Genomic DNA, 56,189 nt, shown 5'->3' on the forward strand with positions numbered 1-56,189 from the left:
GCTTGCAGGCCAGCGCCATCGCGATCATGACGCGCTGGCGCATGCCGCCGGAGAAGCGGTGCGGATATTCGTGGAAGCGCGACTTCGCCGCCGGAATCCTGACCTTCTCGAGCAGGCGGACGGTCTCGGCCTCGGCCGCGGAGCGCGACAGGCCGCGATGCAGGATCAGCGCCTCGGCGATCTGGAAGCCGATGGTGAGCACCGGGTTCAAGCTCGTCATCGGCTCCTGGAAGATCATCGCCATCTCGTTGCCGCGGATATGGCGCATGTCCGCGTCCGGCAAGGTCAGCAGCTCTTTGCCGGCGAGCTTGACGCTGCCCTCGATCCGGCTGTTGCCGCTCGGCGTCAGCCGCATGATCGAGAGCGCGGTGACGCTCTTGCCGGAGCCGGATTCACCGACGACAGCAACCGTTTCCTTGGGGCCGATATCGAAGGAGACGTCGCGCACGACCGAGCGCCACTGGCCCTCGACGCGGAACGACGTGGTCAGGTTCGAGACAGACAGGATCGGAGAGGTCATCTTTGGCTTCCCGTTGGTCTTTAGATCACGCGGCGAGGGTCGAGCGCGTCGCGCAGGCCGTCGCCGATGAAGTTGATGGATAGCACGGTAAGGAAGATCGCGGCGCCCGGGAACAGGGCCCAGTGCGGCGCGACGTCGAGAAAGTCCTTGGCGTCGAACAGGATGCGGCCCCAGGTCGGGATGTCGGGCGGAAAGCCGAGGCCGAGGAAGGACAGGGTCGATTCGGCGATGATCGCCGAGGAGACCTCGATCGTGCTGGCGACGATCACCGGTCCCATCGCGTTTGGCAGGATATGTTTGACCACCTGGCGCCTTTTCGTCGCGCCCGAGGCGCGCGCCGCCTCGACGAACTCCTTCTCGCGCAGCGAGAAGAACTGGGCCCGCACCAGCCGCGCCACCGGCATCCAGCGCAGCCCGCCGATGACGACGACGATCAGGATGAAGACGCCGCCCTCGACGCCGAACACCGCCTTGAGCTGCTCGCGGAAGAGATAGATCACCAGCAGCAGCAGCGGCAGCTGCGGCAGCGACAGGAACAGGTCGGTGACCCACATCAGGAAGGTGTCGACATAGCCGCGCGACATGCCGGCAAGGGCGCCGATGAGGATGCCGACGAGCGTGGCGACCACCATGGCGGCGAGACCGACGGCGAGCGAGATGCGGCCGCCATAGATCATCCGCGCCAGGATATCCTGACCGAGGTCGTCGGTGCCGAAGGGATGGGCCAGGGAGGGGCCCTGCAGCGTCGCCGAGAAGTCGATGTCGTTGATCGCCACGGGCCAGACCCAGGGACCGACGACAACCGCCAGGATCAGCAGGCCGAGAATGACCGAACTCGCCATGGCGAGCCGGTGGCGGCGGAAGCGGCGCCAGGTTTCGTGCCCAGGCGACACCGGTTTGGAGGTGGGGACCACGCTCACGACCGGATCAGCGGAAGGAGATGCGAGGGTCGAGCCAGCCATAAAGCAAATCCGCGATGAGGTTGAAGAAAACGACCAGGCAGGCGAAGACGAAGGTCACGGCCATGATCACTGGCGTGTCATTGGCAAGGATGGCGTCGATCAGCAGCGAGCCGATCCCGGGCACGCGGAAGATTTGTTCGGTCACGAGCGCGCCGCCGAACACCGCCGGCATCTGCAGCGCGACGAGCGTGACCACCGGGATCAGCGCGTTTCGCGTGATGTGGCGCAACGTGACGCGGCGTTCGCTCAGGCCCTTGGCGCGCGCCGTGGTGACGTAATCGAGCCGGATGACGTCGAGGACGGCCGAGCGGACATAGCGCGTGTAGGAGGCCGCCTGGAACAGGCCGAGCACCATGATCGGCATCAGCGCCTGCCGCATCATCTCCCAGTACCAGCGCCAGCCCGTCGCCGCGATGTCGGAGCGGTAGACGAAGGGCAGCCAGTCCAGCTTGATCGAGAACAGCAGGATGAAGAGCAGGCCGGTGAAGAAGGTCGGCAGCGAGAAGCCGATGAAGGCGAGCGTGTTGGCGATCTGGTCGAAGATCGAATAGGGCCGCGTCGCGGCATAGATGCCGACCGGCAGGGCGATGCACAGCGCCAGGATCTGCGAGGAGCCGACGACGAAGAGCGTCGTCGGCAGGCGCTGCAGGATCAGGTCGTCGACATCGATGCGGCTGGCGAAGGAGAAGCCCCAGTCGCCCTGCGCCATGGCGCCGAGCCAGCGCAGATAGCGCACCATGATCGGGTCGTTGAGCCCGAAGCTGGCGCGCAGGGCCTCGCGCACCTCAGGCGGCACGTTCGGGTTGGTCGCCATTTCCGTGAACGGGTCCCCAGGCGCGAGCGCAAGGATCGTGAACAGGATCACGCTGATGCCCAGCAGACTTGGGATGGCGATGAGCAGCCGCCGTATCAGGTATGTCGCCATGGATTGATCTCTACGCGCGGCACGGCCGCAAACCGGGCACTGGTTATAACCAGCCCTCCCTCACGGCCATTTTGGGCCGAAGGGGCGAGCTGGCGCTTGTGCGCAGCCCGTCACGAAGCGTGGCCTCGTGACGGGTGCTTTGGATAGGCGCTCAACCGCGATACCAGCTCGCGAGGTTCCAGGTGTCGACGTCCCAGCCGCTGTGGTCATGCGAGAGATTGCTCGCTGCCGCGGCGACCACCGCGCGTGACAGCAGCGGCAGGATGACGTTGGCCTCGCAGAAGATCTCGTTGACCTTGATCAGCAGCGCTGCGCGCTTGTCGGGGTCGAGCTCCTTCTGCGCTGCCTTGTAGGCTTCATCGGCCGCGGGATCGGCATAGCGCGAGACGTTACGGCCGAGCCACTTGTTCTCCTTGTTGGCGACCTCCCAGGACACGAACTGGTTCAGGAAGCGCTCCGGATCGGGCTGCGGCTGCGTCGTGGTATACATCTCCATGTCGCAATAGAGCTTGGTGTAGGTGTCGGGATTGGCGACGTCCGACGAGAAGAACACCGAGGCGGTGACCGACTTGAGCTCGAGGTCGATGCCGGCGCGCTGGCAGGCCTGCTTGATGATGGCCTGGGTCTTCTGGCGTGGCGCGTTGATCGAGGTCTGGAAGACGTATTTGAGCTTCTTGCCGTCCTTCTCGCGGATGCCGTCGCCGCCCTTCTTCCAGCCGGCGTCGTCGAGGATCTTGTTCGCCTTGTCGATGCTGAACTCGTATTTCAGCTTCTTCGATTTGAACTTCTCGGGCTGGTTGACGAAGCTCGCCGTCGCGGTGCCGCCGCGGCCATAGATGAACTTCTGGATCGAATCCCGGTCGATCAGCAGGTTGATCGCCTCGCGCACCTTGGGGTCCGACAGCGTCGGGTGCTTGGTCTTGACGCTCGAGCGCTCGCCGTCGACCTCGGTCCACGGATCGGTGGTGTTGAGGATGATGAACTCGATATTGCCCGACGGCACGGCGCTGATCTTGCCGCGCCCGCCGGTCTCCATGCGCTTGAGGACCTCGTCCTCGACCTGCATGTTCCAGGCATAGTCGAATTCGCCGGTCTGCAGCACCGCGCGCGCCGCCGAGACGGCATCACCACCGCCCTTGACGTCGAGCGTGTCGAAATGCGGCTGGTTCTTGACGTGGTAGTCCTCGTTGCGCGCGCCGGTGAGCATGTCGCCCGGCTTGAACTCGACGAACTTGTAGGCGCCGGTGCCGACCGGCTTGAGGTTCGCCGGCGCCTCGCGCGACTTGGCGCCCGTGTACTCGCCGAAATGATGCTTCGGGATGATCATCCCGGCGACGCCGACGAAGGGATCGGCCCAGAACGGCGTCGGCGCCTGGAAAATCACCTTGACGGTGAGGTCGTCGACCTTCTCGACCTTGACGTCCTTGTAGGAGCCGGTGGTGTAGGCGGCGGTCGCCGGATCGGCGGCGTATTGCCAGGTGAAGACGACGTCATCGGCGGTCAACGGCTTGCCGTCATGCCATTTGACGCCCGGCTTCAGCTTCCAGGTCACGGTCGTGCCGTCGGCCGAGAGACCGCCATTCTCCTTGGTGGGGATCTCGGCGGCGAGCTGCGGGATGAGGTTGCCCTCCTTGTCCCAGCCCGCGAGCGGCTCGTAGAAGATGCGCGAGGCGATCTGGTCCTTGGTGCCCGAGGCGAAATGCGGATTGAGCAGCGTCGGGGCCTGCCAGAGCAGGATCTTGAGCGGCCCGCCGCCGCCCGCCTTGGTCGGCTTGTACTGCAACGTGGCATTGGCCATCGCCACGTCGTTCCAGGAGAGAATCTGCGTCGCGATCGGTGCGGTCAGTCCCACCGCCACCATCCTCTGCACGAAGGAGCGCCGCGACAGGCCGCCATCCTTCACTTTCGCGAGCAGGCCGCGCAGTTCATGCTCGTTCATAAAGACCTCCACATAGGCAAAACGAAAAATGGGGGTCTGCGCCCCCGTCTCCCTCTCGGTGGCGCCAGCAAGGCATGTGCCAACCGAGACGTCAACCATGCAGCGCAGCGCCTTGCAGCTCCGCTTGTGGAAGGGTGGACTGAAAGCGCCATGCTTGCTCAAATGCCGAAAACCCAAAACCAGCGAGACCAAAATGGACAACCGAAACGATCTCTGGCGCCATGTCGACGCGAGCAAGGAGCGCTTCATCGCACTGAGCGAGCGCGTCTGGGGCATGCCCGAGGTCTGCTATACCGAGACCCGTTCGGTCGCCGAGCATGTCGAGGAATTGCGCCACCAGGGCTTCCGCATCACCGAGAATGTCGCAGATATCCCGACCGCGGTGATCGGCGAGGCGGGCGAAGGCGGCCCGGTCATCGCCTTCCTGGGCGAATATGACGCACTTCCCGGCCTGAGCCAGGAAGCCGGCGTTGCGCAACACACGCCGATCGAGGATGGCGGCCATGGCCATGGCTGCGGCCATAACCTGCTCGGCTCGGCCGCGCTGCTCGCCGCCACCGCGATGAAGAACTGGCTGGCCGAGAACAAGCTGCCTGGCCGCGTCCGCTATTATGGCTGCCCGGCTGAGGAAGGCGGCGCCGCCAAGGCCTTCATGGTCCGCTCCGGCGCCTTCGAGGACGCCGATGTCGCGATCTCCTGGCACCCGTCGAGCTTCTGGGAAGTCGCCCCGCCCTTGTCGCTGGCCAATACCCGCGCCGATTTCATCTTCACCGGCCGCGCCGCCCATGCCGCCGCCTCGCCGCATCTTGGCCGCAGCGCGCTCGACGCGGTCGAGCTGATGAATGTCGGCGTCAACTATATGCGCGAGCACATGCCGAGCGACGCGCGCGTGCATTACGCGCTGCTCGACACCGGCGGCATCGCGCCCAATGTCGTGCAGGCCCATGCCCGCGTACGCTACTCGATCCGGGCGCGCGACCTGCCCGGCATGCTCGAGCTCGTCCAGCGCGTGCGCAAGATCGCCGAGGGCGCGGCCCTGATGACCGAGACCACGATGGAGATGCGGATCATCAGCGCGGTCTCGAACGTGCTCGGCAATACGCCGCTCGAGAAGGCCATGCACGGCATCCTCCAGGAGCTCGGCGCGCCGCATTTCGACGAGCAGGACCAGGCCTTTGCCAAGGATATCCGCAAGACCCTGTCGCCGCAGGAGATCGCCTCCTCCTGGCGCTCGATCGGCCTGCCCGATACCGAGAAGCCGCTCGCCGATTTCGTCGTGCCGCTCGATGCGCCGCGCAATCCGATGATCGGCTCGACCGATGTCGGCGATGTCAGCTGGGTCGTGCCCACGGTCCAGGCGCATGCCCCCACCGTCGCCATCGGCACGCCGTTCCATACCTGGCAGGTCGTGGCGCAGGGCAAGAGCCCGGCCGCGCACAAGGCCATGGTCCAGGTCGCCAAGGCGATGGCAGCAACCGGCGCCGCCGTCCTCTCCGACCCTGCGCTGATGAAAGCCGCGAAGCAGGAGCTCAAGGCGCGGGCCGGCAAGGAGGGCTACATCTCGCCTCTGCCGGCCGAGGTGAAGCCGCCGCTGAACATGTCGCGGGGCTGACGGACCTGCCCGACCCGCCGCTAGCCTTCGGCGGGTCGGGACTGTTTAGTGAGCGGATGGCCGGGTGTCTCGCCCCGCTTGTCGGCCGCCACGGAACCGAAGCCTCGTGAACCACCGCCAGATCGAGACCTTCGCCGCGGTGATGAAATCGGGGACCGTGTCGCGGGCCGCCGAACTGCTCGGCATCACGCAGCCGGCGGTCAGCCGGACGATTGCCGAGCTGGAACGCAGCGTCGGCTTCCTGCTCTTCGACCGGGTCCGCAACCGGATCATCCCGACGCCGGAAGCCAGGCTGCTCTACCGCGAGGTCGAGGCCTCGTTTCGCGGCATGGACACCTTGCGGGCGACCGCGGCACGGATTCGCGATCACGGCTCGGGCCAGATCCGCGTCGGCTCGCTCTCGGCGCTCGGCTCGACGCTCGTCCCCAAGGCGGTGCGGCGCTTCAAGGAGAAGCATCCCGAGATCGGCGTGACGCTGATGGTGCTACCCTCGCGCGACGTCCGCGACGGCGTCGCCTCCGGCGAGTTCGATATCGGGCTGGCGGCCGACGAGATCGACGTCAGCGGCGTGCTGCACCAGCCCTTCGTCACGCCGCGCATGCTTTGCATCCTGCCGCCGGACCACCCCCTGACCCATAAGGACATCATCCGGCCGCAGGACCTGCACGGCCTGCCCTTCGTCGCCTATGTGCCGGAGGACCGGACCCGCCACCGGCTCGACCTGATATTCGCCGAGGCCAGCGTCGCGCCGCGCATCATGGTCGAGACGATCTATGCGGCGACCGTCTGCGCGCTCGTCGCCGAGGGCGTCGGCGTCGGGCTCGCCAGCCCCTATGCGATCGCCGGCGCCGATCCGTCCCGGCTCGTGGTGAGGCCGTTCGAGCCCGCCGTTCACGGCAAGAGCCTGCTCATCCTGCCGCTCGACCGGCCGAAATCGCAGCTCGTCCGCGACTTCATCGACTGCCTGCTCGCCTCGCGCTGACGGGCGTGAGCCATAAGCTCCAGGCATCGTCCTATGACCGGAGCTCGATTGTCTGGTTTCCGGAATGGCTTACCCCTGTCGTCGAAGGGGATTTTTATGCACGACCTGACCCGCTGCGTTCACCACCCGGCCGTTTCGAGCGAGGGCTATGCCAGCCTCGCGGTGCCGACGCACCGCGCCTCGACCATCGTCTATCCCGATGCCGCGACCTTCTCGCAGCGCAAATATCGCGGCTTCGACGGCTATACCTACGGCCTGCACGGCACGCCGACAACGCGCACGCTCGAAGCCCAGCTCAGCGAGCTGCATGGCGGCGTGCGCACCGTCCTCGTCCCATCCGGCCAGGCCGCCGTTACCGTGGTGATGCTGTCCTTCCTGCTGCCGGGCGACCGCGTCCTGATCCCCGACCATGTCTATCCGCCCGTCCGCAGCTTCTGCGAAGATTATCTCAAGCCGCGCGGCATCGATTACGGCGTCTACGACCCGCTGACCGGCGCCGGCATCGCGGACCTGATCGACGACAGGACGAAGCTGGTCTGGGTCGAGTCGCCCGGCTCCGGCACCATGGAGGTCCAGGACGTGCCGGCGATCGCGAAAGCGGCCAGGGCCAGGGGCGCGCTGGTCGGCTGCGACAACACCTGGGCGACGCCGCTCCTGTTCAAGCCGCTCGCGCATGGCGCCGATTTCGCCTGCGAGGCGCTGACCAAATATGTCGGCGGCCATTCCGACCTGCTGCTCGGCTCGATCACGGTCGCCGACATCGCCCTGCGGCAGAAGATGAAGGAGACCCTGCGCGGGCTCGGCGTCGGCGTCTCGCCGGACGAATGCGCCCTGGCGCTCCGCGGCATCGAGACCATGGGCATCCGCCTCGCCCATATGGGCCGCGTCTCGGAGGATTTCGCGCGCCGCCTGACCCGCTCGCCCGCGATCGAGCGGGTGCTGCATCCCGCCCTGCCCTCCTGCCCCGGCCATGAGTTCTGGGCCCGCGACATGAAGCGCTCGTCCGGCGTGTTCAGCGTCGTGCTCAGGCCCGGCTCCGAGGCCGATCTCGACGCCGCGCTGACGGCTTTGCGCGTCTTCGCCATCGGCGCCTCCTGGGGCGGCACGCGCAGCCTGATCGCGCCCATGGCGGTCAAGGAGGACCGCACCGTCGTGCCCTGGACGCATCCGGGCACGGTCCTGCGCATCAGCATCGGCCTCGAGGACCCCGACGACCTCTGGAACGACCTCGACGCGCTGCTCTTCGCGCTCGAGGACAAGGCGGCTGCCAAGGTCGCCTGAGACCCACCACGAGAGAAACGCGAGGACGCGGCGGCAACGCATCGCCGCGTCACGGGAGAGCTTTGCCTAAACCAACAAAAAGGGGACCACCATGAAACGCACCATGCTTTGGCTGGCCACGACATTGGCACTCGGTGCCGGCCTGCTGTCGCCGGCAGCCGCCGACACGATCGAGACGATCCGCAATCGCGGCAAGATCATTTGCGGCACCAGCCCCGGCGTCGCCGGCTTCTCGCTGCAGGATGCGGCCGGGCGCTGGCAGGGCTTCGATACCGATATCTGCCGGGCGCTCGCCGCCGTCGTCTTCAACGATCCCGAGAAGACGGCCTTCGTCCCGCTCACCTCGAAGGACCGCCTGATCGCGCTCCAGGCCGGCGAGATCGACGTTCTGCCCCGCACCACGACCTGGACCTTGTCGCGCAATGCCAGCCAGGGCGTGACCTTCACCGCCGTGAACTATTATGACGGCCAGGGCTTCATGGTGACGAAGAAGCTCGGCGTCACCGCCGCCGCCCAGCTCGGCGGCGCCTCGATCTGCGTCGCGCAGGGCACGACGAGCGAGCTCAACCTCGCCGACTATTTCCGCAAGCTCGGCCAGAAATACGAGCCCGCCGCCTTCGCCACCAGCGAGGAGGCGCTGCGCGCCTATGAGGCCGGCCGCTGCGACGCCTATACGACCGATGTCTCCGCGCTCTCCGCCAACATGCTGAAATTCGCCGCGCCGGACGACCATCTCGTCCTGCCCGAGATCATCTCCAAGGAGCCGCTCGGCCCCTGGGTGCGCACCGGCGACGAGCGCTGGTTCAACCTCGTGCGCTGGACTCTGTTCGCGCTGATCAACGCCGAGGAGCTCGGCGTGACCAAGGCAAATGTCCAGGAGATGACGAAATCGACCAATCCCGAGGTCAAGCGCTTCCTCGGGCTCGACGGCAAATTCGGCGAGGCGCTCGGCGTCAGCAATGACTGGGTCGTGCGGATCATCGCCGCGGTCGGCAATTACGGTGAATCCTTCGAGCGCCATCTCGGCAAGGCGTCGCGCATGCGCCTCGCCCGTGGCCCCAACGAGCTCTGGACCAAGGGCGGCCTGCAATACAGCCCGCCTTTCCGCTGATCGCCGGGCGGCCCGCGCTCCGGGAAGCGCGGGCCGTCGCCTCGCTTTTTGCCGAGGGATGCTTTGCCCCATCGCGAAATTTCGCCTATCGCATGCGCGTTCCCCGGAGACGCGGCATGAGCTTTGACGAGACCCTGAAGGCCTTCCCTTTCATCGCAATCCTGCGCGGCGTGAAGCCCGACGAGGTGCTCGCGCTGGCCGAGCCGCTGGTCGAGGCCGGCTTTCACATCATCGAGGTGCCGCTGAACTCGCCCGAGCCCTGGCGCAGCATCGAGCTTCTGGCGCGCGCTTTGCCCGACATCCTCATCGGCGCCGGCACCGTCCTGACCCCGCAGGCCGTCGCCTCGGTCCACGACGCTGGCGGCCGCCTGATCCTGATGCCCCATAGCGACGGCGCCGTGATCCGCGCCGCCAAGGAGGCGCGGCTGCTCTGCGTGCCGGGCGTCGCGACGCCGACGGAAGCCTTCGCCGCGCTCGGCAACGGCGCCGATGCGCTCAAGATGTTCCCGGCCGAGCAGATGCCGCCGGCCGTGGTCGGCGCCTGGCGCGCCGTCCTGCCGTCGGGCACCTTGCTTCTTCCCGTCGGCGGCATCACGCCCGACAAGGTCGAGCCCTATCGTGCGGCGGGCGCTGCCGCCTTCGGGCTCGGCTCGGCCCTCTACAAGCCGGGCATGACGCCGGAGCAGATCCGCGTGACGGCGCAGGCCTTCGCCGCGTCCTGGCGCCGCTAATCCGCAGGCCAGAAGCGGCAGGAGATGCCGTGGCCCGGCGCCACCTCGTGCCATTCCGCGGTGCCGGTCTGCGCATGGTTCTCGCCATGTCGGCAGATGCCGTCTCCGCCCTCGACGAAGTGCGGCTCCGGCGCGATGAGGCGCAGCCTCTCGCGCTGCAGCTTCGGATCGGGAACCGGGACCGCGTCGAGCAGCATGCGCGTATAGGGATGGGCCGGCGTGTCATAGACCTGCGCCGCGCTGCCCATCTCGACGATCCGCCCCTGGAACATCACCGCCACCTTGTGCGCGACCTCGCGAACGATGGCGAGGTCATGCGCGATGAACAGATAGGACAGGCCGAGCCTGTCCTGGAGCGAGCGCAGCAGGTCGACGATTTGCGCCTGCGTCCGCACGTCCAGCGCCGAGACCGGCTCGTCGCAAACGACGAAATCCGGATTGACCGCCAGGGCCCGCGCAATGACGACCCGCTGACGCTGGCCGCCGGAGAATTCATGCGGATAGCGCTGCGTCATTGCCGGATCGAGATTGACCAGCTCCAGCAGCTCCGCGACCCGCTCGCGCATCCGCGCCGGCGGCACCGAGCGATGCACCTGCAGGGGCTCGGTCAGGATCTGGCCGATGGTCATGCGCGGATGCAGGCTGGAATAAGGGTTCTGCAGCACGAACTGCATGTGCCGGCGCATGGCGCGCAGCCTGGACGAGGACATCGTGGTGAGGTCCTCGCCGAGCAGCCTGACCGAGCCGCGCTGCGCCTTCTGGAGCTGCAGGATGGCGCGGCCGGTTGTGGTCTTGCCCGAGCCGGACTGCCCGACGAGCCCGAGCGTCTCGCCGGGCGCGATATCGAAGGAGACGCGGTCCACCGCCTTCAGCGGCTCGCCGCCGCGGCGCGCCGGAAACTGCACCGAGAGGTCGCGCACCTGGAGCAGCGGCGCTTGCACAGCTTCGCTGGCCGGAACGGGCTCGGCGGAATTCATCGGCCGAGCCCTGCCCTGTCGAGGCGCGGCACGGCGTCGAGGAGCGCGCGCGTATAGTCGTGGCGCGGCGACGCGAAGACATCGTCGATCGCGCCCGCCTCGACGATCTCGCCGCGATACATCACGTTCACTCGGTCGACCATGCCGGCGACGACGCCGAAATCATGGGTGATCAGCATCAGCGCCATGCCGCGCTCGTCCTTCAGCCGCAGCAGGAGCCGCAGGATCTGCGCCTGCACCGTGACGTCGAGCGCGGTCGTCGGCTCGTCGGCGATCAGCAGGTCGGGGTCGCAGGAAATAGCGATCGCGATCAGCACGCGCTGGCGCATGCCGCCCGAGAACTGGTGCGGGTAATCGTCGGCCCGCCGGGCGGGATCGGGAATGCCGACGAGGCCGAGCAGCTCGACGCTGCGCGCCCGCGCCGCCCGTCGCGAAAGCCCGAGATGGCGACAGAGGATGTCGTCGATCTGCGCGCCGATCGTCATCACGGGATTGAGCGAGGTCATCGGATCCTGGAACACCATCGCGATCCGCCGGCCGCGCAGGTCGCGCATCGTCTTTTCGCTGAGGGACAGGATGTCCTGTCCTTGGAAGTCGATCCTGCCACCGAGCGAAATCGAGGCGCCCTCCGGCGCGAGCCGCATCAGCGCCTTGGCGGTGACGCTCTTGCCGCAGCCGGATTCGCCGACGAAGCCGACCGCCTCGTTGGCGCCGATGTCGAAGGAGATGCCCCTCACCGCCTGGATCGTCTCGCGCCGCGTCTCGACGCGCGCGGTGAGATCACGCACGCTGAGGATGGGTTTGGCGGCGCTCACCGCAGGTTCCCCACGTCGAGCACCTCGCGCAGCCCGTTCGCCAGCACGATGAAGGTCAGCGTCGCGAAGACGATCGCGGCGGCCGGCCCGATCACGGTCAGCGGGGCGAGCTCCATGAACTGCCGGGCCTCGGACAGCATGCCGCCCCAGTTCGGATCGGGCGGCGGCGGCCCGAGGCCGAGGAAGGACAGTGCCGTCACCGTGAAGATCGTCTGCGACAGCGTCAGGCTGGTCGCGACCACGATCGGCGAGATCACGATCGGCAAGACATGGCGCAGCACGAGCCTGATCTCGCTGACGCCGACGCTGCGCGCCGCCTCGACATGGTCCCATTGCTTGACGCTCAGCACCGGCGCGCGCACCACCCGCGCCATGGCCGGCGTATAGACGATCGCGATGGTCAGGATCAGGTTGGGAACGGTCGGCCCCAGGGCCGCGACCACGGCGATCGCCAGCAGCAGCACGGGAAAGGCGAAGACCACGTCGAGGATGCGCATGATGACCTCGTCGACGATGCCGCCGAGATAGCCGGAGAGCAGGCCGAGCACGAGCCCGGCGACGAGCGCGATCAGCACCGCCGACACGGTGATCAGCAGCGTCGTCCTGCCCCCGACGATCAGCCTGCTCAGCACGTCCCGGCCGATCGAGTCGGTGCCGAGCCAATGCCGGGCGCTGGCTCCGGCAAGCGAGTCCGGCGAGGTCACTGAGGGATCGAAGGGCGCGATCAGCGACGCAAAGATCGTGACGATCAGCATGGTGGCGAGCATCGCCAGCCCGAGCCCGAGCAGCACGCCGCCCTGGGTGATGCGCGGGCGGCGACCGCTCGCGGTCGCGCCGGCCGGCATCGCCACCTTCTCCTGCATCAGCTCACTCACATCTTCACCCTCGCGTCGGCGCGCGCATAGGCGATGTCGACGAGCGTGTTGACGAGGACGACGATCGCGGCGGCCACCAGCACGATCGCCTGGATCACCGGATAGTCGCGGCTGTTGATGGAATCGAAGAGATATTGCCCCATGCCGGGAATGGCGAAGATGGTCTCGACCAGGATGCTGCCGCCGAGCAGCGCGGCGATCTTGAGCCCGGCCGCGGTGATGACCGGCGTCAGGGCGTTCCGGACGAGATAGTCGCGCAGGATGGTGCGCGGGGCCAGGCCCTTCGCCCGCGCGACCATGACGAAATCCTGGTTGGAGACCTCGAGCACGGCCGCCCGCGTGTTCTCGGAAATCGTCACCGAAACGGCGAGCGCAAGCGAGATGGCGGGCAGGAGCAGGCTGCCGAGATTGGCGAGGGGGTTCTCGAGAAACGGCGTGTAGCCGAAGATCGAGATCTGCGGGAAATAGAGCCCGGCCAGCAGGACGATCAGGGTCGCGATCACATAATTCGGGACCGCCAGCATCACCCCGTTATAGAGCCGCACGCACCAGTCGGTGACGCCGCGCAGGCGCGCCGAGGCGAGCCCGGTCACGGTCCCCATCACCATGGCGATGACGGCCGCGATCGCGGTCAGCTGGAAGGTGACGATCAGCCGGTCGAGCAGTTCCCCCAGCACCGGCTGGCGCGTCACGAAGGAGGTGCCGAGATCGCCCCTGAGCGCATTGCCGAGCCAGGACAGATATTGTGCTAGAAGCGGCCGATCGAGCCCGAGATCGCGCCTGATCGCCTCCAGCACCTCGGGCGCGACGCTTTGCGAACCCGCGGCCGCGATCGCGAAATCCCCCGGCAGCGCGCGCATCAGCATGAAGGCCACGAAGGACACGCCGAGCAGGATCACCAGCATCCAGGCAAGGCGGCCGAGGATGAAGCGCCGCATCACGCGGCCGATGTCAGGCGCAAGCGACGCATGAGCCTATTTCTTCAGCCAGGTCGTGCGGACGAAGGAGCGGATATTCGCCGCCAGCGGGACATAGTCCTTGACGTAGTTCCACCAGATCTCCCAGCGCAGGGGATATTGGTAGACCTGGATGACATAGGCGTTCTCGGCGATGCGCCGCTGGATATCCATGTTCGTGGCGGCGCGCTTGCCGAGGTCGAGCTCGGCGCGTGCCTCGAGGATCATCTTGTCCAGTTCGGCGTCCTTGGAGCCCATCGCCTTGCCGAAGCCGCTGTCGGACTTGAGATACTGGAAGATGGCGTCGGCATCCGGCGTCCATGACAGCGCGACGGAGAGCAGCGTCGGCCAGTTGCCGGTGGCCCACATGTTGAGCAGCGGCGCGGTCTCGGTCGGCGCCAGCTTCACCGTGATGCCGGCCGCCTGCCATTGCTGCTGCAGGATCTGGGCACAGGCCACGTCGAGCGGGTTGGCCGCGACGACAATGAAATTGCCGAGATCGATGCCATCCGGATAACCGGCCTCGGCCAGCAGCTTCTTCGCGGCGGCGGGGTCGTGCTTGTAATAGGGCAGCTCGCCCGCCCCGTCATAGCCGCCGACCTGGCTTTCGGGGATCATCGCGCCGACCTTGCCCGACCCGCCGAGCACCGTGTCGAGGCAGGCCTTCCTGTCGGTGGCGAGGCTGAGCGCGCGGCGCACACGGACATCGTCCAGCGGCTTCGCCTTCATGTTCAGCCAGATCGGAAAGGTCCGCGAGGTCTGGCCGGGCGCCGAGACCAGATTGGGCGAGGTCCGCGCCATGGCGCCGGCGACCTTCGGGTCCTTCAGCCATGTCATGTCGATCGCCCGCGAGCGCAGCGCGGAGGAGAGCGTCGCCTGATCCTTGTAGAACTTGAAGACGACCTTGGAGAGATGCGGCTGGCCCTTCTCGTAATAGTTCGCGTTGGCCGTCAGCGAGAATTGCTGGTTGGGCTGATAGGATTCGAAGACGAAGGGGCCGGTGCCGACCGGCTTCGTGTTCAGCTCGCCGACGCCTTTTGGCACGATCGCGCCGTTGGGATTGCTGGCGAGGTTGCTGAGGAACGCCGCGTCGGTCGCGTTGAGCGAGAACCGGACCGTGAGCGGATCGACCACCGTGACCGACTCGACGCTGGAATAGAGCGCCTTCAGGCGGCTGCCGGTCGCCGGATCGAGGATGCGGTCGAAGGTGTATTTGACGTCCTCGGCGCTGAAATCCTGGCCATTATGGAATTTCACGCCCTGGCGAAGCTTGAAGACATAGGTCTTGGGGTCGGGCTGCTCGTAGCCGAGCGCGAGGTCGGGCTCGACCTTCATCTCGGCGCTCCAGCGCAGCAGGCCGGTATAGATCAGGCTGGTGAAATCGAAGGAGGAGAAGGCGTTGACCGTGGTCGGGTCGAGGCCGATCGGGTCGGCATCGGCGCCGATATTGAGGGTCCCGCCTGCCGCCGGCGTCTCGGCTGCGAGTGCGTGCTGGCTCAGCAGGGCCGGCCCCAGCAGCATCGTCCCGCTGGTGAGGGCCAGCCGAAGCAGGTTGCGCCGCGACAGGGCGCAGGCGTCATCGACGACGACCGACAAGTCCGGTGATGACGGTGTCTTCACGAGATGTCATCCTTCCCAAAATGGCAGCCGCCGATTGCCCTGTTCCGTCGGGACAGGCTGGCGTCGACGGCGGCCTCATGGCTTCGCGCAGCGCAAAGCCGTCATTCGGCGATCCGGCCCGTTCTCATCCGCGCATGGCGGATGGTGGCCTTCCCTCTGACGATGAAGGCTATTGACCGCCAAAATTCGCGTCAAGGATTCGGCGTTTCACATGGAGAAACGCTCGACCCTGCTTCGCGCGCACTGGCGAAAGGCCGCCTTGCAGAAAACGCTCTGGCGGTAGTGCGAACCGGCGGGCTTCATGGCGTGGCAGAATCGGCGGATTGGCCGCCGCGTGACCGAAAGGCTCCATCTTGGCGTTTCTCAAGGAGGCGGAACCCGAGCGCGGAGCGGCCCTTCCCGTCCTGCCCGGCGTCTCGCGCATCGTCGCCGACAATCCCAGCCTGATGACCTATCACGGCACCAACACCTATCTGATCGAGGGCGATGGCGGCTTCGTCGTCCTGGATCCCGGGCCCGACGATGCCGGGCATCTCGAGGATATCCTGCGCGCGACCGGCGGTGCGGTCTCGGCGATCCTGCTCAGCCACACCCATTCCGATCATCTCGGCGCGACCGCGGGGCTGAAGGCCCGCACCGGCGCGAAGACCTATGCCTTCCATCTGAGCGCCGACGACGCCTTCACCCCGGACGTACTGCTCCGGGACGGCGACAGCGCGGTCGGGATGACCGCGCTCCACACGCCAGGCCATGCCAGCGACCATCTCTGCTTCGCCTTTCGCGACGGCATCCTGTTCAGCGCCGACCATGTCATGTCCTGGTCGAGCAGCATCGTCTCGCCGCCCGGTGGCGACATGGCAGATTATTTCCGCAGCCTTCAATTGGTGATGGAGCGCGGCGACCGGCTCTACCTACCGGGGCATGGCCCGCCGCTGCCCGATCCCATTCCCTATGTCGGCGAGCTGCTGGATTACCGCCTCAAGCGCGAGAACGAGATCGCCGCCGCCCTGGCGGATGGCCCCAGCGGCACCTGGCCTCTCGTCGATCGCCTCTATTCGAAGACCGACCCCTGGCTCCGCCGCGCGGCGGAGCGCAACGTGCTCGCCCACCTGCTCAAGCTGCAGGCCGAAGGCCGCGCCAGGGTCACGGGAGAAACCTGGTCGGCGACGTGAGCCACGGCGGCGCTAGGCGCCGCTCGTGGCCGCCCGGGCGATCTCGACCTTTTGCGGCACCAGGCCGTCGCCCTTTTCCATGTCCTGGAAGACGCGGCAGGCCGCCTCGAAGACGGGCATGCCGCAGGGCAAGGCGGCCATGAACGCGGCTTCACGCACCTCGTCCCAGGTCGCGCCGGCCTTCATCGCGCGCGCCGCGCTCCACTCGATGCCTTCGCGGTCGTTCTTGGCGGCGGTGGTGACCCCGACCATGACCAGGAAGCGGGTCTTCAGGTCGAGGGCGCGGCCCTCTTCCGGCCCGAAGATGACGAAGGATGCAAGGTCGCCATAACGACGGACGAATTCGGGATTGAGGTCGGCAAGAACCTCGTGCAGCGGCAGGGTGTAGCCGCGCACGCTGCGGATCTTGTCGAGTTCCTTTTGGCCTTCGGGGGTCATGGCGTGGGCTCCTGTGATCGAGGGGGTCGGGGTGTTCAGATTTCGCGGGCGACGCGTTCGCCCTCGCGTATCGCGTCGCTGACACGGCGTGGCGCCATGCAGTCGCCGATCATGCGCAGCTCCGGCACGAGGCCTTCGGCGCGCAGCGCCGTGAACAGGGCGTCATTGGCCTGCGAGCCGAGCACGAGCACGACCGCATCGGCCGGATGCTCGTGCTCTTCCTGGGTGAAGACGTCGCGCTCGGTCACGCTCGCCGCGCCGATCGAGGTGATCTCGCGGTCGCAGCGGAAGCTCACGCCCATGCGGCGCAGCCGGCCATAGACCTTGCCCCAGTCGCGGCTCGCCGCGAGGCCGGGCGCGGCCTGGCCAAGCGGCGTCACGAAAGCGACCTCGTGGCCGAGCCCGGCCAGGACATCGGCGACGACCACGCCCTGCCGCCCGCCGAGAGCGTCATAGACCACGACAGTCTTGCCGATCGGCGGCGGCGTATCCTGACCGAGCACCTCGGCCAGCGTCAGGACATGGAGTTGATCGGCGCCTGGCAATGTCTCGCCGGCCCAGCGCGCGGGCTTGAGTTGCGTCCAGCCATGCCGAAGCGGCGTCGAGCCCGTCGCGAGAACGGCCGTGTCGAACCCGCGCAGGTCGGCGGCCTCGACGCGCGTCTTGAGCCTGATCGCCGTTCCGGCAGCGTCGAGCTCGCGCGTCAGGTGGTCGAGGATGCCGCGCAGCTCGCGGCGGATCTCGGCGCGCGTGAACCAGGCCACCTGCCCGCCGAGCTGTTCCCTGGCTTCGAACAGGGTGACGTCGTGGCCGCGCCGCGACAATGTCGCCGCCGCCCGCATGCCGCCCGGACCGCCGCCGACCACGGCGACGCGCTTGCGCTCCGGCGCCGGCTTCAGCGTGCCCTCGCCGATCTCGCGCTCGGCCCCCGCGGCTGGGTTGTGGATGCAGGCGATGGGAGCCTGGGCGAAGATCGATTCCATGCACCAGTTCGCGCCGACGCAGGGGCGGACCTCGCGCTCGCGGCCCTCCTGCGCCTTGGCGGCCCAGGTCGGATCGGCGATCAGCGCGCGCGACAGGCCGATGAAATCGCAGGCGCCCTCGGCCAGGAACGCCTCGCCCTCGGCCGGCGTGACGATGCGCCCGACACCGACGACGGGCAGCCCGATCGCCTGCTTGACGATCCGCGTCGCCGGCAGCTGGAAGCCGTGCTCCTCCGGCGAGGTCGGATAGATCAGCATCCGGTTGAGATAGGTGCCGTGGCTGCAGGAGACGTAGTCGAGCTTGCCGGTCGCCTCGAGATGCCGGGCGATCTCGGCCCATTCATGAGGGCCCAGGCCGCCCTCCATGCGGTCGTCGGAATTGATCCGGATGCCGACGATCAGCTCCGGCCCGGTCTCGGCGCGCGTCGCGTCGATGATCTCCATGACGATGCGCAGCCGGTTCTCCAGGCTGCCGCCATAGGCATCCTCGCGGTGGTTCGTCGCCGGCGAGAGGAATTGGCCGAGCAGGTAGCCATGCGCCGTGCCATGGATTTCGACGCCGTCGAGGCCGCCCTCGCGGGCATAGCGCGCCGACAACCTGTAGCCCTCGACGAGCTCGGCGATCTCGTCCTGCGTCATCACATGCGGCATCTCGCGATAGACCGCGCAGGGGATCGCCGATGGGGCCCAGACCGGCAGGCCGTTGGCAACGGAATTAGTCTGGCGGCCGCGATGCCAGGGCTGCGCCAGGATCTTCACGCCATGGGCGTGCACGGCGTCCGCGATCTTGCGGTATTGCGCCACCATGCGCGGGTCGAAGGCGAAGGCCTTGCCCTTGTAGGGCTGTGTCGTCGGATGCGCGGCCATCGCCTCCATGGTGATGACGCCGACGCCGCCCTTCGCGCGCTCGACGTAATAGGCGATGTGCTCGTCGGTGAAGAGGTGGTCCTTGACCAGCAGCGTCGCGTGGGCGGTCATCCAGATCCGGTTCTTCGCCACCTGGCGCCCGAGCCGGCACGGTTCGAAGAGATGCTTGAACGCGGTCACGATGCAGTCCTCCCGGTGAAGGCGCCGATCTGATTGGTCGCGTCGCGGACGCGCACGCAGGCTGCGAGCTGGCCGCTCGGCGTCGGCAGGAGATCCGGCGGGCGGGCGCGGCAATCCTCGCGCACCAGCGGGCAGCGCGAGACGAACGGGCAGCCGGGCGGCATGTCGATGGGGCTCGGAATCTCGCCCGCGAGCATGATGCGCCTGCGCTGCTCGCGTGGATCGGAGGAGAGATGGGCCGAGAGCAGCGCCTGCGTGTAGGGGTGCTGGGGCGTCGCGAAGATGTCGCCGCTGGCGCCGACCTCGGCGACGCGGCCGAGATAAAGCACCAGCACGCGGTCGCTGATCAGCCGGACGGTGCCGAGATCATGGCTGATGAAGATCATGGCGAGGCCGAGCTCGCGCTTCAGCTCCAACAGCAATTCGAGGATGCCGGCGCGTACCGACAGGTCGAGCGAGCTCGTTGGCTCGTCGAGCACGAGCAGGCGCGGGCCGCTCGCCAGGGCGCGGGCGATGCAGACCCGCTGGAGCTGCCCGCCGGAAAGATCGGCCGGCAGCCGTCCGAGCAGGGCGTCCGACAGGCGCACGCGCTGCGCCAGCTCGCTGACGCGGCGGCGGCGCGCCGCGGCATCGAGATCGGTATGGAGCTTCAACGGCTCCTCGATCAGGTAGCCGACGCTGAGCCTGGGATTGAGCGAGGCCCACGGGTCTTGAAAGACCATCTGCAGGTCGGAGCGCAGCTTGCGCATGTCGTGCGGCGGGAGCCGGCTGAGATCGCGGCCCTCGAACAGGATGCGGCCCTCCGACACCTCGACGAGCCGCGTCACCAGCCGCCCGAGCGTCGATTTGCCCGACCCGCTTTCGCCGACGATGCCGAGGATTTCGCCGGGCTCGACCGACAGGCTGACCGTATTGACGGCCCGCACGGCCTGCGCGCCATGGCCGAAGCGCTTCGAGACGGCATCGACGGTGAGAAGCTCAGCCATGGACAGCCACCCGCACGACATGGTGGCAATGCACATCGCGCGCAGGGCCCAGCGCTATGCGCGGCGGCGGCTCTTCGCAGGACGCATCCGCGAAGGCGCAGCGCTGCTTGTAGACGCAGCCCGGCGGCAGGGCGAACAGGTCCGGCGGCGCGCCGGCCGGCGGGGCGCGATGGCCCTGCGCGATGCGCTCCGGCGTCGCGGCGATCAGCGCGCGCGTATAGGGGTGGGCCGGCGACACCAGGACGTCGCCGACCGGGCCGCTCTCGACGATCGTGCCGGCGAACATCACCGCGACCCGGTCGCAATATTGCGCGACGACGCCGAGATCATGGGTGATCACCAGGAGCCCCATGCCCTTGTCCTGAACCAGGCGGCGCAGCAGGTCGAGGATCTGGGTCTGGACCGTCACGTCGAGGCCGGTCGTCGGCTCGTCGGCGATCAGCAGCAGCGGGTCGTTGGCGAGCGCCATCGCGATCAGCACGCGCTGCGCCATGCCGCCGGAGAGCTCGTGCGGCCAGGCCCTCGCGCGCCGCTCGGGATCGGGGATGCCGACCGAGTCGAGCAGCGCGACCGCCCGCCGCCGCGCCGCCGCCTTGTCGATGCGGCCATGGGCGCGCTGGACGCGGGCGATCTGGTCGCCGATGCGGCAGAGCGGATCGAGCGAGGTCTTGGGGCTCTGCACGACGAGCGCCATCGCCGCGCCGCGCAAGCTGTTGAGCTGGTCGTCACTGAGCGCGGCCAAATCCTGCCCATTGAGCATGATCTGGCCGCCGAGCCGCCGGGCCGGCGCCCGCAGCAGGCCCATGATCGCCTGGGCGGTCAGCGACTTGCCGGCGCCGGTCTCGCCGACGAGCCCGAGGATCTCGCCGCGCGCGAGGGCGAAGGTGACGCCGTTCAGCGCCCGCGCCTCACGGCTGCGGCCGAGCGCGTCCTCGTCGACGAAGCGGACATCGAGATCGGCGACGCTGAGCAGGCTCATGACGCCTTGCCCTTCCGGCGCGGGTCGAGCCAGTCCTGCACCGCATCGCCCGACATGTTGAAGCCGAGCACCAGGAGCACTAGCGCGACGCCGGGAAAGAGAGCGACCCACCAATCGCCCGTCACCATCTGCTCGGCGCCCTGGCGGATCATGGCGCCCCATTCCGGCGTCGGCGGCTGCACGCCGACACCGACGAAGGCGAGCGTCGCGCTGACCCGGATCGCCCAGGCGAGGCGCACCGCGCTCTGGGCCAGCGCGCCCTTGATCGCGTTGGGCAGGATATGGATGAACAGGATGCGCCGCATCGGGTTGCCGGCCGCGACCGCCGCCTCGACGAAGCCGCTCGAGCGCAGCGTCAGCACCTCGGCCCGCACCACGCGCACGAAGATCGGCGCATCGACCAGCCCGATCACGAAGACGATCTTGGCCAGCGAGTTGCCGGTCGCCGCAACGATGGCGAGCGCCAGGATGATCGAGGGGAAGATGCGCAGCGCGTCGGTCGTGCGCAGGATCGCCTCGTCCAGGATGCCGCCGCGATAGCCGGCGACGAGTCCGAGCGGCACACCGATGCCGATCGCGATCAGCACGGCGGGGACCGCGATGCCGAAGGCGAGCCGGCTGCCATGGACGATGCGGCTGAACACGTCCATGCCGGCGCTGTCGGTGCCGAGCCAGAACTGCCAGGACGGCGGCTTCAGCACCTCGTAGGGATTGGCCTGGAGCGGGTCGTGCGGGGCGATCAGCGGCGCGAAGATCGCGAGCAGGGCGAAGAACAGCACCAGCCCGGCGCCGATGGCGGCCGTCGGCGAGCGCCGCGCCAGAGCCCGCAGCCTGAGGCCGAGGGAGGCAACGCGGCCGGGCTCGATCGTCTGGGCGGAAATCTCGCTCATGCCGTCTGCGCCCGCGGTTCGAGCATCAGCACCAGCACGTCGACGATCAGGAAGATCACCAGCGAGAACAGCGTGACATAGAGCACATAGCCCTGGACGGCGGTGAAATCGCCCTGGATGATCGCCGAGAGGCCGTATTGCCCGGCCCCGCCCCAGGCGAAGACCAGCTCGATCAGCGAGGAGGTGCCGACAAGGCCGGCGAGCTCGGTGCCGATGAAGGTCACCAGCGGAACCATGCTGTTGCGCAGGGTGATGCGCTTCATCATCGCCGGCGGCAGGCCCGAGGCTTTCGCATAGCGCACGAAATCGCTGCTCAGGACGTCGAGTGCGATCGCACGCGTCTGCTTGATGATCGGCGCGGCCGAGACGATCGCGAGGCAGAGCACGGGCAGCACGAGCTGCGTCAGCGCCGACCAGAATGCCTCGCTATCGGCCGCGAGCAGCGCGTCGATCACGTAGCTGCCGGTCACGACCGGTGGCGGGACCACCATCATGCTGATCCGCCCCATTGGTGCCGGAGCCCAGCCGAGCAGGTAGAAGAACAGGAAGATCGCGATCAGCCCGAGCCAGTAGGTCGGGATCGAGAAGCCGAGCAGCGAGAGGAAGCGGCTGACATGGTCGAAGCGGCCATTGGCATGCGTCGCGGCATGAAGCCCGGCCGGGATGCCGACGAGCGCGCCGAGCCCGACCCCGAGCAGCAGCAGCTCCAGCGTCGCCGGGATGCGGCTGAGCAGGTCGCCGAGCACCGGCCGGCTGTTCAGCCAGGACGTGCCGAGATCGAGGCTCAGCACCTTTCCGGCATAGATCACGAATTGCACGGGCAGCGGCTTGTCGAGGCCGAGCTCGGTCCTGATCTCGTCGAGCTGCTGGGCGCTCGCCGTCGGCCCGCCGAGCAAGGCGACGGGCTCCTGCCCGCTGAGCCGGACCAGCACGAAGGCGAACAGCATCACCCCGAACAGGATCGGCACCATCACCAGCAGGCGGCGCAGGACGAAAAGCGCAACCGTCATCGGCATCGCGGACGCGGCCCTCAGCTTTTTTCGACGCGCAGGTCGACCCAGCGCTCGTGCAGGTCGGGCTGCCAGACCCAGCCGCGGATATTGGGCGCCATCGCCTCGAAGGAGCCGGGATAGAGCGTCATCAGCCAGGTCGCGTCGGTGGTGTGGATGCGCTGTGCTTGCCTGATCATTTCGATGCGCTTGTCCGGATCGGTTTCGATGCGAGCCTTGTCGACGAGCGCATCGAATTCCGGGTTCTTGTAGTCGTTGCGGTTGGAGGCGCCCTGCGAATGGGCGTTGAGATAGAGCGCATAGACGCCGTCCAGCACGATCGGGTTGTCGAGGAAGGTGAAGAAGGGCAGGTCGCGCCGGTTCGGCGCCGTCCTGGCGCGCATGTCGGCATCGGTGATCTGCTTCAGCTCCAGCGTCACGCCGACCTTCTGGAACTGGCTGCGCAGCTGGATCGCCAGTGGCTCCTCCCACCAGAAGATCTGCGAATACTCGACCGGGATCGTCAGACCGCTGGCATGGCCTGCCTCGGCCAGCAGCGCCTTCGCCTTGTCGAGGTCGGTCCCGTACACCCAGGCGCTGCCGTCATGGCCTTCGATGGCCGGCGGCACGATCGATTTCGCCTGCGTGCCGAGTCCCTCGAAGACCGACTGGTTGAGCGCCTCGTAATCGGTGGCGTAGAGCAGGGCCTGGCGCAGCTTGCGGTCCTTGAACGGCCCGAGATTCATGTTCATGCGCACGGAAGCGTGGCCGGTGCCCTCCTCGCCCTCGACGCGCACCCGCTTGTCGCGCTGCAGCTCGACGATCTGGCGCTGAGTCAGCTCTTCGGTCCAGTGCGCCTGGCCGGCGCGCATCAGGGCGAGCCGGTTCGCGGCGGACGGCACCTCGCGATAGATCACGCGCTCGAAGAACGGCTTTCCAGCGAAATAGTTCGGGTTCGCCACGAACACGGCGTCGGAGCCCGGTCGCAGCTGCTGCAGGTGATAGGGGCCGAAGCCGGCGGTGTTCTGATCCAGCCATTTCAGGGCCCAGGGGTCCTCAGCCGTGGCATGCTGCTTGGCGACCTTCGAATCGTAGAGGCTCGGCGTGTAGAGCGTCAGCGCGCGCAGGAAGAGCAGGCTCGGATCGCTGAGCGTGAACTTGACCTCGTGGCTCGAGACCGCCTCGACCTTGGTCACCGAGGAGACGCGCGCGATGAAGGCTCCAGTGCGGTTCTGGGCGAGCGACTTGTTCCAGCCCCAGACCACGTCCTCCGCCGTCAGCTCGTTGCCGAAGAAGCTCTTCACGCCCTGGCGCAGCTTGAAGACATAGCTCTTGCCGTCCGGCGAGACGGTCCAGCTCTCCGCCAGATGCGGCTCGACCTTGGCGCCGATGATGCGGACGCGGCCGTCGCTGCCGGGCGCGCGGGCATAGCGCGTCAGGCCCTCATAGACCTGGACGACGACATTCTGCGTGTTGGGCTTCAGCGCATCGCCGTCGAGGCCGCCGGGCGTGCGCGTCGCGGCGACGACGAGCGTCGTGGCCGATTGGGCGGAGGCTGGGCGCAGGATGGCCGGCGAGGCGATCGCGGCGCCGGAGAGCTTGGCGAAGGAACGGCGTGTCAGCATCGGGGTAACTCCCATCGAAGGAGAGGTTCGGGCGGCTGGCGGCGTCGGGCTTAGAGCCTCTTCTCCAGAGGCACGCGAAAATCGGGCCGGATCTCGTCCATCAGATTGACCACGTCATAGCCGTGGCGGATCGCCTCGCCGCCGGGCTGCGCCATCTCGATCTCCCAGCGCCGGCCGAAGCCGATCGTCTTGTCGAGCGCCACGATCGTGCCGCCGAAGACACAGAAATCGCGCTCCGGCAGGTCGATGACGCGCTCCTTCAGCACCGCCAGCATCGCCTCGGGCGAGAGAAAGGCCTCGGTCAGGCATTCCTGATAGAGCCGGCCGTCGACCCAGGAGCGCATGCTGAATCCGTCCCAGCGGTCCTTGACGTCCGACCAGCGCCAGAGCCGCGGCGCCAGCACATTGGCGCAGGCCTGCTTGCTCCAGACGATGCTGGTCCGCTCGAGCGCCCGGTCGGTATGGTCGCTGCCGACACCGACATAGATGTCGTCGGTCACGACGATGACGATCTCGACCTCGCCTGACGTCTCCTCGCCTTGCACCGTGATGGAGGAGGCAGTGGTGACGATCTCGGCGCCGAGCGGGTAGATCCGCGGGGCCGGGATGTCGAAGGCGATCGCGATGCCGATCTGCTTGACCTCCTCCTGATGCGCCAGGGCCGTCTCTGCCTTGCGCGTCGCGGAGCCGAGATTGTAGCAGCGCTTCAGCGCGAGCTGCGCCCGGCGCACCCGCCCCGCCTCCACCAGATCGACCGCCAGCTCCGTCATTCCGTCCTCCCCAATTCCGGTTGCCGGCTGAAGCGCGCGGCTAGTCCATCCTGATCCCGCCATTCACCGGCATGACGACGCCGGTGAGATAGGAGGCCGCCGGCGACAGCAGGAACGTGATCGCCGCGGCGACCTCCTCGGCCGTGCCATGGCGCTGCAGCGGAACCGTCCTGTCATAGGCCGCCTTGCGCTCGGCCGGGTGGCCCGCCGTCATTGGCGTGACGATCGCACCCGGCGAAACGCAGTTGACGGTGATGCCCCGCGGCGCGAGTTCCTGCGCCATCGATTTGGTCAGCGCCTCGACGCCGGCCTTGGAGGCGGCATAGGCCGCGCCGGTGATGACGCCACCGGTGCGGGCCGCGAGCGAGCTCATGGTGACGATGCGCCCGCCATCGACCAGCCATTCGCGCGCAGCCCTGCAGCACAGGAAGGTGCCGGTCAGGTTGATGCCCAGCACCTCGTGCCAGCGTGCCAGCGTGAGCCCCGCGAGCTTGCCGGTATCGACGACGCCGGACGCGACGACGAGCCCGGTCAGAGCCGGAGCCATGCCTCTCGCCTTGGCGAATGCCGCCGCGACGTTGGCCTCGTCGGAGATGTCGACCTTCAGGGCGGTCGCGCCGGTCTCGGCTGCCACGGCCCGCAGGCCGGCCTCGTCCCGGTCCATCACGATCACCTCGGCGGCCGGACGCAACGCGCTCGTCACGGCGCGCCCGATCCCGCCGGCACCGCCGACAATGCAATAGACCGGCCTCATGCCGGGAGCCTGCGGAGCGGAAGGGGGTGGCGCGTCGCGTTCATCTGTCCTATTAATGAGACAGGTTTCGCCGCCTTGCAAGCCCGATCTGCAACAGGCAATACAGCCCGGCCGACGCGGGTGGCCGGAGAATCTCGGAGGGAGCCGTGCAGCGCCCCGTCTGCAGCTATGGAACCGCTTATTCTCAACGCCTCAGGGCAGGATTCATGCGCGCGGCCACCAAAGGGCTCGAGGGCGATGGCCAATAGAAGCCGGACGGGCCTGCCCCCGCAGATGCAGCTCTCGCCGATGACGCCGCTCTATCACCGCGTCTACACGACCTTGCGCCAACAGCTCGTCGATGGCCTGTTCGAAGCCGGCCAGCCGCTGCCCAGCGAGCCGAAGCTCGCCAGGTTCCATTCGGTCGGGCGCGTCACCTTGCGCCGCGCGCTGCAGCAGCTCGAGGCGGAGGGGCTGATCCTGCGCCGCCCGGGCGCCGGCACCTTTCCGGCCCGGCCGAAGGCCAGGCGCAAGCGCCACGAGAACCTGCATGGCTGGCTCGGCCCCGTCGTCGCCGTCGCCGACGGCACGAGCGTCAAGGACCTGACCTTCGAGACGGTCCAGGCTCCGCCGGAGGCCGCCGAGGCGCTGGAGCTCAAGCCGGGCGAGAAGCTCCTGCGCATCCAGCGCATGCGGCTCAAGCACGGCGAGCCGGTGATCTTCGCGACGATCTACATCCCGCCGGAGCATGCCGGCCTGTTCAGCCGCGAGACGATGGACCAGCGCACGACCACAGAAGTGCTCGAGCAATCGGGGGTGCCGCTGACGATCGTCGACCAGTCGCTCTCGGCGCGCACCTGCGACGGGCCGGTGGCCGAGGCGCTCGGGCTCTCGATCGGCACCGCCTTGATCTTCGTGAAGCGAACCTTGCGCGACGACCAGGGCAGACCGGTCGAATATTTCGAATCCTATTACCGGCCGGACCGCTACGAGTATCGCCAGCGCCTGTCGCGCACCGGCAAGGGCGCCTCGGCGGGGGATGGCTGGTCGAGCTTCGACGCCGAGAGCCAGGACTGACCCTCAGGACGGGGCGCGGGCAACGGCGCCTCGATCGGCGCCGGCGGATCACCCTGAAGCGGTTTCCCTATGCGGCCTCGAAAGCGGCCCTGAGGGCGATCACGCAGGGCGGCTCACACCAGCGAACTAAACGGATTTGGTCCGGACCTCAGAATCCTGGATCGCCGCGATGTGACGCGTCAGCCGTGCGACCTCGCGGTCGGCGGCGAGGAACTCGCGTGTATCGCCCATGGCGCCGGGTCCCGGACCAAGCGCGTGCCGCGCACGCAGCACGGCCGCACCCAATTCCGCATAGAGGATGCGCAAATTCTCCACGCCCTTGGGATTCGACTCGCTCATGCTGTGCAAATGCCATGGGAACTGTCGCACTGCACCGTCATAAGACACAGTCTCGGCAAACCCGCTGTGGGTTGGCCGCTCTCCGGACATTGATTTGCCGGCTTCATAATATACGCTCCGACGGCACTGGAGAGTTGATGATTCGATGAAGAAGGCGAAGCCGCTATCGGGCAAGCCGCGGGCGCAGATCGCGGCGCTGCCGCTGCGTCGTTCGCCGTCCGGAGAGCCAGAGGTCCTTCTCGTCACGACGCGCACCACCGGTCGGTGGATCGTCCCGAAAGGCTGGCGCATCAAGGGCAAGAAGGGTCACGAGGCGGCCGCGATCGAAGCCCGCGAGGAGGCGGGCGTCGTCGGCAAGGTCCACAGGAAACCCGTGGGGCGCTATCTCTACTGGAAGCGGATGGCGGATCATTTCACCCTGTGCAAGGTGACGGTCTATCTTCTCGACGTCGAGGAGCGCCTCGATCTCTGGGCGGAGCACGACCAGCGCAAGTCGCATTGGTTCAGCCTCGCCGACGCCGCGGAGCTCGTCGAGGAACCGGGGCTGAAGAACCTGCTGCGCTCGCTGAAACTTTCCTAGCGCCGCAATTCAGCGCCCCGTCAGGAACGCGGCCGACAGGGCATAGGCGATCGCCGAGATGAGGCCGGCCATCGGCATTGTCACGATCCACGCGAAGACGATGCCGCGCGCCACGCCCCAGCGCACCGCGGTCACTCGCCGGGCGGCGCCGACGCCGATGATCGCGCCGGTGATCGTATGCGTCGTCGAGACCGGGATGCCGAGATAGGTCGCCATGAACAGCGTGATGGCGCCGCCCGTCTCGGCACAGAACCCCTGCTGCGGCGACAGGCGGGTGATCTTCGAGCCCATCGTGTGGACGATGCGCCAGCCGCCACAAAGCGTCCCGAGCGCCATCGCCGCCTGGCACGAGATCACCACCCAGAACGGCACGGAGAAGGTGTCGCCCAGCGCGCCATGCGAGAACAGCAGCACGGCGATGATGCCCATCGTCTTCTGCGCGTCGTTGGCGCCGTGGCCGAGCGAGTAGAGCGAGGCCGAGACGAACTGGAGGCTCCGGAAGGTGCTGTCGACCTTCATCGGGGCGGCACGCAGGAAGGTCCAGGAGACGATCAGCACGAGCAGCAGCGCCAGCGCGAAGCCGATCGCCGGCGACATGAAGATCGCCACGAAGGTCTTTCCGAGCCCCCACCAGACGATCGACGAGAACCCGGCCTTGCTGAGGCCGGCCCCGACCAACCCGCCGATCAGCGCATGCGACGAGCTCGACGGGATGCCGGCGATCCAGGTCACGACGTTCCAGACGATCGCGCCGGTCAGCGCGCCGAAGATGACGCGGTCATCGACGATCGCGGCCTGGACGATGCCGGACCCCACCGTCTGGGCGACATGCAGGCCGAAGAACAGGAAGGCGATGAAGTTGAAGAAGGCCGCCCAGAACACCGCCCATTGCGGCGCCAGGACCCGGGTCGAGACGATGGTGGCGATGGAATTGGCGGCGTCGTGCAGGCCGTTCAGGAAGTCGAACAGCAATGCGACGGCGATCAGGAAGATCAGGGCGGGGGCGACGCTGGCCAGATCCACGGGAGGCGCCGCTCAGAGATGTTCGAGGACGATGCGGCTGACGCGCTTGGCGACGTCCTCGAAACGATCGACCACCTTCTCGAGATGATCGTAGATCTCGGCGCCGATGATGAAGGCCATCGCGTCAGAGCCCTGCTGCGCCTTGTAGAGCGCCTTCAGGCCCTGGTCGTGCAATTCGTCCGACCGTTCCTCGATCGCGCCGATCTCCTTGGCGAGAGCGCCGATCGAGACCGCGTGCTTCTTGATGTCCCGAAGCATCGGCAGCAGCACGGCGACACGCTCGGATGCCTGGACGATCACCGCGCCCAGCTCCGTCATATGCGGCGCGAAGCTCTCGACCTCGAACAGCGTGATCGTCTTGACGGTCTTCTGCATCTGGTCGATCGCATCGTCCATCGAGCCGATCAGCTCCTCGATGTCGCCGCGGTCGAACGGGGTGATGAAGGTGCGCCCGACTTCCAGCATCACCTGGCCGGCGATCGCGTCGGCGCGGTTCTCCTGGTCGATCACCTCGGCGCAGCCCTCCCGCAGAGGCAGCGTGCCGGCGAGCAGGCCATTGAGGGCGGCCGCGCCGGCGACCAGCGTGACGGCGTGGCTCTCGAACAGGTCGAAGAACTTCGCTTCCTTCGGAAGCAGCTTCTGAAACCAGCCGAGCATCGCAGCGTCGCTTTCGTCATCGAACCGTCACAAATGGCGTAGGCGCTTGCGATTTGGCTGTAAAGCAGCGTCGGCGCGCGGCCGCTGTCGGCCCGAAGCGAGGCTTTCGGGCAGCCCGACCGGCGAACGCGGCTTGCGCTCGCGCTCGCCCGCGGGCTCCTCTATGCCGGGGCAGCGACGCCGCAACGGGACCCGACGGAGGACGGATGAGCATTCGCGAGCAGCTGATCGAGCGGTTCTTCCGCTATCTGGCGATCGAGAGCCAGAGCGACACCAAGGCGACATCGCTGCCGAGCACGCCGGGCCAGCAGCGCCTTGCGGAATTGCTGGCGCAGGAGTTGCGCGATCTCGGCCTCGACAATGTCGTCCTCGACGATCACGCCACCGTCACAGCCCTGAAGCCGGCGACCCGTCCGGACGCGCCGAAAATCGGCTTCATCGCGCATCTCGACACGTTCGACGCCGGCCTCTCCGGAATCATCCGGCCCCAGATCCTGCGCTTCGAGGGCGACGACCTCTGCCTGAACCGGCAGGAGGACATCTGGCTGCGCGTGGCGGAGCATCCCGAGATCCGGCCCTGGACCGGCGCGGACATCATCCTCGGTGACGGCACGAGCGTGCTCGGTGCCGACAACAAGGCCGCGATCACTGTCATCATGACGCTGCTCGCCAATCTCGGCCCCGATGACGCGCATGGCGACATCCTGGTCGCTTTCGTTCCGGACGAGGAGATCGGCCTGCGTGGCGCGAAAGCCCTCGACCTCACGCGCTTCGACTGCGATTTCGCCTATACGATCGATTGCTGCGAGCTCGGCGAGGTCGTGATCGAGAATTTCAACGCCGCGGCGGGCGAGATCGTCTTCACCGGGGTCAGCGCCCACCCGATGTCGGCGAAGGGTGTGCTGGTGAACCCATTGCTGATGGCGCATGATTTCATCAGCGAGTTCGACCGCGCCGAGACGCCTGAGAACACCGCCGGCCGCGAGGGCTATTTCTGGTTCAACGACATCGTCGCCAATGCCGGCGAGGCGCGCCTGAAGGTGCTGATCCGCGACTTCGACAAGGAGCGGTTCGACTGGCGCAAGCGGCGGCTCAGTGAGGTCGCCGCGCTGATCGCCGCGCGCTATCCGAAGGGGCGCGTCGACTGCAAGGTGAGCGACACCTATGGCAACATCTCCGACAGCCTGGGCGAGGATCGCCGCTCGGTCGATCTGCTCTTCGCGGCGCTGGCGGCGCTGCAGATCGAGCCGAAGCTGATCCCGATGCGCGGCGGGACCGACGGCGCGGCGCTGTCCGCCCGAGGCCTGCCGACGCCGAATTTCTTCACCGGCGCCTATAATTTCCATTCGCGCTTCGAGTTCCTGCCCGTCCCCGCCTTCGAGAGATCATGGGAGGTCGCGCGCATGATCTGCACCCTGGCGGCGCAACCGACCAATCGACCCGACTGAGCGATGTGCAACCCTGCCTGCCTATAATCCGAGGGCCAGGCCGTCGCGGCGGTTGTCCGAACCCGCGACATAGCCGTCGGCGAGCCGGTGGATCGCCTGCGCGCAGCCGAAGGCGAAGGAATCGCCCGGGCTTTCGCGGCGGATATCATGACCCAGCCCCCGGAGCCGTTCGATCGCGGCGTCATGCATCCCCCATTCCACGGCGATCTCGCGCCCCGCGATGATGCGCCAGCGCGGCGCGTCGATGGCGGCTTGCGGGTTCTGCCCATGCAGCAGCATCCGCTGCACGAGCTGCACATGGGCCTGAGGCTGCATCGGCCCGCCGACCACACCGAAGCTCATTGCCGGCTCTGCGCCCCGCATCAGGAAGCCGGGAATGATCGTGTGAAACGGGCGCTTGCGCGGGCCGACGCAATTGGGGTGGTCGGGATCGAGGCTGAAGCCCGAGCCTCGGTTCTGCAGATGGATTCCCGTCCCCGGCACGACCACGCCGGAGCCGAAGCCGCCATAGTTCGACTGGATCAGCGAGACCATCATGCCCGACGCATCCGCCGCGGTGACGTAAATCGTGCCACCGGGCTTCGGCAGGCCGGCCTGCGGGATATTCGCCCTGTTGCGGTCGATCAGCGCCGCACGCCGCGCCAGATAGGCCTTGTCGAGCATCGCCTCGGGCGGCATCCGCATCGCCTCCCGATCCGCGACGAAGCGGTAGACGTCCGCGAAGCTCAGCTTCATCGCCTCGATCTGGAGATGCATGGCCTGCGCCCCGTCGGGGTCGAGCTCCGCGATCTCGGTATGCTGCAGGATGCCGAGCGCGATGAGCGCGGCGATGCCCTGGCCGTTGGGCGGCAATTCATGCAGATCGGCGCCATGGACCGCGGTCGAGAGCGTGCCGCACCAGTCGGCTGCATGTGCGGCCAGGTCGGCCCGGCTCAGCGCGGCTCCATGCGCCGCCGCTGCCGCTGCGATCCGCTCGGCCAGTTCGCCGCGATAGAACGCCTCGCCCTTGGTTGCGGCGATGGCCTCCAGGCTGCCGGCCTGCGCGGGGTTGCGGAAGATTTCGCCGGCTTTCGGAGCTCGCCCACCGGGCATGAAGGTTTCGCGAAAGCCCGGCTGATCGGCCAGTTGCGCAGCTCCGGCGGCCCATGCTCTGGCGATGGTCGGCGAGACCGGGAAACCGTCTCGCGCATAGCCGATGGCAGGCCCGGCCAAGGCCTCGAACGCCAGCCGCCCGAAACGCTCGGAAAGCGCGGCCCAGGTCGAGACCGCACCGGGCACCGTGACGCTCTCCCACCCTGTCGCAGGCATCTCGGCGAGCCCAGCGAAACGAGTGGACGTCCATCCGGCGGGCGAGCGCCCGGAGCCGTTGAGGCCATGCAGTGCCTTGCCGTCCCAGATAATGGCAAAGGCATCACTGCCGAGGCCGTTGGCGGTCGGCTCGACCACCGTCAGGGTCATCGCTGCCGCGAGCGCAGCATCGACCGCGTTCCCGCCCCTGAGCAGCATCGACATTCCGGCCTGCGCGGCGAGCGGCTGCGAGGTGGCGACGATGTTGCGGGCAAGGACCGGCACCCGGTGCACGGGATAAGGCTGCGCATAGGAGAATTCTGTCATGCCAGCTTTCGACGGGCTTCCCCGCTCCGCTCCGAGGGCGCTATACAAGCCTATGATTGTATACGATCATACACAAATCAATCGTACGTTGCCGAACTGAAGAGGACGCGGAATGAGCAAGCCGGATCTGCTGGTGATCGGGGGCCGCCCCGAATGGTACATGGACCGGCTGAGCGAAGACTTCACCGTCCATCGCATCGCCAATGACGACCCCTCCGGACTGGATCCCGCCCTTGCCGAGCGGATCGAGGCCGTGACCTCCGCCGGGATCGTCGGCAGGCGCCTGATCGACGCCTTGCCGCGCCTTGGCCTGGTCGCCAATGGCGGTGCCGGCTACGAGAAGGTCGATGTCGAGGCCCTGCGCGAGCGCGGCATCGCCCTGACCAATACGCCGGGCGTGACCGATGGCTGCGTCGCCGACATGGCCTTCGCGCTGCTTCTCGCCGTCGCCCGGCACGTCACGCGCGGCGATCGTTTCGTGCGGGCCGGCCTCTGGCCGAGCAACGACTACCCGCTGGTCCCGCGCCTCCATGGCCGGCCCATCGGCATTCTCGGGCTGGGCAATATCGGGCTCGCCATCGCCCGCCGCGCGAGCGGCTTCGACATGCCGGTCTTCTATCACAACCGCCGGGCCCGCCCGGACCTGCCCTATACCTACTGCCCCAGCCCACGGGCGCTGGCCGAACGCGTCGACTTCCTCATCGTCGCCTGCCCTGGCGGCGCCGAGACGCGCCACCTCATCGATGCCTCCGTGCTCGAGGCGCTTGGGCCCAGCGGCATCGTCGTCAATATCGCGCGTGGGCCGATCATCGACGAGCAGGCGCTGGCGGCCGCCTTGCGCGACGGCCGGATCATGGGCGCCGGTCTCGACGTCTTCGAGAACGAGCCCCAGGTCCCCGATGCGCTGCTGAAAGCCGAGAACGCGGTGCTGATGCCGCATCGCGGCGGCGGCACGCACGAGACCTGGCAGGATGCCTGCGATCTCGTGAAGGCCAATATCCTCAGCTACTTCCGCGGCGAACCCTTGCCCACTCCGGTGCTGGCCGGAAAGCCCCGCAGCCGGGACTGACTCCGCCCGAGGCGGCCCACGGCGCGCGCTCCGCCCGGTGCGTCGCCGTGTCCAGGCGGGCCGAAGTTGACTCGCTGGATAATCGTATACAATCATACGACGACGCAAACGCCGCCATAAGGCGCGAGGGGAAGGAACAAGCCATGCCGAACCTGACACGACGCGAGATCCTCGCCGCCGCCTCGGCCGGCATTGCAGCCGGCGCGGCCGGACTTCCGGGCAACCTTGCGGCGCAGACGGCCAGCCAGCCGAAGAAGGGCGGCAGCATCACCGTCGCCATGAGCGCGGCCACGGAAACGGTCGATCCGCATTTCTCGCGCTCGCAGGTCGCCCGCAATGTGCTCATGCATATGTGCGAGACGCTGGTCACCATCGACGAGCGCGGCTCGCCGCAGCTCCAGCTCGCCGAAAAGCTCGACGTCTCGCCCGACTGGCGCAGCTTCACCTTCGCCCTGCGCAAGGGCGTGCCGTTCCACAACGGCAAGGAAATGACCGCCGAGGACGCCAAGCGCTCGCTCGAGCGCTACGCCAAGGTCAGCCCCGAGCGCTCGCGCCTCGCCAATGTCGACCGCATCACCACGCCGGACAAGCACACGCTCGTCGTCGAGATGAAATCGGCGATGCCGAGCTGGATCGAGCTGATCAAGTCGCCGGCCTCGCCGATGACGATCATTCCCGCCGAGGAATGCGACAAGGAGGCCAACAAGGCCGCGCCGATCTCGACCGGCCCGTTCTCCTTCGTCGACTGGGACGGCGTCACCAGGCTGCGCGGCCGCCGCTTCGCAGACTACGCTCCGAACACGGCCTATCCCGGCCGCGACGGCTATGGCGGCCGCCGGACCGCGCATCTCGACGAGATCACCTTCGCCGTGGTCTCCGAGGCGAGCGGGCGCATCGCCGGTTTGCAGAGCGGCCAGTTCGACATCCTCGACGAAGTCCCGGTCAAGGCCGCGGCGCGCCTCGGCCAGGACAGCCGCTTCAAGATCTACGAGCAGAGCAAGCGCGGCATCAACATCGTGCCGGTCAATGTCCAGCGGAGCCCCACCGACAAGCTCCTGGTCCGGCAGGCCATCCAGGTCGCGCTCGACCATGAGGAGATCATGACGATCGCCGCCGAGGGCGCCTTCGAGCTCAATCCGTCCCTGGTCTACAAGGACAGCGAGTTCTACCCGGCCAAGGCGGGTGAGCTCGTCTACAACCGCAAGGACGGCGCCCGCGCCAAGGCCCTGCTCAAGGAAGCCGGCTATGGCGGCGAGGAGCTCGTCATCCTGACCAGCGGCGACCTGCCCTCGCTCCAGGAGGTCGCGGTGGTGATGTCGGAGCAGCTCAAGGCGGCCGGCATGAAGACGCGCCTCGACGTGCTCGACTGGCCGGGCGCCAATGCCCGCCGCAACGATCCGACCACGCACAACCTGTTCAGCACCTCCTACGCCATCCAGCCGCTGCTCGGCCCGTTCCAGTACCAGCGGCTGATCTCGGGCAGCAGCAACTGGTCCTTCTACAAGGACGACCAGGAGATGGAGTCGGCCTGGCAGCGCCTTCTCGCCGCGACCTCGAAGGAGGATCAGAAGACAGCCTGGCAGGACATCGAGCTGCGCCTCAACGGGCAGGTCCACCAGATCAAGATGGGTGATCGCAACCTCAAGCAGGCGACGAAGGCATCGGTGACGAATTTCGCGCCCTTCGACGGAATCCGGCTCTGGGACATCTGGCAGGCATGATGCCACCAGCCGAAACGATCTGATGCTGGCTTATCTCTCGAGGCGGCTGCTTGGCGCGATCCCGGTCCTGATCCTGGTCAGCCTGCTCGCCTTCGGCCTCATCCACATCATCCCCGGCGACGCCGCGCAGGTGATCGCCGGGCCCGACGCGACGCTCGACCAGATCGCCTCGATCCGGTCCAGCCTCGGCCTCGATCGGCCGCTGCCCGAACAGCTATTGGTCTGGCTGGCGAACCTGTCCCGGCTCGACCTCGGCATGTCCTACATGCTCGGACGCAGCGTCGCCCAGGCCATCGCCGAGCGTTTTCCGGTCACGCTGCTGCTGACGCTCTATTCGCTCGTGCTGACGGTGCCGCTCGGCATCCTCGCGGGGCTGATCGCCGCCTATCACCACAACCGCTGGGCCGACACGGCGATGATGACGATCGCCCTGCTCGGCGTCTCGATGCCGACCTTCTGGCTCAGCATCATGGCGATCCTGCTCTTCTCGGTCGAGCTCGGCTGGCTTCCCGCCGGCGGCTATGTCCCGCTCAGCGAAAGCGTGCTCGGCTGCCTGCGCTCCCTGACGCTGCCGGCGCTGGCGCTGGCCGTCTTCCAGATCGGCATGCTCGCCCGCATGACGCGGGCGACGACGCTCGAGGTCCTGCGCCAGGACTATGTGCGCACCGCCCGCGCCAAGGGCGTCGGCGAACGGACGGTGGTCGGCCGGCACGCCTTCACCAATGTGCTGATCCCGGTCGTCACGGTCATCGGCATCATCGTCAATGTCGCGCTCTCCGGCACGGTCATCATCGAGGAGATCTTCTCCCTGCCGGGCCTGGGACGGCTCGTGGTCCAGGGCATCCTGCGCCGTGACTATCCCGTCATCCAGGGCTCGCTGCTGGTCGTCGCTTTGCTGATGGTGATCGTCAACCTGCTCGTCGACCTGCTCTATGCCTATCTCGACCCGCGGGTGAAGAATGACTGACCCCGTGACGTTCGACATGACCGAGCAGGCCAAGTCCGGCCAGAGCCCCGGTCGCCTCGCGCTGCGGCGCCTGCTCGGTCACAAGGGGCTGGTGATCGGCGCCACGATCATGGCGGTGGTCATATTGATGGCTATTGCCGGGCCGTTCCTGTTCGCCGGCGATCCCGTGCAGGTGAGCTTCCGGACCCGCTTCCTAGAGCCGTCGTGGCAGCACTGGTTCGGCACCGACCATTACGGCCGCGACATCTTCATCCGCGTCGTGCATGGCAGCCACCTGTCGCTGTTCATCGGGATCGCGGTGGTCGTCGTCGCCGGCATCGGCGGCACGCTGATCGGCTCGCTCGCCGGCTATTTCCGCAGCCTCGACGGCGTCCTGATGCGGGTCATGGACGCGCTGATGGCCTTTCCATCGCTGATGCTCGCGATCGGCATCGCCGCCGCGCTCGGCAGCGGCGTGACGAATGTGGTGATCGCCCTCTCGGTCGCCTACATGCCGCGAACGGCGCGGATCGTCCGCGCCGCCGTGATGACCTTGCGCGACACCGAATATGTCGAGGCGGCCCGGGTCTGCGGCGCCGGGCATTTGCGCATCCTGCTGCGCCATATCCTGCCCAACAGCATGGCGCCGCTGATCATCGACCTGACCTTCATCTTCGCCTATGCCGTCCTCGCCGATGCGGCGCTGAGCTTCCTCGGCGTGGGGCCGCCGCCGCCGACGCCGAGCTGGGGCAACATCATTGCAGACGGCAGGGATTATGTGGTCGATGCGCCATGGATCACGATCTTCCCCGGAATGGTCATCGGACTGACCGTGCTGGGCCTGAACCTGTTCGGCGACGGGCTGCGCGACGTGCTCGATCCGCGCCTGAAATCGACATGACCGAGAGACTGCCATGACTGACGGCCGCAAGCTGCGCGTGCATATCGAGAACGCCCCCGCGGCGCCCGAGGCGCTCCGGCTGACGCCCGCCCGCCTGGACGCGGCGCTGGCCGAACGGGGCGGCCTCGCGCAGCGGATCGCCGCAAGCTTCAACGACGATCCCGCGCGCTTCGCGGCGACGGCGGGCGATGCCGAAATCGTCTTCGCCGCCCGCAAGCTCGACGCGTTCGGATCGGTGCCGGAACTGAAATGGGTCCAGAGCGTCTCGGCCGGCGTCGAGGCGATGCTTCCCTATCTGCCGCCACAGGTCACGCTGACCAATGCCAGCGGCGTGCATGGCGACAAGGGGGCCGAGTTCATCCTCGCATCCGTACTGATGCTGAACTACCGGATCCCGCATTTCGTCACCGACCAGCAGCAGCGCCGCTGGCAGCCGGTCTATGGCGGCACGGTCGCCGGCAAGACCGCGACCTTGCTCGGCATCGGCGCGATCGGCCTTCCCGCCGCCCGGTTGTTGAAATCCCTCGGTGTCCGGACGCAGGCGATCAGCCGCTCCGGCGGCGAGCGCGAGCATGTCGATGTCTCGGCCAGCTTCGCCGACATGGACGCGCTGCTGCCGCAGACCGATTTCCTGATCTCGTCTGCGCCCCTCACCCAGGAGACGCGGGGGCTGGTCGACCGCCGCCGCCTCGATCTGCTGCCGAGCCATGCCGGCATCGTCATCGTCGGCCGCGCCAGGGTGTTCGATTGCGACGCGCTGGTCGCCAAGCTGCAGGACGGTTCGCTCGGCGGCGCAGTGCTCGACGTCTTTCCGACCGAGCCGCTGCCGCCCGAGGATCCGATCTGGTCGACGCCGAACCTGATCATGACGCCGCATTGCAGCGTCGACGATCACGGCGTCTACCTCGAGCGCTGCCTGGACATCTTCCTCGATAATCTGGCGCGTTACCTGGACGGGCGCCCCTTGCAGAACGTGGTCGATCGCGCCCGCGGCTATTAGGGGGCGCAAGCTCACGCAGGGCCTTGACCGCCCATTTTTCGTATACAATCATACATTATAAAGAGAATGGCTGGAGGAGACAATGGCGGCGGCTGCGAGCAGGATCAGGTGCGACCTCGATTTCGACCGGGCCGGCAAGCAGTCCGGCTATGCAAGGGCGCCACTCTCGCGCAACACCTCCGGCTGGGGCACGATCGAGATCCCGGTCGTGACCGTGAAGAACGGCTCCGGACCCACGGTCCTGCTCACCGGCGGCGTCCATGGCGACGAATATGAGGGTCAGGTCGCGATCTCGCGCTTTGCCCGCGAGATCGACCCGGCCGCGGTCCAGGGCCGCATCATCATGCTGCCGGCGGTGAACATTCCCGCCGTGATGAACGACACCCGGCTCTCGCCGGTCGACAACCGCGACCTCAACCGCTGCTTTCCGGGGGACGCGAAGGGCACCTTCTCCGAGATGCTCGCGCATTTCCTCGACAGCGTCATCCTGCCGATGGTCGATGTCTCGCTCGACCTCCACACCGCCGGCCATTCGATGGAATCGGCACTGTCGACGAACATGCATTACTTGCCCGATGCCGCCGCTCGCGCGCGCACCATGGCCGCCGCGGCGGCGTTCGGCGCCCCCTATAATGTCGTGTTCTGGGGCGTCGACGAGGGCGCGACCCTGACCTCCTCGGTCGAACGCCGCGGCATCCTCTCGCTCGGCACCGAGCTCGGCGGCTGGGGCCGCGTCAATGTCGAGGGCGTCCGCATCGGCGAGCGCGGCGTCCGCAATGTACTCAGGCATCTCGGCGTGCTCGAAGGCGCGCCGGACACCGGCCAGCGCGACGGCGGCGCGGGCACGCGGCACATGATGGTCCGCGACCCCGAATGCTATTCCTTCGCGCCCTCCGCGGGCCTGTTCGAGCCAAAACATCTTGTGAGCGAGGCGGTGACGGAAGGGCAGACCGCCGGCTTCCTGCATTTCGTCGAGGATATCGACCGCGCCCCCATCGAGATCCGCTACCGCCGCTCGGGCGTGCTCTGGATGGCGGCCGGCCCCGGCCGCGTCCAGCGCGGCGACGTCGCAGCCGTGGTGATGAGCGATTACGACGACGGAATCGCGGCAGGCTGAAGCGATGCCCCCAGATCATCGACCCCTCCAGCCATCGCATCGCGTCGGCCTGGAACCACGCAGAAGGCGCCGCAATCATGCCGAAAAGAATCCTGATCGCCGAGTGCATGCAGGAGATTTCCTCCTTCAACCCGCTGCCCTCCGGCTATGAGAATTTCAGCGTCCAGCGCGGCGAGGAGCTGCTGAGCCAGCGCGGTCTGAACACCTCGGTCGCCGGCGCCCTCTCGGTCTTCGACGCCAGGGATGTAGAGGTGGTGCCCACCTACAGCGCCAAGGCGAACAGCGCCGGGCCGCTCTCCGGCAAGGGCTGGGAGCGGCTGTCGCGCGAGTTCCTCGCCGCGGTCGAGGCCAGGCTCGGCGAGATCGACGGCATCTACATCTCGTTCCATGGCGCGATGGGCGCGGAGACGGAGCTCGATCCAGAGGGGCACCTCCTCGCCGAGGTCCGGCGCATGGTCGGGCCGACGATGCCGATCGTCATCTCGCTCGACCTGCACGGCATCCTGACCGACCGGATGCTGCGCCAGATCAACGGGCTCGCGATCTACCACACCTACCCGCATGTCGATTTCGCCGATACCGGCGAGCGCGCCGCGAGATTGCTGCTGCGGCTGATCGAGGAGGACATCAAGCCGGTCATCGCCCGCGTCGTGATGCCCGCTCTGGTTCGCGGCGACGAACTCATCACCAAGAGCGGCTGCTATGGCGACCTGATCCGCGAATGCCAGCGGATCGAGCGGGACGGCACCGCGCTCGCCGCCGGCATCATGATCGGCAACCCTTTTACCGACGTGCCCGAACTCTGCAGCCAGGTCCTGATCATGACCGACGCCGCGCCGGATATCGCGACCCGCGAGGCCATCCGCCTCGCGCAGGAGTTCTGGCCGCAGCGCTTCCGTATGCAGGGCAAGCTGATCCCGCTCGACCGCGCGATCGCGCAGGCCGGGACGATCGACGGGCCGGTGATCTTCACCGATGCGGCCGACGCGACCTCGTCCGGCGCCACCGGCGATTCGAACGCGATCATCAAGGCGCTGCGGGAGGCCGGCTACGGCAAGCGCGTCCTCGCCCAGATCGTCGACCAGGGTGCGGCGCAGGCCGCCCATCGCGCCGGCGTCGGGGCTACCATCGAGGTTTCGCTGGGCGGCGCCATCGACACGCGCCGCTTCAAGCCGATGCAGGTGCGGGCGCGCGTGGCGCTGCTCTCGGACGGCGAGGCCCGCCTCGAGACGATGAAGGCCGGGCTCCATGCCGGGCCGACCGCGGTCCTCACCTTCGACAATTTCACCGTCGTGGTCTTCAGCCACACGATCAGCCTGTTCGACCGGGCGATGTACTATGCCAACGGCCTCGACCCGCAGGATTTCGACCTGATCGTGGTGAAATCGCCCCATACCGAGCATCACATGTACGATGCCTGGGTCGAGAAGAACTTCAATATCGACGCGCCGGGCGCCACCTCCGCCGACCTGAAGAGCCTCGGCCACACGATCTGCGCGCGGCCCGTCTTCCCGCTCGACGAGGGCGTCACGTTCTCGCCGCGCCCGCAGCTCTATCCCTGACACGCCTCCGGAGCCCGTCATGAAGATCGAAGCCGTCGATTTCTTTTATCTCGCCATGCCCGAGATCACGACGGAGGCCGATGGCAGCCAGGATGCGCTGCTCGTCCGGGTCGCTGGAGGAGGCCATGTCGGCTGGGGTGAATGCGAGGCCTCGCCGCTGGTCTCGATCGCCGCCTTCGTCACGCCGATGTCGCATGGCGTCTGCCGCCCCGTGGCGGATTCGGTCCTGGGCAAGCCGCTCGACAACGCCGAGGACATCGGGCGCATCGCTGCCGATGTCGAATATAACAGCATGGACCTGCTGCAGGCCGCGCACACCTTCTCCGGCGTCGAGATGGCGCTTTGGGACTTGCTCGGCAAGGCCACGGGCGAGCCGGTCTGGCGGCTGCTCGGCTACAGCGCTTCGCACCGCAAGACACCCTATGCCTCGGTCCTCTTTGGCGACACGCCGCAGGAGACGCTCGAGCGCGCTCGCACCGCTCGCCGCAACGGATTCACGGCCGCAAAATTCGGCTGGGGGCCGATCGGCCGGGGCAGCGTCGCCGACGACGCCGACCAGTTCTCGGCAGCGCGCGAGGGTCTCGACAAGAACGGCATCCTGCTCGTCGATGTCGGCCAGATCTTCATCGAGGATGTCGAGGCCGCCGCCGCGCGCCTGCCGGCGCTCGAGGCCGCCGGCGCCCTGTGGCTCGAGGAGCCGTTCCAGGGCGGCGCGCTCGATGCCTATGGCGCCCTGGCCCGCCGCAGCGGCAAGGTCAAACTCGCCGGTGGCGAAGCGGCGCACAACATCCACATGGCCCGCCACCTGATCGATTTCGGCGGCGTCGGCTATGTCCAGATCGATTGCGGCCGCATCGGCGGCATCGCCCCGGCGAAGAAGGTCGCCGACTACGCGGTCAAGAAGGGCGTGACCTATGTGAACCACACCTTCACCTCGCATCTGGCGCTGAGCGCCTCGCTCCAGCCCTATGCCGGCCTCGCCGACCACCGCATCTGCGAATACCCGGCCGCGCCCAAGCCGCTCGCCTGGGAGTTCACGGCGAGCCATCTCGAGCGCGACGGCAATGGCGAGATCGCTGCACCCGACGCACCGGGCCTGGGCATCGAGATCAGCCCTGAGGGGGTTCGCAAATATCTCCGCGAGGCGGAGATCAAGGTCGACGGCCGGGTGATCTACGCCACGCCGCGCTTGTAGTTAGGGCCACCTAAAAATTAGAACACGCTCACGCCTTCATGCGCGGATCGAGCACGTCGCGCAGCCCGTCGCCGAGGAGGTTGAGGCCGAGCACCGAGACGATGATGGCGAGGCCGGGGAACAGCGTGATCCATGGCGCCGTCGCCATGAAGTCGCGGCCCTGCGCGATGATGCTGCCGAAGGACGGCGCCGGCGGCGGCGGGCCGACGCCGACGAAGGAAAGCGCCGCCTCGGCGAGGATGGCGATGGCGAAGACATAGGTCAGGCGCACGATCAGCGGACCGAGCGAATTCAGCAGCACATGCCCGAACAGGATGCGCATCTCGCCCGCCCCGAGCGCGCGCGCCGCCTCGACGAATTCGAGCTCGCGCACCACCAGCACCGAGCCGCGGACGATGCGCGCCGTGTGGGGCGTCGTCGCGATCGAGAGCGCGATGACGACATTGGGAACCGAGGCGCCGAGCACCGCACTGACCGTGATCGCCAGGAGGATCGCCGGAAAAGCCATCAGCGCGTCCATCAGGCGCATGAGCGGATTGTCGAGCGAATGGAAATAGCCGGCGACCGCCCCGATCAGCGTTCCGAATATCCCGGTGACGATCACGACCAGCGCTCCGATGGTCAACGAGATGCGCGCGCCATAGAGGACACGCGACAGGATATCGCGCCCGAAATGGTCGGTGCCGAACCAGTACAGCCCGCTCGGCGCCTGCAAGCGGGCGCGGACATTGCTGCGCAGCGGATCGTAAGGCGACAGCCAGTTGGCGAAGATCGCGACCAGCACCACGGACAGGACGAGGACCGCGCCGATCAGGAAGGAGCGGTTGGCGAGGAGCCGGGCGAGCGCGGCGCGCGCCGGGCTGCGGCCGGGGCTCGGGAGCGCCAGGCTGTCCGCGTGGCTGCTCATTCGAGCCTCACGCGCGGATCGACGGCGGCGTAGAGGATGTCGACCAGCAGGTTCACCCCAAGATAGATCACCGCGAGGAACAGCAGGCCGCCCTGGATGACGGGATAGTCGCGCGAGAGGATCGCGCCGATGACGAGCCGTCCGACACCGGGAATCGAGAACACCTGCTCGACGATGACCGTGCCGCCGAGCAGACCGCCGGCGACGATGCCGAGCACCGTCAGGATCGGGATCAGCGCATTCGGCAGGCCGTGGCGGATCACGATCCGCCAGCGCGACAGGCCCTTGGCGTCGGCGGTGCGGATGAAGTCCTGGCCCAGCACGTCGAGCATCGAGGCCCGCGTCATCCGGGCGATGAAACCGATATGCACCACCGCGAGCGTGATGGCCGGCAAGGCGATCGTCCGCGCCCAGCCGCCCAGGCTCTCGTGAAAGGGCACGAAGCCGCCGGTCGGCAGAGCCCCGAGCTGCAGGGCGAAGACGAAGACCAGCATCAGCCCGAGCCAGAACTCCGGAACCGACAGGCCAAACAGCGCGGTGGCCATGACGAGCTGGTCCGGCCAGCGGTTGTGGTTCATCGCCGCCACGATGCCGGCGAGGACGCCGAGCACCATGGCGATGACGAGCGCGATGCCCGCGAGCGAGAGCGTGACCGGCAGCCGCTCGATCAGGGCGGCCGTCACGCTGCGATTGAGCAGGATCGACTGGCCGAGGTCGCCTTGCAGCAGCCGGCCGTACCAGTCGACCATTTGCAGTGGCAAGGGCTTGTCCAGCCCGAGCTGGGCGCGCAACCGCTCCGCCTGCTCGGGCGTCGCGCTGGCATCGAGCAGGATCGCCGTCGGGTCCCCCGGCACCAGCCAGATGATGCCGAAGGCGAGAACCGAGACCAGGACCAGCACCAGCAGCGCGCCGGTGAGGCGCCGCGTGAGAAATGTCAGCATCGGCCGGCCCGACCGAAACCGTCACCGCTCAAGCGTCACGCCCCACATCCGCGGGATCCGGTAGGGCGTGAAGTTCTTGAGCTTGACCGTCGCGGCCTGGAACAGCCCGTAATTGCCGACCTTCAGCGCCACGGCCTGCTCGTACATATGGCCCTGGAAGCGCGCGAACAGCTCCTTGCGCTTACCCTCGTCCATCTCGGCATTGAGCGCCGTCGCGAGCTCGTCGATCGTCGCGTCCTTCTTGCGCTGCGAGGTGCCGTCGACCCAGGGCGACATCACCGAAGCCGGCCCCTCATAGGGTTCGATGCCGAAGCCGTGGGTCCAGAAATTCCAGCCCTGATCGGTGAAGCCGACCTTCGACACGGTCGGCCAGTCGGCGACGGAGATCTCGACATTGATGCCGATCTCCTTCAGCCGCTCCTGGAACACCGTCGCGGTGTCCACATTGGCGCGCAGGTTGTCGACGATGAAGGTGAGCTTCTGGCCCTTGTAGGCCGACTTGGCCAGATGCTGCTTGGCCACCGCGAGATCGGGCTTGTTATAGCCCTGCGTCCCGGCGCTCATATGGAAGGGCGAGCCCGGATAGAGCCAGGCGCCGTCCATCTGATAGATGTCGGGATAGGCGATCGCCAGGATCTCTTCCATGTCGAGCGCCGCCTGCACCGCACGACGGAAATTCACGTCGTCCCCCGGCGCCTGGGCCTGGTTGAACTTGATCACCTGCATCGAGAACGGCAGCACCTTGTAGATCGTGAACCGGTCCTTGCTGGCCTGGAAACGCTGCGCCGTCGGCCCGTCGACCGTCTCGACGAGATGCACCTCGCCGGCCTCGAAGGCCGCGTTGCGGGCGCCTGCTTCCGGCATGAAGCGAAAGGTCACCGTGTCGATGAAGACCTCCTTCTTGCCGGCAAACCCATCGCGCCCCGTCCCCTTCGGGTTCTGGCTGTAGCCGTCAAAGCGGGCGAGCTTCACATGGCTGTCGGGCTTGTACTCGACGAACTTGAACGGGCCGGTCCCGACGAAATTGATCTGTCCGGCGGGCTTCGCCGCCTCCTCGGCCGGGTAGATCGCGATCGGCGCGCGCGGCGAGGACAGGTTGTCGAGAAAGACCGACTGGACCTGCTTCAGCGTGATCGTGACCTCGCTGGGACCGCTGGCCTTGACGCTGTCGATGGCCGCGAGCAGCTGCGCCGAGGCGCCGAGCTTGCGATAGCGCTCGAGCGAGGCGACGACGTCGTTGGCGTCGAGCTCCTTGCCGTTATGGAACTTCACGCCCTTGCGGATCGGGAAGACATAGGTCTTGCCGTCGGCGGAAATCGTCACGCCCTCGGCGAGCTCCGGCACCGCCTTGGCGTTCTCGTCGCGCGCATAGAGCGTCTCGTAGATATGCAGATTGACGTTGCGCGCCGCCTGCGCCGAACTCACATGCGCGTCGAGCGAGGGCGGCGCCTGGGTGATCGCGATCACCACGTCGCCACCCTTGCCCGCACTCTGGGCGAAGGCGTTCAGTCCGGTGGCGATGCTGGCTGGGCCGAGCGCCAGCCCGAGTAGTAGCGTCCTGCGTTTCATGTCCTGACCTCCCTCGAGACATCGATGCCGACATGATCCGGTCGCGCTGCCGCTGTTGCCCGATCACGGCGTCGTCTGTTAGCGGCCAGCCGCGGACCCGGCATTCGGGCCGGGTTCGCGGCTATGGCCCATCACGCAATCGCAAGCCGGTCCCCTGACCTTGTTTCCTGGTTGTATGATGGTATACGATCTCATCATGCGTCAAGCGGAGCCCTGATGGCCAATCCTCGACCCCGAACCCCGCCTGCCTCGCCGGCGGATGACGAAACACCGGTGGAAGGCTGGCTGCCCCTGAAGCCGCGCACCTTGGTGGATATGGTGATCGAGGCCCTGATCGCGGGCGTGGCTCGCGGCCTGATCCTGCCGGGCGATCGCGTCGTCGAGACGGAGCTGGCCCAGCGCCTCGGCGTCAGCCGCGTCCCCGTCCGCGAAGCGCTGCGCGTGCTGGAGAGCCAGGGCCTCGTCATCAACGAGCCCTATAAGGGCATCCGGCTCATGCCAGTCTCGCAGAAGCGCATCGACGACCTGATCGAGGCCCGCGTGGCGCTCGAAACCACGGCCGCGATCCGGGCCATCCGCGAAGGCCGCAACGGCGAGCGCGAGATCGCCATCCTGACCCGCTGCATCGCGGAGCTCGAGGCCACCCGGCAGCGCAACGATTCCTATGCCTTCGCCAATGCCGACACGGCCTTCCATCGGGCGCTCTGCCGCTTCAGCGGCAACGATGTCCTGTGCGGATTATGGGAAGGGCTCGCCCGGCAGGCGACGATCTTCTTCGGCCTCTCGGCCCTGATCAAGCCGATGACCGAGATCGTCGAGGAGCACCGCATCCTGATGGAAGTCTTCCGCACCGGCGATGTCGAGGCGACCGCGCAGGCGCTCAAGGAACATATCGACGAGCAGACCCATCGCGTCGATTTCGAGGGGATCGTCGCCGAGCGCCGGGCGGCGCGCAGCCGCTCCACCGAGACGACACAACCCTGACGGCAGGAGTATCGAATGTCCGAGCTTTCGAGTGGAGCGAGGCAGCAGACAACTGCGCCTTCGGTGCGGATTCGCTCCATCACCGCGGCCCCACTATTCGGCGAAAGTCCCAAGGGCGGCTGGTCGGCGGAGATCAAGCCGGAGGATTCGATCCACGCCCTGATCGCCGTGCACACCGATGCCGGCATCACCGGCTATGGCAGCGTCTTCACCGATGGCCGGCTGGTCGAGGCCGGGCTGAAGGTGCTGGAGCCGCTCTTCCTCGGCGAGAATGCGCTCGAACCCGAGCGCGTCTCCGAGAAGCTGCACCAGAACACCTTCTGGATGGGGCGCGGCGGGACGCTGACCCATACCATCAGCGGGATCGACATCGCGCTCTGGGACATTCTCGGCAAGGTCACCGGCATGCCGGTCGGCCGGCTGCTGGGCGGCCGATACCGCGATCGCGTCCAGCCCTATTGCTCGCTGCTGATGGAAGAGCCGGCGCAGATGCGCGACGTCGTCGCCGAGTACCGGGCGCTCGGCTTCCGCGCCTTCAAGATCGGCTGGGGCCCGTTCGGCCGGGCCCTCGACACCAGGCTGGACGAGGCGATCGTGCGGGCGGCCCGCGAGGGCGCCGGCGACGACGCCAAGCTCTTCGTCGATGCCGGCGCCAGCGACGCGCTCTGGCCGCATGGGCTGAAATGGGCGCTGCGCACCGCCGAGATGCTGAAGGATTTCGAGGTCGGCTGGTTCGAGGAGGCCCTGCGGCCGGACGCCATCGACGACTTTTGCCACTTACGTCTCGCCAGCCCCGTGCCGATCGCCGGCGGCGAGGTGCTGACGCGGCGCCAATCCTTCCTGCCCTGGCTCAGCCGCGGCGCCCTCGACATCGTCCAGCCGGACGTGACGAAGGTCGGCGGCATCAGCGAGCAGCGCCGCATCGCCTGGATGGCCTATGATTTCGGCGTCAAATATATCGGCCATGGCTGGAACACCGGCCTCGGCGTTGCGGCCGACCTGCAACTGGCATCCGCCTTCCCCGATGTCGACCTCGTCGAGTTCATCGGCGGCAGCCCCTATATCGACGGGATCCTGGCCGAACCGTTCCAGCTCGAGGACGGCTATCTCCAGATCTCGCAACGCCCCGGCCTCGGCGTCGAGATCGATCGCGAAAAGCTCGCGCGCTATACGCCGAACCCCGGGGTGCTGTTCCAGTAGCGCCGCAGCGCCCCGCCATTCCCAGAGCAGGAGCGGATCGGCCGCCCTCAGCGTTGCAGTCTGGCGAGCAGGCGGGTCTCCATGCGCCGCACCAGATGGGCGATCAGCAGCGCCAGGGCGAGGAAGATCGCGCCGGCGACGACGAGCGGCTCGGCATAGCGGAACGTGTCGGAGGCGATGTCGAAGGCGGTGCCGAGCATCTCCGGCACGGCCAGCACGGCGAGATAGGGCGTCGCCTTCAGGATCGAGACGAAGTAGTTGCCGAGCGGCGCTGCAATGTTGAGCAGCATTTGCGGCGCGATCACCAGGAAGACCGTTTGCGCTCGCGACAATCCCAGTGCCTTGGCGGCTTCGAACTGGCCGGCCGCGACGCTGTCGATGCCCGCCTTGAAGACCTCCGCCAGATAGCCGCTGTAATACAGACTGAGGCCGCCGATCCCGACGACGAGCGCCGGCAAGGTGACACCGTAGAAGGGCAGGACGAAATAGAGGAAATAGAGCTGCGCCAGGATCGGCATCGAGCGGATCGCGTCGATCAGGAAGCGCATGACGTAGCCGGTGCGCCGGCCCGACCGCCGCAGGATCTCCCAGGTGAAGCCGAGCAGGCAGGCGCCGATGGCCGAGCCGACCGCCACGGCGAGCGTGACGCCGAGCGAAGCCAGGATGATCGGCACGGTCGAGAGCGCGAAGCCGGCGTCAAATCCCATGAGCGCTGCTCCGGCCGACGCTCGCTCGGCCCTCCAGCCAGCGGCCAAGGATGGTGACCGGATAGCAAAGCAGGAAATAGGCGATCAGCAGGGCCGAATAGACGCCGACGGGATTATACGAAGCCTGCGCGATCTCCTTGGCATGGTAGGTCATGTCGGCAAGCGTGATCAGCGAGACCAGCGCCGTTCCCTTGATGAGTTGGATGACCTGGTTGACGAAGGTCGGCAGCATCGCGCGGAAGGATTGCGGCAGCTCGACCAGCGCCAGGATCTGCCAGCGCCGGAGACCGAGCGACCGGCCCGCCTCGACCTGCCCTGCCGGCAGCGTCTGCAGGGCGGCGCGGACCGTCTGGCTGCCATAGCCCCCGGCATTGAGGCCGAGCACCATCGTGCCGACCGCGAAGGCCGAGAGGGTCACGCCAACGACAGGCAGGCTATAATAGAAGACAAAGAGCAGCACGACGACCGAGGAGCTTCGCCAGAATTCGATGATCGCGGTGACGAGGCCGTGGGTGACGCCTTTCGCCAGATGCTGCAGCACGCCGAAGGCGAAGGCGAAGGGGATGGCATAGAGCAGTCCGCAGGCCGCGACGGAGGCGGTGATGCCGAACCCTTCGAATATCCCGGCGACGATCCCGTTCAGGCTATTGGGCGGCATGTCGCGGTCTTCTAGTCCTCGCCGGCACAGATCTGCTGCGCGGTGAGCTCGGGAGCCTTTTCCGCGTCACCGAAGCCGTATTTCTTCATGATCGCCGCCAGGCTGCCATCGGCCTTCATCTCGGCGAGACGCTTGTTGTAGAGGTCGCGCAGATCGGCATCCGCCGGCCGGAAGGCGATCGCCGAAGACAGCGCGCTCTCGCGCCCGTTCGGCTTGATATAGCCGGTGAAGGGTTTGACGCGCTCGACGCCAGTGATGTTGGGATCCTGGAGGAACCCGACGACGGTCGGCGACGAGAAGGTCAGCACGTCGACGCGGCCGGCCATGAGGGCCGACATTGAGGCTTCCGTGTTCTGGAACAGCATCATCTGGCTCTCGGGGACGCCTGCCAGCGTGGCGTTCTTGCCGTTCGCGCTGCCCCGCGAGGCGCCGAGCCTGACCTTGGGGTTGGCGGCGATGTCCTTGTAGCTGTGGACGCCGAGGGGATTGCCCGCCTTCACCAGCAGGGCGTCTCCGATCGACATGTCCGGATCGCTGAAGGCGACGACCTTGCAGCGTTCCGGCGTGATGCCGAGCCCCGACGCGACCATGTCGAAGCGGTTTGCGATCAAGCCCGGGATGAGCGCGCCGAAATCCGAGATCGTGAAGGCGATCTCGGTCACGCCGAGCGGGGCGAAGGCGGCGCGGACGAGATCGGGGTGAAAGCCGGTCGCCTGGCCGTCGCTGCCACGAATGCCCCAGGGCGGCCGGTTGTGGATTCCGATCGAGAGCTTCTTTTCGCGCAGGACGCGGTCACCCGCCGTCTCGGCCGAGAGCGGCGCAGAGCCGAACATGGTCGCGCCGAGCAGGAGCGCCGTCAGAAATCCGCGGCGTTGGATCAGTCGGCTGGCGAACATGTGCAACTCCGCTGCCATACCCGACATGGCCGGGCCGGCCGTTGGCGATCCCGCAATCTGGCGAGGATTGAACAAGCCGCTACAGGCCCTGTCCAATACAAAGAAATGGCGACTTCATGCGTTGATGTTATCAACCTCTAGAGCAGGATGCGAAAAAGCGGGAACCGGTTTTTCGCATCGATCCTGCTCTAACTTTTTGATGAGAGACGGATTCAGACTTCAGTTGGAACCGCAAAGCGATTCCAACTGAAGTCATCCGGCTCTAGACCGAGGCGACCAGTGCATCCTGTCCGTAAAGCTCGACGAGATGCGCCCGCGTAATGTCCAGAAAGGCCCGGGCTGCGAGCGACAGGGGGATGTCCTTCCGCAGGAGCAGCGAGAATCCGAAACGGACGACAGGAGCGAACGGACGGACCACCAGGGCCTCTTCGGAGAAGCCGAGCGTCGCCAGCGGGCTGACGACCGAAACGCCGGCTCCCGCCGCGACCATGTTGGCCACCGCAAGCGCGTAGGGCGCCTCGATGCTCATCCGCCGGCGCACATCCGCCGCCTGGAAGACCTTGTCGACCGCGACGCGATTGCCGTCGGCCGGATCCAGCGAGATGAACTCCTCGCCTTCGAGATCGCCGACCTCGACGGAGCTCTTGGCCGCCAGCCGGTGCCCGGCCGGCAGGATGCAGACCCCGGGAATGGCGGCATAGGCGATCTTCTGGATGTTGGACTGTTCCGGGCCGCTGCTGGCGAAGCCGAGGTCGTAGTTGGACGTGGCCATCCAGTTGGACGAGGCCATCCAATCCATCACGGTCGCCGAACTGCGGGTCTGCAGGCCGATCGCCACGTCCGGATGCAGCCGGCGATAGCGCGCGATGACCCGCGGGAGGAACACCAGCCCGACGATGGGGATGCTGGCGATGCGCAGCGATCCCGTCGCGGCGGTCCGGATGTTGTGCGCTGCCCGTTCCAGCTTTTCCAGGCCGACGAAGGACCGATCGACCTCGCGGAGGAACAGCAGGGCTTCGGGCGTCGGCTGCAGCCGCTGTTTCGAGCGCGTGAAGAGAGTGAGCCCGGTTTTGGCCTCGAGCAGCGACAGCAAGCGGCTCACCGCGGGCTGCGAAATGCTCAGGCGCTCGGCCGCCCCGGTGACGGTCCCGGTCAGCATCACCATCCGGAAAGCTTCGATCTGTCGGAGATTCATGGGCTACATCATAAGTTTTGAACATGAAATACTGGCTCGTTTGTATTAGACGCTGATCATCCTCGCGCCTAGCGTCGAATCGAACCCGCTCGCTTCGGCCGCCTCGCGTGACCTGAACGCGGCGGCCGATGCCTGCGAGAGATGAGCGATGAACCAAGCTGCCCTGAAGGACCGGACGCGGTCGCGGATCACCACGCGTGTTCCCCTAGACGAGGACGGCAAGCATTGCGGCTTCCTGTCCCTGCCCTATTCGACCCATGAATCGGCCTATGGCCGCATCCAGATCCCGTTCGTCTGCATCCGCAACGGCAATGGACCGACGGCCCTGCTCGTCGCCGGAAACCATGGCGACGAATATGAGGGCCAGATCGCGCTCGGCCGCCTCATCCGCGAACTGGAGCCGCATCAGATCGACGGGCGGGTACTGATCCTGCCGGCGCTGAACCTGCCTGCGGTGGCCGCGGCTCGCCGGACGTCCCCGCTGGATGGCGGCAATCTCAACCGCCTGTTCCCAGGCGATGCGGACGGCGAGCCGACGGCGATGATCGCTCACTATGTCGAAAGCGAATTGCTGCCGATGGCCGATCTGGCGATCGACCTGCATTCGGGCGGCTCATCCCTCGTCTACCTGCCCTGCGCGATCGTGCGCGACAATGGCAGCGACGATTTCGTGCGCCGGCAATTCGCCGCGCTGAAGGCCTTTGGCGGCGAGTTCGCCTACGTCACCGATGGACGCAACCAGGGCGCCGAGCGGACCTTTGGGGCCGCCGCCGACCGTTGCGGCGTGGTCGCGATCACCACCGAGCTCGGCGGCGGCGCCAGCATCGACCGCGACGGCACGCGTCTGGCGGAGGCCGGCATCCGGCGAGTGCTGCATCAGGCCGGTATCCTCAAGGAGGCGCCGCCGGCCGATCCCGACGCGCTGCGGCTGATGAAGGTCGAAGGGGCGTTGTCCTATATCCTGGCCTCGGAGACCGGGGTTTTCGAGCCGGCACTCGAGCTGGGAGACGAGGTGACCGTGGGCGCATTCGCCGGACAGATCAGCTTCCCTGAAACGCCCTGGCGCGAGCCAGTGCCCGTTCATGCCGAGGCGACCGGGCTTGTCATTTGCAAGCGCGCGGTGGCCTGGACCGGGCGCGGCGACTGTCTCTTCCAGATTCTCGCCCCTTATGACGGCCGCGGCCGCCTGTCATGAGCATGGCCGAGATCAATACGCGCCTGCGTGGCTTTGCCTGCCTGCGCTGCGGCGAAGCGCAGCCGATCGCGGACCACGCCGAAGGCTGCCCGGCCTGCCTTGCGCTCGGTTTTCCCGCGAGCGTCGTGCCACGTTTCGACGACTTGCCGCCGCTCGCCACGGCCGGGATCGGCCGCGGCATGCGGCGCTTCGCTGAAAGATTGCCTTACCGGCTCTTCCCGAGCCTCGGCGAAGGCGACACGCCGCTCCTGCCGCTCGACCGGATTGCGGCCGAGCTCGGGCTCGATGCGCTCCACCTCAAATACGAGGGCGCGAATCCCTCGGGCTCGCACAAGGATCGCATGAGCGCCCAATTCGTCGCCCGGGCGCTCGATATCGGCGCACCCGGCGTCGTCGCGGCGTCCAGCGGCAATGCCGGCCTGTCGCTCGCGGTCTATGCCGCCGCCGTCGGAATCCCCTGCCTTGTCGTCATGACCAGGGGAACCGGAACGGCTTATCGCGACTCGATCGAGCGCGCCGGTGCGCGCGTGCATATCGAGCCGGATTCGCTCGCCCGCTGGCGCCATGTCGCCGAGCTGGTGCGGCAAAAGGGTTGGCTGTCGGCGACCAACTATCTCGACCCTCCCGTCGGCAGCCACCCGTTCGGTGTCGACGGCTACAAGACGCTCGGCTACGAGCTCGCCGCGGACCCCGCTGCCGCGGCAGCCGATGTCGTGATCGTGCCGACGGCGCGGGGCGACGTTCTCTGGGGCCTCTATCTCGGGCTGGCGGAGCAGCTCAGGGAGGGCCTGATCGATCGGTTGCCGCGCCTGGTCGCCGTCGAGCCGTTTCCGCGATTGTCGCGCGTCCTCGCCGGCGAGGACTATCGCGCGAAATTCCCCGGCGGCTCGCCGCTCGCCGCGATCAACGGCGCGACGGTGACCTATCAGGCCGTTGCGGCGCTCGCGGGGTCGAAGGGCAGCGCGATCGATGTCGAGGCGCAGGAGGCCGAGCGCGACCAGGCCCGGTTGGCCACTGACGATCTGCGTCTCGAGCTTTCGAGCGCCGCTGCCTTGTCGGCGCTCCGCCTGCTGCTGGCAAAAGCCGACTTCCCGATCCGGCGCGCGGTTCTCATCGGCACCGCCAAGGGCCGCTAGCCGCGCCTTTTGGGAGCATCAGGGAGCGCGATCGGTACCCAAGAGCCGCCGCGGCGTGGTCGTCAGGCGTTCCGCCCCCGCGGGACGCACCACGATCGTCTCGCTGAAGCCGAGCCCGCCGGCCGAGACATACATGTGGAAGACCATGCCTTCCTCGAGCCGCCAGCGCGCATTGGGCAGGAAAACGCGCGAGAAATCGCTCGGGCGCGGCGTGCGGCCATAGAGGCCGAGCGTATAGCCGCTGACATTGTCGTAGCTCGGGCGCAGGCCCTCCGCGAGCACCGCCTCGCGCAGCACGGCATCGACATCGCATGCCAGCGCGCCCGGCCGCATCGCCGCGAACTGCCGGTCCTGCAAGGCCACGAGCCGCTCGGCGATCGGGCCGATGCCGCGCTTGTCGGCGCCGATCAGGACCGGGCGCATCAATCGCGCGCCGTAATTGCGGACCTTCGGGATCAACTCGACATGCAGCACGTCCCCATCGCCGAATACCTGCGAGGTCATCACGCCGTGAAGAAACTCGTGATCGCCGATCCCCGGCACGATCGGCCCGGTCTCTCCGGTATCGGCCCCGTTGTCGAGAAAGCTGGCGGCGGCGATGGCTGCCGCCTTGCGCGGCGACAGGCCTGGCCGGGCAGCGCCCACGATCGCCGCCATGGCCATGTCCGCGATCCCGGCGGCCTGTGCCAGAAGCGCGATCTCGGCGCCGGATTTGACCTGCCGGAGCAGGTCGCTCTCGCCGCTCATGTCGACGAAGCGCGCTTCAGGAAGCAGCGCCGCGAGCCTGTCGCGGGTGGCAGCGGTGAAGCCGTAGGAAACGTGGTCCGCACCGATGCGCGCCGACTCATAGCCGCGCTGACGGACCGTGCTCGCCATGATCTCGTGCGGGTCGGCCGTGTCGGGAAAGCCGACGATATCCTCGAACCAGCAGGCGGCCCGGCAGGGCCCGGTGTCGAGATCGCGCAGCACGAACCAGGGTTCGCCCTCCAGAGGCAGGAACGCCGCCCGGTACATGGTTTCGGACACCGTGTAGCCGGTCAGCCAGGCGAGGAGCTCGGCATGGTCGACCAGCAGCAGGTCGACGCTCGCCTCCGCCATCGCGGCGCGGGCCTTCTCGACACGCCGCGCGAATTCCTCGCTTGCGAACATGCGGCTCAGGCCTGCTCGCAGATGTCGAGGATGCAGAGCATGTAGATGCGGATCATGTCGAGATAGTCGGCGATGTCGACGCGCTCGTCCGGCATGGTGTTGTAGCGCCCGCCCGGCCCGCAGACGATGCCTTCCATGCCGGCTTCCGCGTAGAGATGGCCGGCATCGGTGCCGAAATAGCAGGGCGGAGCGATCGCGCCCGTCGGCTGGGCCTCGCCGCGCACGGCCTCATGGGCGGCGTTGATCGTCCTGACGATGCGCGCGCCCCTGGCGACCTCGAAGGCCGGCATCGACTGGTGGCCTTCCGCCTTCTCGACATGGATCGTCGCCTTGAGGCCGGGGAAACGGGCTTCGAGCGCGTCGAGCTCCCGGCGCATGTCGGCGATCGCGCCGGCCTCGTTCTGGCCCGGCGCATAGCGGCCCGAGCCCTTGATCTTGACGAAATCGGCAACCTGTGGCGCGCGCCACTCGTGCAGCTCCTTGCCGAGCGCGCCGTGGACGACACCGACATGGACGCGGTTGATCGAGCGGTGCTCCTCCGATTTCGCGCCGGAGAAGGTCATGGCGTTGAGGCGCGGGATCAGGTCGGTGGCGGCGACGATCGCGTCGACCGCCTGCTCGCGCTTGGAGAGGTGGCGGGTATTGCCGACAAGCTCGATGACGAAGGTGAAGGCGCAGGCATGCATGGTGATGGCCTGCAGGTCGCTCGGCTCGGAATTGATGAAATAGTCCGCCCTCACCCCGTTGCGGATCGCCGCGACCGTGCCGACGCCGCCCTGCAATTCGCCGACGACGAAGGTCAGCACGACATCGCCCTTCAGCTTCACGCCGGCATCGACCAGCGTCTTGACCGCGCAGAAATAGGCGGCGTCGCCCGCCTTCATGTTCGAGACGCCGATCCCGTAGATGAACTTGTCGTCAACGAGCCCACCCCAGGGGTCGACGGTCCAGCCCTCGGTCGCGGGGTTGGTGTCGAGATGTCCGTTGAAGAGCAGGCTCTTGCCGCCGCCCGTGCCCTTCCAGCGGCCGATCGCGTTGACGCGCTCGCCCTCGACCGGCTGCAGCTCGCTCTCGATGCCGAGTTCGCGCATCCTGTCGGCCATGAAGTCGGCCAGCACGCGCTCGCCCTCGGTCTGCGAATAGCTCTTGTGGCGCACCATCTGGCTGAGGAAATCGAGGGCGGCCTTCTCATCGAGACGGGCCAGGAGGGCAGCGCGATCCATCGTCATATCCTTCAGCGTCAGGCGGCATGGGCCGGGGCCGGCACGGCCTCGAGCAGCGAGCGGGTATAGGGGTGGAGCGTCCCGCCCGAGAGCGCGGCGACATCGACGAGATCGACGAGGTCGCCGCGATACATCACGGCGATCCGGTGGGCGATCTGGCGCACCAGGTTGAGATCATGCGTGATGAAGAGATAGGCCGTGCCGAAACGCTTCTGCAGATCGACGAGCAGCTCGACCACGGAGGCCTGCACCGAGACGTCGA

The 56,189-nt window shown here is 67.4% G+C and carries 53 protein-coding genes (1 of these 53 running past the window's edge); 21 read left to right on the forward strand and 32 right to left on the reverse strand.

Annotation, left to right across the window (positions count from 1 at the left end; translation table 11 throughout):
• From ACTIF2_RS03300 to ACTIF2_RS03315, 4 genes are all read right to left on the reverse strand, one after another.
• A partial coding sequence (locus ACTIF2_RS03300; RefSeq protein ID WP_439495609.1) for an ATP-binding cassette domain-containing protein occupies positions 1-520 on the reverse strand: 520 nt, incomplete at its 3' end.
• A gap of 20 nt (positions 521-540) precedes the next feature.
• Positions 541-1,482: an ABC transporter permease gene (locus ACTIF2_RS03305; protein WP_439495610.1), complete on the reverse strand. Its 942-nt coding sequence runs from the start codon at positions 1,480-1,482 to the stop codon at positions 541-543.
• Complete coding sequence (locus ACTIF2_RS03310; protein WP_439495611.1) at positions 1,448-2,407, reverse strand: ABC transporter permease; 960 nt, start codon at positions 2,405-2,407, stop codon at positions 1,448-1,450. The genes ACTIF2_RS03305 and ACTIF2_RS03310 overlap by 35 nt, the downstream gene beginning before the upstream one ends.
• Positions 2,408-2,558: 151 nt before the next feature.
• Positions 2,559-4,346 carry a peptide ABC transporter substrate-binding protein gene (locus tag ACTIF2_RS03315; protein WP_439495612.1) on the reverse strand — a complete coding sequence of 596 codons (1,788 nt, stop codon included), beginning with the start codon at positions 4,344-4,346 and terminating at the stop codon, positions 2,559-2,561.
• Between the two features lie 193 nt (positions 4,347-4,539).
• Here ACTIF2_RS03315 and ACTIF2_RS03320 point away from each other — a divergent pair, with 193 nt between their 5' ends.
• From ACTIF2_RS03320 to ACTIF2_RS03340, 5 genes are all read left to right on the forward strand, one after another.
• A complete protein-coding gene (locus ACTIF2_RS03320; protein ID WP_439495613.1) occupies positions 4,540-5,958 on the forward strand; it encodes a M20 family metallopeptidase in 1,419 nt (472 codons plus the stop codon).
• A 106-nt stretch (positions 5,959-6,064) separates the two neighbouring features.
• Complete coding sequence (locus tag ACTIF2_RS03325) at positions 6,065-6,940, forward strand: LysR substrate-binding domain-containing protein (protein WP_439495614.1); 876 nt, start codon at positions 6,065-6,067, stop codon at positions 6,938-6,940.
• A gap of 96 nt (positions 6,941-7,036) precedes the next feature.
• Entirely contained in the window at positions 7,037-8,221 is a 1,185-nt protein-coding gene (metC, locus tag ACTIF2_RS03330) for a cystathionine beta-lyase (RefSeq protein WP_439495615.1), read from the forward strand.
• A 91-nt stretch (positions 8,222-8,312) separates the two neighbouring features.
• Positions 8,313-9,332, forward strand: a complete 1,020-nt coding sequence (locus ACTIF2_RS03335) for an amino acid ABC transporter substrate-binding protein (protein ID WP_439495616.1) — start codon at positions 8,313-8,315, stop codon at positions 9,330-9,332.
• Between the two features lie 116 nt (positions 9,333-9,448).
• The gene (locus ACTIF2_RS03340; RefSeq protein WP_439495617.1) at positions 9,449-10,063 is read left to right on the forward strand and encodes a 2-dehydro-3-deoxy-6-phosphogalactonate aldolase; all 615 of its coding nucleotides are present in this window, start codon (positions 9,449-9,451) and stop codon (positions 10,061-10,063) included.
• On the opposite strand, the gene ACTIF2_RS03345 is transcribed toward ACTIF2_RS03340, so the two are convergent.
• Genes ACTIF2_RS03345 through ACTIF2_RS03365 form a run of 5 tightly spaced genes read right to left on the reverse strand, consistent with a single transcriptional unit; the run spans position 10,060 to position 15,306 of the window.
• On the reverse strand, positions 10,060-11,040 hold the full coding sequence (locus tag ACTIF2_RS03345) for an ABC transporter ATP-binding protein (RefSeq protein WP_439495618.1): 981 nt from the start codon (positions 11,038-11,040) through the stop codon (positions 10,060-10,062). The two genes, ACTIF2_RS03340 and ACTIF2_RS03345, sit on opposite strands and share 4 nt — an antisense overlap.
• Positions 11,037-11,855 (reverse strand): ABC transporter ATP-binding protein, encoded by an 819-nt coding sequence (locus ACTIF2_RS03350; protein ID WP_439495619.1) that lies wholly within the window; start codon positions 11,853-11,855, stop codon positions 11,037-11,039. The genes ACTIF2_RS03345 and ACTIF2_RS03350 overlap by 4 nt, the downstream gene beginning before the upstream one ends.
• Entirely contained in the window at positions 11,852-12,730 is an 879-nt protein-coding gene (locus ACTIF2_RS03355) for an ABC transporter permease (RefSeq protein WP_439495620.1), read from the reverse strand. The genes ACTIF2_RS03350 and ACTIF2_RS03355 overlap by 4 nt, the downstream gene beginning before the upstream one ends.
• Positions 12,727-13,668, reverse strand: coding sequence for an ABC transporter permease (locus ACTIF2_RS03360; RefSeq protein ID WP_439495621.1), 942 nt, complete (start codon positions 13,666-13,668; stop codon positions 12,727-12,729). Before ACTIF2_RS03360 ends, ACTIF2_RS03355 begins: the two co-directional genes overlap by 4 nt.
• 36 nt (positions 13,669-13,704) lie before the next feature.
• Positions 13,705-15,306, reverse strand: a complete 1,602-nt coding sequence (locus tag ACTIF2_RS03365) for an ABC transporter substrate-binding protein (protein ID WP_439495622.1) — start codon at positions 15,304-15,306, stop codon at positions 13,705-13,707.
• A gap of 353 nt (positions 15,307-15,659) precedes the next feature.
• On the opposite strand from ACTIF2_RS03365, the gene ACTIF2_RS03370 reads away from it, so the two are divergent.
• Positions 15,660-16,478 (forward strand): MBL fold metallo-hydrolase, encoded by an 819-nt coding sequence (locus tag ACTIF2_RS03370; RefSeq protein ID WP_439495623.1) that lies wholly within the window; start codon positions 15,660-15,662, stop codon positions 16,476-16,478.
• A gap of 12 nt (positions 16,479-16,490) precedes the next feature.
• Here the strand turns inward: ACTIF2_RS03370 and ACTIF2_RS03375 are convergent, their stop codons facing one another.
• From ACTIF2_RS03375 to ACTIF2_RS03415, 9 genes are read right to left on the reverse strand one after another with little or no spacing between them, the layout of a single operon-like run.
• On the reverse strand, positions 16,491-16,916 hold the full coding sequence (locus tag ACTIF2_RS03375; RefSeq protein WP_439495624.1) for a carboxymuconolactone decarboxylase family protein: 426 nt from the start codon (positions 16,914-16,916) through the stop codon (positions 16,491-16,493).
• Positions 16,917-16,951: 35 nt separating this feature from the next.
• Entirely contained in the window at positions 16,952-18,946 is a 1,995-nt protein-coding gene (locus ACTIF2_RS03380) for an oxidoreductase (protein WP_439495625.1), read from the reverse strand.
• Entirely contained in the window at positions 18,943-19,932 is a 990-nt protein-coding gene (locus ACTIF2_RS03385) for an oligopeptide/dipeptide ABC transporter ATP-binding protein (protein WP_439495626.1), read from the reverse strand. Before ACTIF2_RS03385 ends, ACTIF2_RS03380 begins: the two co-directional genes overlap by 4 nt.
• The gene (locus tag ACTIF2_RS03390) at positions 19,925-20,911 is read right to left on the reverse strand and encodes an ABC transporter ATP-binding protein (RefSeq protein ID WP_439495627.1); all 987 of its coding nucleotides are present in this window, start codon (positions 20,909-20,911) and stop codon (positions 19,925-19,927) included. Before ACTIF2_RS03390 ends, ACTIF2_RS03385 begins: the two co-directional genes overlap by 8 nt.
• Positions 20,908-21,801 carry an ABC transporter permease gene (locus ACTIF2_RS03395; protein ID WP_439495628.1) on the reverse strand — a complete coding sequence of 298 codons (894 nt, stop codon included), beginning with the start codon at positions 21,799-21,801 and terminating at the stop codon, positions 20,908-20,910. Before ACTIF2_RS03395 ends, ACTIF2_RS03390 begins: the two co-directional genes overlap by 4 nt.
• On the reverse strand, positions 21,798-22,817 hold the full coding sequence (locus tag ACTIF2_RS03400; RefSeq protein ID WP_439495629.1) for an ABC transporter permease: 1,020 nt from the start codon (positions 22,815-22,817) through the stop codon (positions 21,798-21,800). The genes ACTIF2_RS03395 and ACTIF2_RS03400 overlap by 4 nt, the downstream gene beginning before the upstream one ends.
• Before the next feature lie 14 nt (positions 22,818-22,831).
• The gene (locus ACTIF2_RS03405) at positions 22,832-24,415 is read right to left on the reverse strand and encodes an ABC transporter substrate-binding protein (RefSeq protein ID WP_439495630.1); all 1,584 of its coding nucleotides are present in this window, start codon (positions 24,413-24,415) and stop codon (positions 22,832-22,834) included.
• A 50-nt stretch (positions 24,416-24,465) separates the two neighbouring features.
• Positions 24,466-25,185, reverse strand: coding sequence for a DUF2848 family protein (locus ACTIF2_RS03410; RefSeq protein ID WP_439495631.1), 720 nt, complete (start codon positions 25,183-25,185; stop codon positions 24,466-24,468).
• Between the two features lie 40 nt (positions 25,186-25,225).
• Positions 25,226-25,939, reverse strand: coding sequence for an SDR family NAD(P)-dependent oxidoreductase (locus tag ACTIF2_RS03415; protein ID WP_439495632.1), 714 nt, complete (start codon positions 25,937-25,939; stop codon positions 25,226-25,228).
• A gap of 237 nt (positions 25,940-26,176) precedes the next feature.
• Between ACTIF2_RS03415 and ACTIF2_RS03420 the strand changes: the two genes are divergently transcribed.
• Positions 26,177-26,995 carry a GntR family transcriptional regulator gene (locus ACTIF2_RS03420; RefSeq protein WP_439495633.1) on the forward strand — a complete coding sequence of 273 codons (819 nt, stop codon included), beginning with the start codon at positions 26,177-26,179 and terminating at the stop codon, positions 26,993-26,995.
• Positions 26,996-27,121: 126 nt separating this feature from the next.
• Here the strand turns inward: ACTIF2_RS03420 and ACTIF2_RS03425 are convergent, their stop codons facing one another.
• A complete protein-coding gene (locus ACTIF2_RS03425) occupies positions 27,122-27,334 on the reverse strand; it encodes a hypothetical protein (RefSeq protein ID WP_439495634.1) in 213 nt (70 codons plus the stop codon).
• Between the two features lie 145 nt (positions 27,335-27,479).
• Here ACTIF2_RS03425 and ACTIF2_RS03430 point away from each other — a divergent pair, with 145 nt between their 5' ends.
• Positions 27,480-27,914 carry an NUDIX hydrolase gene (locus tag ACTIF2_RS03430; RefSeq protein ID WP_439495635.1) on the forward strand — a complete coding sequence of 145 codons (435 nt, stop codon included), beginning with the start codon at positions 27,480-27,482 and terminating at the stop codon, positions 27,912-27,914.
• 9 nt (positions 27,915-27,923) lie between these two features.
• Here the strand turns inward: ACTIF2_RS03430 and ACTIF2_RS03435 are convergent, their stop codons facing one another.
• Entirely contained in the window at positions 27,924-28,937 is a 1,014-nt protein-coding gene (locus tag ACTIF2_RS03435) for an inorganic phosphate transporter (RefSeq protein ID WP_439495636.1), read from the reverse strand.
• 12 nt (positions 28,938-28,949) lie between these two features.
• Positions 28,950-29,594 (reverse strand): DUF47 domain-containing protein, encoded by a 645-nt coding sequence (locus ACTIF2_RS03440; protein ID WP_439495637.1) that lies wholly within the window; start codon positions 29,592-29,594, stop codon positions 28,950-28,952.
• A gap of 206 nt (positions 29,595-29,800) precedes the next feature.
• Here ACTIF2_RS03440 and pepT point away from each other — a divergent pair, with 206 nt between their 5' ends.
• Positions 29,801-31,042, forward strand: a complete 1,242-nt coding sequence (gene pepT / locus ACTIF2_RS03445; protein ID WP_439495638.1) for a peptidase T — start codon at positions 29,801-29,803, stop codon at positions 31,040-31,042.
• Between the two features lie 21 nt (positions 31,043-31,063).
• On the opposite strand, the gene ACTIF2_RS03450 is transcribed toward pepT, so the two are convergent.
• Positions 31,064-32,656: a gamma-glutamyltransferase family protein gene (locus ACTIF2_RS03450; protein ID WP_439495639.1), complete on the reverse strand. Its 1,593-nt coding sequence runs from the start codon at positions 32,654-32,656 to the stop codon at positions 31,064-31,066.
• Between the two features lie 112 nt (positions 32,657-32,768).
• Between ACTIF2_RS03450 and ACTIF2_RS03455 the strand changes: the two genes are divergently transcribed.
• The 8 genes from ACTIF2_RS03455 (at position 32,769) to ACTIF2_RS03490 (ending at position 42,167) form a co-directional block, all read left to right on the forward strand.
• Entirely contained in the window at positions 32,769-33,725 is a 957-nt protein-coding gene (locus ACTIF2_RS03455) for a 2-hydroxyacid dehydrogenase (RefSeq protein WP_439495640.1), read from the forward strand.
• Positions 33,726-33,868: 143 nt separating this feature from the next.
• Complete coding sequence (locus ACTIF2_RS03460) at positions 33,869-35,446, forward strand: ABC transporter substrate-binding protein (RefSeq protein WP_439495641.1); 1,578 nt, start codon at positions 33,869-33,871, stop codon at positions 35,444-35,446.
• A 22-nt stretch (positions 35,447-35,468) separates the two neighbouring features.
• A complete protein-coding gene (locus ACTIF2_RS03465; protein ID WP_439495642.1) occupies positions 35,469-36,413 on the forward strand; it encodes an ABC transporter permease in 945 nt (314 codons plus the stop codon).
• Positions 36,406-37,293, forward strand: a complete 888-nt coding sequence (locus tag ACTIF2_RS03470) for an ABC transporter permease (protein WP_439495643.1) — start codon at positions 36,406-36,408, stop codon at positions 37,291-37,293. Before ACTIF2_RS03465 ends, ACTIF2_RS03470 begins: the two co-directional genes overlap by 8 nt.
• Positions 37,294-37,306: 13 nt before the next feature.
• Positions 37,307-38,293: a D-2-hydroxyacid dehydrogenase gene (locus ACTIF2_RS03475; RefSeq protein ID WP_439495644.1), complete on the forward strand. Its 987-nt coding sequence runs from the start codon at positions 37,307-37,309 to the stop codon at positions 38,291-38,293.
• A gap of 82 nt (positions 38,294-38,375) precedes the next feature.
• A complete protein-coding gene (locus ACTIF2_RS03480; protein ID WP_439495645.1) occupies positions 38,376-39,410 on the forward strand; it encodes a succinylglutamate desuccinylase/aspartoacylase family protein in 1,035 nt (344 codons plus the stop codon).
• Between the two features lie 77 nt (positions 39,411-39,487).
• The gene (locus ACTIF2_RS03485; protein ID WP_439495646.1) at positions 39,488-40,972 is read left to right on the forward strand and encodes a M81 family metallopeptidase; all 1,485 of its coding nucleotides are present in this window, start codon (positions 39,488-39,490) and stop codon (positions 40,970-40,972) included.
• Positions 40,973-40,991: 19 nt separating this feature from the next.
• Positions 40,992-42,167, forward strand: coding sequence for a mandelate racemase/muconate lactonizing enzyme family protein (locus tag ACTIF2_RS03490; RefSeq protein WP_439495647.1), 1,176 nt, complete (start codon positions 40,992-40,994; stop codon positions 42,165-42,167).
• Positions 42,168-42,195: 28 nt separating this feature from the next.
• On the opposite strand, the gene ACTIF2_RS03495 is transcribed toward ACTIF2_RS03490, so the two are convergent.
• From ACTIF2_RS03495 to ACTIF2_RS03505, 3 genes are read right to left on the reverse strand one after another with little or no spacing between them, the layout of a single operon-like run.
• The gene (locus tag ACTIF2_RS03495) at positions 42,196-43,074 is read right to left on the reverse strand and encodes an ABC transporter permease (RefSeq protein ID WP_439495648.1); all 879 of its coding nucleotides are present in this window, start codon (positions 43,072-43,074) and stop codon (positions 42,196-42,198) included.
• Complete coding sequence (locus tag ACTIF2_RS03500) at positions 43,071-44,015, reverse strand: ABC transporter permease (protein ID WP_439495649.1); 945 nt, start codon at positions 44,013-44,015, stop codon at positions 43,071-43,073. Before ACTIF2_RS03500 ends, ACTIF2_RS03495 begins: the two co-directional genes overlap by 4 nt.
• A gap of 21 nt (positions 44,016-44,036) precedes the next feature.
• Complete coding sequence (locus ACTIF2_RS03505; RefSeq protein ID WP_439495650.1) at positions 44,037-45,584, reverse strand: ABC transporter substrate-binding protein; 1,548 nt, start codon at positions 45,582-45,584, stop codon at positions 44,037-44,039.
• A gap of 216 nt (positions 45,585-45,800) precedes the next feature.
• Between ACTIF2_RS03505 and ACTIF2_RS03510 the strand changes: the two genes are divergently transcribed.
• A complete protein-coding gene (locus ACTIF2_RS03510) occupies positions 45,801-46,568 on the forward strand; it encodes a GntR family transcriptional regulator (protein ID WP_439495651.1) in 768 nt (255 codons plus the stop codon).
• A gap of 15 nt (positions 46,569-46,583) precedes the next feature.
• Positions 46,584-47,768 (forward strand): mandelate racemase/muconate lactonizing enzyme family protein, encoded by a 1,185-nt coding sequence (locus ACTIF2_RS03515; protein ID WP_439495652.1) that lies wholly within the window; start codon positions 46,584-46,586, stop codon positions 47,766-47,768.
• 47 nt (positions 47,769-47,815) lie between these two features.
• On the opposite strand, the gene ACTIF2_RS03520 is transcribed toward ACTIF2_RS03515, so the two are convergent.
• From ACTIF2_RS03520 to ACTIF2_RS03535, 4 genes are all read right to left on the reverse strand, one after another.
• Positions 47,816-48,475: an amino acid ABC transporter permease gene (locus tag ACTIF2_RS03520; protein WP_439495653.1), complete on the reverse strand. Its 660-nt coding sequence runs from the start codon at positions 48,473-48,475 to the stop codon at positions 47,816-47,818.
• Positions 48,465-49,133 (reverse strand): amino acid ABC transporter permease, encoded by a 669-nt coding sequence (locus ACTIF2_RS03525; RefSeq protein WP_439495654.1) that lies wholly within the window; start codon positions 49,131-49,133, stop codon positions 48,465-48,467. The genes ACTIF2_RS03520 and ACTIF2_RS03525 overlap by 11 nt, the downstream gene beginning before the upstream one ends.
• Positions 49,134-49,144: 11 nt before the next feature.
• Positions 49,145-50,029, reverse strand: a complete 885-nt coding sequence (gene ehuB, locus ACTIF2_RS03530; protein WP_439495655.1) for an ectoine/hydroxyectoine ABC transporter substrate-binding protein EhuB — start codon at positions 50,027-50,029, stop codon at positions 49,145-49,147.
• Between the two features lie 262 nt (positions 50,030-50,291).
• The gene (locus ACTIF2_RS03535; protein ID WP_439495656.1) at positions 50,292-51,224 is read right to left on the reverse strand and encodes a LysR substrate-binding domain-containing protein; all 933 of its coding nucleotides are present in this window, start codon (positions 51,222-51,224) and stop codon (positions 50,292-50,294) included.
• Positions 51,225-51,372: 148 nt separating this feature from the next.
• On the opposite strand from ACTIF2_RS03535, the gene ACTIF2_RS03540 reads away from it, so the two are divergent.
• Positions 51,373-52,419: a succinylglutamate desuccinylase/aspartoacylase family protein gene (locus ACTIF2_RS03540; protein ID WP_439495657.1), complete on the forward strand. Its 1,047-nt coding sequence runs from the start codon at positions 51,373-51,375 to the stop codon at positions 52,417-52,419.
• Between the two features lie 2 nt (positions 52,420-52,421).
• On the forward strand, positions 52,422-53,555 hold the full coding sequence (locus ACTIF2_RS03545) for a pyridoxal-phosphate dependent enzyme (protein WP_439495658.1): 1,134 nt from the start codon (positions 52,422-52,424) through the stop codon (positions 53,553-53,555).
• An 18-nt stretch (positions 53,556-53,573) separates the two neighbouring features.
• On the opposite strand, the gene ACTIF2_RS03550 is transcribed toward ACTIF2_RS03545, so the two are convergent.
• The 3 genes in view from ACTIF2_RS03550 to ACTIF2_RS03560 are tightly spaced (at most 17 nt apart) and all read right to left on the reverse strand, a layout consistent with a single transcriptional unit that may run on beyond the window.
• The gene (locus ACTIF2_RS03550; RefSeq protein ID WP_439495659.1) at positions 53,574-54,704 is read right to left on the reverse strand and encodes a M24 family metallopeptidase; all 1,131 of its coding nucleotides are present in this window, start codon (positions 54,702-54,704) and stop codon (positions 53,574-53,576) included.
• A 5-nt stretch (positions 54,705-54,709) separates the two neighbouring features.
• Entirely contained in the window at positions 54,710-55,927 is a 1,218-nt protein-coding gene (locus ACTIF2_RS03555) for a M20 family metallopeptidase (RefSeq protein ID WP_439495660.1), read from the reverse strand.
• Positions 55,928-55,944: 17 nt separating this feature from the next.
• On the reverse strand, positions 55,945-56,189 hold the 3' portion of the coding sequence (locus ACTIF2_RS03560) for a dipeptide ABC transporter ATP-binding protein (RefSeq protein ID WP_439495661.1). 1,375 nt of this gene lie beyond the right edge of the window; 245 of the gene's 1,620 nt are visible here — the last part of the coding sequence; the start codon falls outside the window, past its right edge; its stop codon occupies positions 55,945-55,947.

This window comes from Allobosea sp. (assembly GCF_051860145.1).
GTDB lineage: Bacteria > Pseudomonadota > Alphaproteobacteria > Rhizobiales > Beijerinckiaceae > Allobosea.

Excerpts from the sequence above, each read along its gene's own strand:
- ACTIF2_RS03305 (WP_439495610.1), bottom strand. The coding sequence starts at position 1,482 with ATGGCTGGCTCGACCCTCGCATCTCCTTCCGCTGATCCGGTCGTGAGC.
- ACTIF2_RS03310 (WP_439495611.1), bottom strand. The coding sequence starts at position 2,407 with ATGGCGACATACCTGATACGGCGGCTGCTCATCGCCATCCCAAGTCTG.
- ACTIF2_RS03315 (WP_439495612.1), bottom strand. The coding sequence starts at position 4,346 with ATGAACGAGCATGAACTGCGCGGCCTGCTCGCGAAAGTGAAGGATGGC.
- ACTIF2_RS03320 (WP_439495613.1), top strand. The coding sequence starts at position 4,540 with ATGGACAACCGAAACGATCTCTGGCGCCATGTCGACGCGAGCAAGGAG.
- metC (WP_439495615.1), top strand. The coding sequence starts at position 7,037 with ATGCACGACCTGACCCGCTGCGTTCACCACCCGGCCGTTTCGAGCGAG.
- ACTIF2_RS03335 (WP_439495616.1), top strand. The coding sequence starts at position 8,313 with ATGAAACGCACCATGCTTTGGCTGGCCACGACATTGGCACTCGGTGCC.
- ACTIF2_RS03340 (WP_439495617.1), top strand. The coding sequence starts at position 9,449 with ATGAGCTTTGACGAGACCCTGAAGGCCTTCCCTTTCATCGCAATCCTG.
- ACTIF2_RS03345 (WP_439495618.1), bottom strand. The coding sequence starts at position 11,040 with ATGAATTCCGCCGAGCCCGTTCCGGCCAGCGAAGCTGTGCAAGCGCCG.
- ACTIF2_RS03360 (WP_439495621.1), bottom strand. The coding sequence starts at position 13,668 with ATGCGGCGCTTCATCCTCGGCCGCCTTGCCTGGATGCTGGTGATCCTG.
- ACTIF2_RS03375 (WP_439495624.1), bottom strand. The coding sequence starts at position 16,916 with ATGACCCCCGAAGGCCAAAAGGAACTCGACAAGATCCGCAGCGTGCGC.
- ACTIF2_RS03385 (WP_439495626.1), bottom strand. The coding sequence starts at position 19,932 with ATGGCTGAGCTTCTCACCGTCGATGCCGTCTCGAAGCGCTTCGGCCAT.
- ACTIF2_RS03390 (WP_439495627.1), bottom strand. The coding sequence starts at position 20,911 with ATGAGCCTGCTCAGCGTCGCCGATCTCGATGTCCGCTTCGTCGACGAG.
- ACTIF2_RS03395 (WP_439495628.1), bottom strand. The coding sequence starts at position 21,801 with ATGAGCGAGATTTCCGCCCAGACGATCGAGCCCGGCCGCGTTGCCTCC.
- ACTIF2_RS03400 (WP_439495629.1), bottom strand. The coding sequence starts at position 22,817 with ATGCCGATGACGGTTGCGCTTTTCGTCCTGCGCCGCCTGCTGGTGATG.
- ACTIF2_RS03405 (WP_439495630.1), bottom strand. The coding sequence starts at position 24,415 with ATGCTGACACGCCGTTCCTTCGCCAAGCTCTCCGGCGCCGCGATCGCC.
- ACTIF2_RS03410 (WP_439495631.1), bottom strand. The coding sequence starts at position 25,185 with ATGACGGAGCTGGCGGTCGATCTGGTGGAGGCGGGGCGGGTGCGCCGG.
- ACTIF2_RS03415 (WP_439495632.1), bottom strand. The coding sequence starts at position 25,939 with ATGAGGCCGGTCTATTGCATTGTCGGCGGTGCCGGCGGGATCGGGCGC.
- ACTIF2_RS03420 (WP_439495633.1), top strand. The coding sequence starts at position 26,177 with ATGGCCAATAGAAGCCGGACGGGCCTGCCCCCGCAGATGCAGCTCTCG.
- ACTIF2_RS03425 (WP_439495634.1), bottom strand. The coding sequence starts at position 27,334 with ATGAGCGAGTCGAATCCCAAGGGCGTGGAGAATTTGCGCATCCTCTAT.
- ACTIF2_RS03430 (WP_439495635.1), top strand. The coding sequence starts at position 27,480 with ATGAAGAAGGCGAAGCCGCTATCGGGCAAGCCGCGGGCGCAGATCGCG.
- ACTIF2_RS03440 (WP_439495637.1), bottom strand. The coding sequence starts at position 29,594 with ATGCTCGGCTGGTTTCAGAAGCTGCTTCCGAAGGAAGCGAAGTTCTTC.
- pepT (WP_439495638.1), top strand. The coding sequence starts at position 29,801 with ATGAGCATTCGCGAGCAGCTGATCGAGCGGTTCTTCCGCTATCTGGCG.
- ACTIF2_RS03450 (WP_439495639.1), bottom strand. The coding sequence starts at position 32,656 with ATGACAGAATTCTCCTATGCGCAGCCTTATCCCGTGCACCGGGTGCCG.
- ACTIF2_RS03455 (WP_439495640.1), top strand. The coding sequence starts at position 32,769 with ATGAGCAAGCCGGATCTGCTGGTGATCGGGGGCCGCCCCGAATGGTAC.
- ACTIF2_RS03460 (WP_439495641.1), top strand. The coding sequence starts at position 33,869 with ATGCCGAACCTGACACGACGCGAGATCCTCGCCGCCGCCTCGGCCGGC.
- ACTIF2_RS03465 (WP_439495642.1), top strand. The coding sequence starts at position 35,469 with ATGCTGGCTTATCTCTCGAGGCGGCTGCTTGGCGCGATCCCGGTCCTG.
- ACTIF2_RS03470 (WP_439495643.1), top strand. The coding sequence starts at position 36,406 with ATGACTGACCCCGTGACGTTCGACATGACCGAGCAGGCCAAGTCCGGC.
- ACTIF2_RS03475 (WP_439495644.1), top strand. The coding sequence starts at position 37,307 with ATGACTGACGGCCGCAAGCTGCGCGTGCATATCGAGAACGCCCCCGCG.
- ACTIF2_RS03480 (WP_439495645.1), top strand. The coding sequence starts at position 38,376 with ATGGCGGCGGCTGCGAGCAGGATCAGGTGCGACCTCGATTTCGACCGG.
- ACTIF2_RS03485 (WP_439495646.1), top strand. The coding sequence starts at position 39,488 with ATGCCGAAAAGAATCCTGATCGCCGAGTGCATGCAGGAGATTTCCTCC.
- ACTIF2_RS03490 (WP_439495647.1), top strand. The coding sequence starts at position 40,992 with ATGAAGATCGAAGCCGTCGATTTCTTTTATCTCGCCATGCCCGAGATC.
- ACTIF2_RS03495 (WP_439495648.1), bottom strand. The coding sequence starts at position 43,074 with ATGAGCAGCCACGCGGACAGCCTGGCGCTCCCGAGCCCCGGCCGCAGC.
- ACTIF2_RS03500 (WP_439495649.1), bottom strand. The coding sequence starts at position 44,015 with ATGCTGACATTTCTCACGCGGCGCCTCACCGGCGCGCTGCTGGTGCTG.
- ACTIF2_RS03505 (WP_439495650.1), bottom strand. The coding sequence starts at position 45,584 with ATGAAACGCAGGACGCTACTACTCGGGCTGGCGCTCGGCCCAGCCAGC.
- ACTIF2_RS03510 (WP_439495651.1), top strand. The coding sequence starts at position 45,801 with ATGGCCAATCCTCGACCCCGAACCCCGCCTGCCTCGCCGGCGGATGAC.
- ACTIF2_RS03515 (WP_439495652.1), top strand. The coding sequence starts at position 46,584 with ATGTCCGAGCTTTCGAGTGGAGCGAGGCAGCAGACAACTGCGCCTTCG.
- ACTIF2_RS03520 (WP_439495653.1), bottom strand. The coding sequence starts at position 48,475 with ATGGGATTTGACGCCGGCTTCGCGCTCTCGACCGTGCCGATCATCCTG.
- ACTIF2_RS03525 (WP_439495654.1), bottom strand. The coding sequence starts at position 49,133 with ATGCCGCCCAATAGCCTGAACGGGATCGTCGCCGGGATATTCGAAGGG.
- ehuB (WP_439495655.1), bottom strand. The coding sequence starts at position 50,029 with ATGTTCGCCAGCCGACTGATCCAACGCCGCGGATTTCTGACGGCGCTC.
- ACTIF2_RS03535 (WP_439495656.1), bottom strand. The coding sequence starts at position 51,224 with ATGAATCTCCGACAGATCGAAGCTTTCCGGATGGTGATGCTGACCGGG.
- ACTIF2_RS03540 (WP_439495657.1), top strand. The coding sequence starts at position 51,373 with ATGAACCAAGCTGCCCTGAAGGACCGGACGCGGTCGCGGATCACCACG.
- ACTIF2_RS03545 (WP_439495658.1), top strand. The coding sequence starts at position 52,422 with ATGGCCGAGATCAATACGCGCCTGCGTGGCTTTGCCTGCCTGCGCTGC.
- ACTIF2_RS03550 (WP_439495659.1), bottom strand. The coding sequence starts at position 54,704 with ATGTTCGCAAGCGAGGAATTCGCGCGGCGTGTCGAGAAGGCCCGCGCC.
- ACTIF2_RS03555 (WP_439495660.1), bottom strand. The coding sequence starts at position 55,927 with ATGGATCGCGCTGCCCTCCTGGCCCGTCTCGATGAGAAGGCCGCCCTC.